The sequence below is a fragment of the Streptomyces sp. NPDC051907 genome, from assembly GCF_040681075.1.
In the GTDB taxonomy this organism is placed as follows: domain Bacteria; phylum Actinomycetota; class Actinomycetes; order Streptomycetales; family Streptomycetaceae; genus Streptomyces.
Genome location: NZ_JBFAYB010000054.1, coordinates 1 through 57,671, shown reverse-complemented (window position 1 = coordinate 57,671; position 57,671 = coordinate 1). Strand labels below are relative to the sequence as shown.

43 protein-coding genes and 5 pseudogenes are annotated in these 57,671 nt (G+C 68.7%); 18 read left to right on the top strand and 30 right to left on the bottom strand.

Annotated elements, in window-relative coordinates; all coding sequences use genetic code 11:
* Positions 1–10: 10 nt before the first annotated feature.
* Both AB0M39_RS25625 and AB0M39_RS25620 read right to left on the bottom strand, forming a co-directional pair.
* On the bottom strand, positions 11–439 hold the full coding sequence (locus tag AB0M39_RS25625) for a pyridoxamine 5'-phosphate oxidase family protein (protein ID WP_365368226.1): 429 nt from the start codon (positions 437–439) through the stop codon (positions 11–13).
* A 75-nt stretch (positions 440–514) separates the two neighbouring features.
* Positions 515–886 (bottom strand): hypothetical protein, encoded by a 372-nt coding sequence (locus AB0M39_RS25620; RefSeq protein WP_365368225.1) that lies wholly within the window; start codon positions 884–886, stop codon positions 515–517.
* Between the two features lie 328 nt (positions 887–1,214).
* On the opposite strand from AB0M39_RS25620, the gene AB0M39_RS25615 reads away from it, so the two are divergent.
* Both AB0M39_RS25615 and AB0M39_RS25610 read left to right on the top strand, forming a co-directional pair.
* A complete protein-coding gene (locus tag AB0M39_RS25615; RefSeq protein ID WP_365368224.1) occupies positions 1,215–2,036 on the top strand; it encodes a helix-turn-helix transcriptional regulator in 822 nt (273 codons plus the stop codon).
* Positions 2,033–2,284, top strand: a complete 252-nt coding sequence (locus AB0M39_RS25610) for a DUF397 domain-containing protein (RefSeq protein ID WP_365368223.1) — start codon at positions 2,033–2,035, stop codon at positions 2,282–2,284. The genes AB0M39_RS25615 and AB0M39_RS25610 overlap by 4 nt, the downstream gene beginning before the upstream one ends.
* 28 nt (positions 2,285–2,312) lie before the next feature.
* On the opposite strand, the pseudogene AB0M39_RS25605 reads toward AB0M39_RS25610, so the two are convergent.
* The 3 genes and pseudogenes from AB0M39_RS25605 to AB0M39_RS25595 all read right to left on the bottom strand — a co-directional run.
* Positions 2,313–2,603, bottom strand: a pseudogene (locus AB0M39_RS25605) (GNAT family N-acetyltransferase); the annotation flags it as partial.
* A 74-nt stretch (positions 2,604–2,677) separates the two neighbouring features.
* Positions 2,678–3,856: an acyltransferase gene (locus AB0M39_RS25600; RefSeq protein WP_365368229.1), complete on the bottom strand. Its 1,179-nt coding sequence runs from the start codon at positions 3,854–3,856 to the stop codon at positions 2,678–2,680.
* 373 nt (positions 3,857–4,229) lie between these two features.
* Positions 4,230–4,399, bottom strand: a pseudogene (locus AB0M39_RS25595) (GntR family transcriptional regulator); the annotation flags it as partial.
* Between the two features lie 686 nt (positions 4,400–5,085).
* Between AB0M39_RS25595 and AB0M39_RS25590 the strand changes: the two are divergent.
* The gene (locus AB0M39_RS25590; protein ID WP_365368222.1) at positions 5,086–5,325 is read left to right on the top strand and encodes a hypothetical protein; all 240 of its coding nucleotides are present in this window, start codon (positions 5,086–5,088) and stop codon (positions 5,323–5,325) included.
* A 94-nt stretch (positions 5,326–5,419) separates the two neighbouring features.
* Here AB0M39_RS25590 and AB0M39_RS25585 read toward each other — a convergent pair whose 3' ends face one another.
* The 5 genes from AB0M39_RS25585 to AB0M39_RS25565 form a co-directional block, all read right to left on the bottom strand.
* A complete protein-coding gene (locus tag AB0M39_RS25585; RefSeq protein WP_365368221.1) occupies positions 5,420–5,758 on the bottom strand; it encodes a hypothetical protein in 339 nt (112 codons plus the stop codon).
* A 132-nt stretch (positions 5,759–5,890) separates the two neighbouring features.
* Positions 5,891–6,211, bottom strand: coding sequence for a hypothetical protein (locus AB0M39_RS25580; RefSeq protein ID WP_365368220.1), 321 nt, complete (start codon positions 6,209–6,211; stop codon positions 5,891–5,893).
* Between the two features lie 559 nt (positions 6,212–6,770).
* On the bottom strand, positions 6,771–7,313 hold the full coding sequence (locus AB0M39_RS25575) for a hypothetical protein (RefSeq protein ID WP_365368219.1): 543 nt from the start codon (positions 7,311–7,313) through the stop codon (positions 6,771–6,773).
* Positions 7,314–8,018: 705 nt separating this feature from the next.
* Positions 8,019–8,390, bottom strand: coding sequence for a hypothetical protein (locus AB0M39_RS25570; protein WP_365368218.1), 372 nt, complete (start codon positions 8,388–8,390; stop codon positions 8,019–8,021).
* Positions 8,387–12,028 carry an ALF repeat-containing protein gene (locus tag AB0M39_RS25565; protein WP_365368217.1) on the bottom strand — a complete coding sequence of 1,214 codons (3,642 nt, stop codon included), beginning with the start codon at positions 12,026–12,028 and terminating at the stop codon, positions 8,387–8,389. Before AB0M39_RS25565 ends, AB0M39_RS25570 begins: the two co-directional genes overlap by 4 nt.
* Positions 12,029–12,362: 334 nt before the next feature.
* Between AB0M39_RS25565 and AB0M39_RS25560 the strand changes: the two genes are divergently transcribed.
* On the top strand, positions 12,363–12,899 hold the full coding sequence (locus AB0M39_RS25560) for a hypothetical protein (RefSeq protein ID WP_365368216.1): 537 nt from the start codon (positions 12,363–12,365) through the stop codon (positions 12,897–12,899).
* A gap of 40 nt (positions 12,900–12,939) precedes the next feature.
* Here the strand turns inward: AB0M39_RS25560 and AB0M39_RS25555 are convergent, their stop codons facing one another.
* Entirely contained in the window at positions 12,940–13,422 is a 483-nt protein-coding gene (locus AB0M39_RS25555) for a hypothetical protein (RefSeq protein ID WP_365368215.1), read from the bottom strand.
* Between the two features lie 527 nt (positions 13,423–13,949).
* On the opposite strand from AB0M39_RS25555, the gene AB0M39_RS25550 reads away from it, so the two are divergent.
* The gene (locus AB0M39_RS25550; protein WP_365368214.1) at positions 13,950–15,587 is read left to right on the top strand and encodes a trypsin-like serine protease; all 1,638 of its coding nucleotides are present in this window, start codon (positions 13,950–13,952) and stop codon (positions 15,585–15,587) included.
* A gap of 101 nt (positions 15,588–15,688) precedes the next feature.
* Here the strand turns inward: AB0M39_RS25550 and AB0M39_RS25545 are convergent, their stop codons facing one another.
* Positions 15,689–16,924: an acyltransferase gene (locus tag AB0M39_RS25545; protein ID WP_365368228.1), complete on the bottom strand. Its 1,236-nt coding sequence runs from the start codon at positions 16,922–16,924 to the stop codon at positions 15,689–15,691.
* 327 nt (positions 16,925–17,251) lie between these two features.
* Positions 17,252–18,127 carry a GntR family transcriptional regulator gene (locus AB0M39_RS25540; protein WP_365368213.1) on the bottom strand — a complete coding sequence of 292 codons (876 nt, stop codon included), beginning with the start codon at positions 18,125–18,127 and terminating at the stop codon, positions 17,252–17,254.
* 150 nt (positions 18,128–18,277) lie between these two features.
* Here AB0M39_RS25540 and AB0M39_RS25535 point away from each other — a divergent pair, with 150 nt between their 5' ends.
* Both AB0M39_RS25535 and AB0M39_RS25530 read left to right on the top strand, forming a co-directional pair.
* The gene (locus AB0M39_RS25535; RefSeq protein ID WP_365368212.1) at positions 18,278–19,123 is read left to right on the top strand and encodes a (2Fe-2S)-binding protein; all 846 of its coding nucleotides are present in this window, start codon (positions 18,278–18,280) and stop codon (positions 19,121–19,123) included.
* A gap of 324 nt (positions 19,124–19,447) precedes the next feature.
* Positions 19,448–20,593 carry a DUF2637 domain-containing protein gene (locus AB0M39_RS25530; RefSeq protein ID WP_365368211.1) on the top strand — a complete coding sequence of 382 codons (1,146 nt, stop codon included), beginning with the start codon at positions 19,448–19,450 and terminating at the stop codon, positions 20,591–20,593.
* A 31-nt stretch (positions 20,594–20,624) separates the two neighbouring features.
* Here the strand turns inward: AB0M39_RS25530 and AB0M39_RS25525 are convergent, their stop codons facing one another.
* The 3 genes from AB0M39_RS25525 to AB0M39_RS25515 form a co-directional block, all read right to left on the bottom strand.
* Entirely contained in the window at positions 20,625–21,014 is a 390-nt protein-coding gene (locus AB0M39_RS25525) for an ATP-binding protein (RefSeq protein WP_365368209.1), read from the bottom strand.
* Between the two features lie 352 nt (positions 21,015–21,366).
* Positions 21,367–23,109 carry a pyruvate dehydrogenase gene (locus AB0M39_RS25520; protein WP_365368207.1) on the bottom strand — a complete coding sequence of 581 codons (1,743 nt, stop codon included), beginning with the start codon at positions 23,107–23,109 and terminating at the stop codon, positions 21,367–21,369.
* A 27-nt stretch (positions 23,110–23,136) separates the two neighbouring features.
* Positions 23,137–24,705: a protein phosphatase 2C domain-containing protein gene (locus tag AB0M39_RS25515; protein WP_365368205.1), complete on the bottom strand. Its 1,569-nt coding sequence runs from the start codon at positions 24,703–24,705 to the stop codon at positions 23,137–23,139.
* Between the two features lie 337 nt (positions 24,706–25,042).
* Here AB0M39_RS25515 and AB0M39_RS25510 point away from each other — a divergent pair, with 337 nt between their 5' ends.
* From AB0M39_RS25510 to AB0M39_RS25500, 3 genes are all read left to right on the top strand, one after another.
* Positions 25,043–26,035, top strand: a complete 993-nt coding sequence (locus AB0M39_RS25510; RefSeq protein WP_365368203.1) for a helix-turn-helix domain-containing protein — start codon at positions 25,043–25,045, stop codon at positions 26,033–26,035.
* Positions 26,036–26,058: 23 nt separating this feature from the next.
* Complete coding sequence (locus AB0M39_RS25505; RefSeq protein ID WP_365368201.1) at positions 26,059–26,541, top strand: DUF456 domain-containing protein; 483 nt, start codon at positions 26,059–26,061, stop codon at positions 26,539–26,541.
* 73 nt (positions 26,542–26,614) lie between these two features.
* Positions 26,615–26,983, top strand: a complete 369-nt coding sequence (locus tag AB0M39_RS25500; protein ID WP_365368199.1) for a PPOX class F420-dependent oxidoreductase — start codon at positions 26,615–26,617, stop codon at positions 26,981–26,983.
* An 814-nt stretch (positions 26,984–27,797) separates the two neighbouring features.
* On the opposite strand, the gene rsgA is transcribed toward AB0M39_RS25500, so the two are convergent.
* The 13 genes and pseudogenes from rsgA to AB0M39_RS25435 form a co-directional block, all read right to left on the bottom strand.
* A complete protein-coding gene (rsgA, locus tag AB0M39_RS25495) occupies positions 27,798–28,910 on the bottom strand; it encodes a ribosome small subunit-dependent GTPase A (RefSeq protein WP_365368197.1) in 1,113 nt (370 codons plus the stop codon).
* A gap of 264 nt (positions 28,911–29,174) precedes the next feature.
* Positions 29,175–30,575: a CARDB domain-containing protein gene (locus AB0M39_RS25490; RefSeq protein ID WP_365368195.1), complete on the bottom strand. Its 1,401-nt coding sequence runs from the start codon at positions 30,573–30,575 to the stop codon at positions 29,175–29,177.
* A gap of 1,458 nt (positions 30,576–32,033) precedes the next feature.
* Entirely contained in the window at positions 32,034–33,224 is a 1,191-nt protein-coding gene (locus tag AB0M39_RS25485) for a hypothetical protein (protein ID WP_365368193.1), read from the bottom strand.
* Positions 33,225–33,315: 91 nt separating this feature from the next.
* Positions 33,316–33,603 (bottom strand): chaplin family protein, encoded by a 288-nt coding sequence (locus tag AB0M39_RS25480; protein ID WP_365368191.1) that lies wholly within the window; start codon positions 33,601–33,603, stop codon positions 33,316–33,318.
* Positions 33,604–33,795: 192 nt separating this feature from the next.
* Entirely contained in the window at positions 33,796–34,476 is a 681-nt protein-coding gene (locus AB0M39_RS25475; RefSeq protein WP_365368189.1) for an HAD-IA family hydrolase, read from the bottom strand.
* Positions 34,473–35,750, bottom strand: a complete 1,278-nt coding sequence (locus AB0M39_RS25470; protein ID WP_365368187.1) for an MFS transporter — start codon at positions 35,748–35,750, stop codon at positions 34,473–34,475. The genes AB0M39_RS25475 and AB0M39_RS25470 overlap by 4 nt, the downstream gene beginning before the upstream one ends.
* Positions 35,747–36,781, bottom strand: a complete 1,035-nt coding sequence (locus AB0M39_RS25465; protein ID WP_365368185.1) for an alcohol dehydrogenase catalytic domain-containing protein — start codon at positions 36,779–36,781, stop codon at positions 35,747–35,749. Before AB0M39_RS25465 ends, AB0M39_RS25470 begins: the two co-directional genes overlap by 4 nt.
* A gap of 14 nt (positions 36,782–36,795) precedes the next feature.
* Entirely contained in the window at positions 36,796–38,043 is a 1,248-nt protein-coding gene (locus AB0M39_RS25460; RefSeq protein WP_365368183.1) for an aminotransferase class III-fold pyridoxal phosphate-dependent enzyme, read from the bottom strand.
* Positions 38,040–39,188 (bottom strand): glycosyltransferase, encoded by a 1,149-nt coding sequence (locus AB0M39_RS25455; RefSeq protein ID WP_365368181.1) that lies wholly within the window; start codon positions 39,186–39,188, stop codon positions 38,040–38,042. Before AB0M39_RS25455 ends, AB0M39_RS25460 begins: the two co-directional genes overlap by 4 nt.
* 548 nt (positions 39,189–39,736) lie before the next feature.
* Complete coding sequence (locus tag AB0M39_RS25450) at positions 39,737–40,690, bottom strand: DUF916 domain-containing protein (protein ID WP_365368179.1); 954 nt, start codon at positions 40,688–40,690, stop codon at positions 39,737–39,739.
* Between the two features lie 60 nt (positions 40,691–40,750).
* A pseudogene (locus tag AB0M39_RS25445) lies at positions 40,751–41,197 on the bottom strand (beta-xylosidase); the annotation flags it as partial.
* 60 nt (positions 41,198–41,257) lie between these two features.
* Positions 41,258–42,691 (bottom strand): annotated as a pseudogene (locus tag AB0M39_RS25440) (RICIN domain-containing protein); the annotation flags it as partial.
* Between the two features lie 718 nt (positions 42,692–43,409).
* Positions 43,410–43,643: a peptidoglycan-binding domain-containing protein gene (locus AB0M39_RS25435; RefSeq protein WP_365368177.1), complete on the bottom strand. Its 234-nt coding sequence runs from the start codon at positions 43,641–43,643 to the stop codon at positions 43,410–43,412.
* A 2,476-nt stretch (positions 43,644–46,119) separates the two neighbouring features.
* Here AB0M39_RS25435 and AB0M39_RS25430 point away from each other — a divergent pair.
* The 8 genes from AB0M39_RS25430 (at position 46,120) to AB0M39_RS25395 (ending at position 56,702) form a co-directional block, all read left to right on the top strand.
* The gene (locus tag AB0M39_RS25430) at positions 46,120–47,169 is read left to right on the top strand and encodes a substrate-binding domain-containing protein (protein WP_365368175.1); all 1,050 of its coding nucleotides are present in this window, start codon (positions 46,120–46,122) and stop codon (positions 47,167–47,169) included.
* A 184-nt stretch (positions 47,170–47,353) separates the two neighbouring features.
* Positions 47,354–48,883, top strand: coding sequence for a sugar ABC transporter ATP-binding protein (locus AB0M39_RS25425; protein ID WP_365368173.1), 1,530 nt, complete (start codon positions 47,354–47,356; stop codon positions 48,881–48,883).
* The gene (locus AB0M39_RS25420; RefSeq protein ID WP_365368171.1) at positions 48,880–49,911 is read left to right on the top strand and encodes an ABC transporter permease; all 1,032 of its coding nucleotides are present in this window, start codon (positions 48,880–48,882) and stop codon (positions 49,909–49,911) included. The genes AB0M39_RS25425 and AB0M39_RS25420 overlap by 4 nt, the downstream gene beginning before the upstream one ends.
* Positions 49,912–50,076: 165 nt before the next feature.
* Positions 50,077–50,886, top strand: a complete 810-nt coding sequence (locus tag AB0M39_RS25415) for a DeoR/GlpR family DNA-binding transcription regulator (RefSeq protein WP_365368169.1) — start codon at positions 50,077–50,079, stop codon at positions 50,884–50,886.
* Between the two features lie 1,052 nt (positions 50,887–51,938).
* Positions 51,939–53,459: an ATP-binding protein gene (locus AB0M39_RS25410; RefSeq protein WP_365368167.1), complete on the top strand. Its 1,521-nt coding sequence runs from the start codon at positions 51,939–51,941 to the stop codon at positions 53,457–53,459.
* The gene (locus AB0M39_RS25405) at positions 53,368–53,979 is read left to right on the top strand and encodes a response regulator transcription factor (RefSeq protein WP_365368165.1); all 612 of its coding nucleotides are present in this window, start codon (positions 53,368–53,370) and stop codon (positions 53,977–53,979) included. Before AB0M39_RS25410 ends, AB0M39_RS25405 begins: the two co-directional genes overlap by 92 nt.
* 423 nt (positions 53,980–54,402) lie before the next feature.
* Complete coding sequence (locus AB0M39_RS25400; protein WP_365368163.1) at positions 54,403–55,005, top strand: carbonic anhydrase; 603 nt, start codon at positions 54,403–54,405, stop codon at positions 55,003–55,005.
* 53 nt (positions 55,006–55,058) lie between these two features.
* Positions 55,059–56,702, top strand: coding sequence for a SulP family inorganic anion transporter (locus AB0M39_RS25395; protein WP_365368161.1), 1,644 nt, complete (start codon positions 55,059–55,061; stop codon positions 56,700–56,702).
* A gap of 201 nt (positions 56,703–56,903) precedes the next feature.
* On the opposite strand, the pseudogene AB0M39_RS25390 reads toward AB0M39_RS25395, so the two are convergent.
* A pseudogene (locus AB0M39_RS25390) lies at positions 56,904–57,671 on the bottom strand (hypothetical protein); the annotation flags it as partial.

Genomic DNA, 57,671 nt, shown 5'->3' with positions numbered 1-57,671 from the left:
AAGGTCAGGGTCACCCCTCGCCGAGGTCCGCGCTGAGCCAGTGCTGCGGCCGTATGCGGTAGATCATCTGGTCGGCGTATTCCTTCCAGGCGAAGTCGACGTACGCCTCGACCTTCTCGGGCGCGAGATAGCGGGCGGATATCTCCGTCAGCTGCTCGCGGGTGGCGGGCACGGTCTCCACGACGGGCCCCTCGACGGAGACGTACCGGACGGTCGGCGTCACACGGTCGACCATCAGCGAGACCCGGCCCGCGGCGGCGATCAGCACGCCCTTGCGGGAGTTCAGCCCGGTCATGATCCAGATGTCGCCGCCGGGCTCGTACTGGTACCAGATCGGCACGGTCAGCGGCGCCCGGCCCTTCTCCCCCGAGTCCACCGCCAGGGCGGCGACATGGGGCTCGGCCAGGAACTTCTCGCGCTCTTCACGGGTCAACGCCATGGGTGACTCCTTCATTCGGGCGCTACGGCATGTCAGAGAAGATCGTCGCCCGACCCCGGGTGCGGGGGAAACCGCCTAACCGGCCAGCCAGCCCAGCGTCCTGGCGGGGTTCAGCACGATCACGACGACCACGACGGCGACGACCACCCAGAACAATCCCCAGCCCCTGCGCCGGCCCGCCTGCCTCCGTCGGCCGGAGGGCCAGGCCCGCCAGGCGTCCGGCTCGGCGCGCACAGGGGTCCGCCCCTTGCGCCCCCACCCCCAGCCGCGCACCCGACCCTGCCTCCGCGCGGCCTCCTCGTCCTCGCGCCGCAGCCGCTCGGCCACCATCCGCGCCCGCGCGGACGGCTCCTTCGGCGCGGCCAGCCGCGCGGGCCCTTCGCTCTCGCGCTGGAACTGCTCCCATGCCTCATCGGGTATGGACGAGTCCGGATGCTCCGTGGTCATGCCTTGCTCCCCGTTCGTCTGTGTGACGGCGACTCAAGTCCGCACGGCGGCACAGATTAATGCAGCCCTGGCCAAGGATCGGCCCCGACCCAGCGCCGAGCATCGGATCCGCGTCGAGCCGGCTAGAAGGTGAACATACATACGGTGACTGACACATGAGGTCTGCTCAGAACCGGGCACGCCCCGCTGCGGTGCGCTCGCACCCACGATGACCAGCGCTCCGTACTCGTACGGCGGGTGAGCGTACGAGTACGGAGCGTGGACAGCGACCGTAACCGGCTGTGACCATGGGCGGGTTGGGCGGGACAAGCAGCGGAGGTGGCGGGTCATGACGGGAATCAGCGAGCCGGAGTCGTCGGACAGCCTCAGGGCGTTCGGGGAGGTCCTGAAGGCCTTCCGCAGGCGGGCCGAGCTGACCCAGGAGGAGCTCGCACCGAAGGTGCACTACTCCCCCCACTTCGTCTCGTCGGTGGAGCAGGGCCGCCGCCTCCCCACGAAGGAGTTCGTCGAGCGCGCGGAGGTGGCCCTGGACGCCTTCGGCGCGCTGCGAGGCGCGGCACGCCATGTCTCACGGCAGCCGGGCCTCGCGTCCTGGTTCCGCCAGTGGGCGAAGCTCGAGGAGACGGCGCTGACGCTGTGCACGTACGAATGCCGGGTGGTGCCGGGCTTGTTGCAGCCGGAGGCGTACGCCCGCGCGGTGACGCTGAGCGTGCCGCCGCCCCCGTCCGAGGACCAGGTCGAGCAGCGGGTGACGGCCCGCCTCGCCCGCCAGGAACTGCTGACGCGCACGCCGCCGATCGCGTTCAGCTTCATCGTCGAGCAGGCCGTGCTGGAGAGGCGTACGGGAGGGGACGAGGTCACCCGGGAACTGCTCGACCATCTCATCGCCCGCAGCTCACGGTGGAACATCGAGCTCCAGATCATGCCGCTCCACGTCCCGGACCACGCCGGCCTGGACGGCCCGCTGCAACTCCTGGAGACTCCGGACCACCAATGGCTCGGCTACTCCGAAGGCCAGAAGACCGGTCAGCTGCTCTGTGGCCCGAAAGAGGTCAGCGTCCTCCAGCAGCGCTATGCGAAAATGCGTTCACAAGCTCTCACCCCGGCGGACTCGCTGAGTCTGCTGAAGCGACTGCGAGGAGCGCTATGAACGACGGCACACGCGAACTGGCTTGGTTCAAGAGCAGCTATAGCGGCTCCGAGGGCGACAGCTGCGTCGAAGTGGCCCTCTCCTGGCGCAAATCCAGCTACAGCGGCTCCGAGGGCGACGACTGCGTCGAGATCGCCACCCGCCCGGACACGGTCCACGTCCGCGACTCCAAGGACACCACGATCCCCCAGCTGACGCTCTCCCCCACGGCCTGGACGACGTTCATCGCCCACGCGGACCGCGCCTGACCCCTCCGACACTGAGGCCGCAGCCCTACTGCGGCGTGTGCTCGGCGGCCGCCTCGACGGCGTCCCTGAAGAGCCCGGCCCGTTCGCCGAGAAGGCCCATCAGCTCCTGAACGGTCTCCGCGTCGGGAACGGCCTTGTCTTGCGCCTCCGGGGGCACCCAGAACGCAGCCGCCGCCTCGGTACGCTCGCACACGCCGTGCTGGACGTACTGGCGGGCGAATATCGTGGTGAAGTAACGGCCCAGCGCCGCCTCCCTCGATGCCTCCTCGGGGAAGAACCAGCGCATCATCGGGTCGTCGTCGAAGGCGCGGGCCAGAATGCGGCAGAGGGTTCATAGTGCTGAGCAGATGAAGCTGGTACGCGGCGGCGCCCGAGTCGCCCAGAGGCATGGGGTCACTCCTTCCCTCCGGCTCCCGCTCCTGCTCCTGCTCCGGTGAGGACCTTCTCCGGCTCCGGCGCGGCAGCCGCCGGGCTGCCTGGTCCCGGGCGCTTGCGGCCCAGGTCCTTGAGCTTCATCGCCGGGCGCTCGACCAGGTGCCAGGAGAGCGCCGCGGCCAGCAGGGTGCCGGCCAAGGCCATGGCAAGGTAGGGCCAGAACCCCCAGCGGGCGAGGCCGAGCACGACGAGGGACTGCTCGACGACGAAGCCGTAGATGTAGATGCCGTACGAGTAGTCATGCCGTGCGCCGATCCGGCGGAAGGGCTTCGGCAGCCGGATCGCGAGCCACAGCAGGAGGTACGCGAGGGCCGGGAGGCCGACGGTGTAGAAGTAGCCGAAGTACAAGGTGGCGAGCAGTGTGAGTACGCTGGCCGCGCCCAGGACGTCGCTGACGGGGATGCGCTCACGGTAGAGCTCGATCAGCGTGCCCAGGGCGAACGCGAAGCCGAGGTAGACGATCACGTCCGGGTCGACCGAGCCCATCGCCGGGATCAGGGTGATGCTCTCGTAGTAGGAGGCGTCCCAGGCTCCGCTCCAGAACGGGTGGCCCGCCGCCTCTCTGACGACGAGCCAGCCCAGCACGGCCGCGATCAGCAGAACCACGCGACGGGCCCGGGCGAGCGCGCCCGTCAGCGCGAGCAGCGCCACGCCGAAGTAGCAGAGCACCTCGTAGCGGAGCGACCAGAGCGCCCCGTTGACACTGGGGCTGGTGGCGAGGCCGGACTCACGGGCGGTGGCGATCACTCCGGAGATGTCGCGCTGCTCGAACGCGACGAACCAGTTGGAGCGCAGATAGTCCAGCGGGCCGGGCGCATGGCCGAAGAAGCCGTAGAGCGTTCCCTGCTGCCGCCAGTAGAGGAAGGGCGCGACCAGGAAGGCGGTCACGGCAAGGCAGACCCACAGACCGGGCAGCAGTCTCAGCGCCCGGTGCCACAGAAAACGCCCGATCGGGAGCCGCTTCCCGCTGCGGGTGACAAGAATGCCGGACAGAACGAAGAATCCGTACACGGACAACGTGCCCAGTGTGGTCTGGTGGTGACTGAACGCGAGGCCGAACTCGGTGTCGCCGAAGCCCAGCACGCTGGCGTGGGAGACCACGACCGCCGTCGCGAGGGACAGCCGGATGAAGCCCAGACTGTTGTCCCTGCCGGAGAAGCGCTCAGCGACTGAACCGTGAGACCAGCGCAGGCGGTTGGTCAGACCACCTCGTATGTGCGAAGAAATGGTGCCCCCAATGACGATCTAGGGCGTCAGTCTCCCTATCGCCCTATAGGCACGTCAAAGAACAGTAAGGTACGTCACTATCCCGCCAGTCGGAGATCGACTTCACCGAAGTCCTCGATCATTGCGCGCAGTTGACCAGCCCTCACGCAGAGACGTCAGCAGCTGTACGCGAGGACACCTGCGGCGGCCGCGCTCAGGCTCTGCGCGCCGCCGATCCCGACCGGACAGCGCAGGCCCACGGCATGCACTGAATCCGGCCGGCGCCAGCACGGACCGGCGGCCGTCATCCCTCCGCGCCCGTGAAGTGCTCCCGCACCAGCGACTGAACCGTCGTCAGGCCCTGGGCAATGAGGGCCTCCAGGAGCGCCGTGCGCTCTGCCGCGTCCGCGATCAGGTCGGCCCTGCGGGTCACCGGGGCGCTGGTGAGGGGCCCTGGGAGCGGCGGTGCAGGTCAGGTAGAAATTCCTTCGTCAGCGGAGTCCGGCCGTGATCAAGCCAGAACATGTACCCACGCAGATGGCTGCCGAGCTCGTCCTCGACGTACCGCGCATACGCCAACAGGCCGTCCACAACCTCACGCTCATCCTCGCGCTCACTGGCGGACCAGCGCACAACAGCCTGGTCGATCCATTCCAGAAGCCGCCCGCGATCGGCCCACCAGGCCCGTACCGTCTCCAGGGTCCAGTGCGCGTCCCCGTCACAGGCGTAGCCCGCATAGGGATCGTTCACCGCGGCGGACAGGAGCTCTCGCACCTCGGATTCCGTCCGAGGCTGGCGGTAGACGAATTCACGGCTGTGCTCCTCGTCGTCATAGAGGATGTGGGCGGGAGCCACGAGGCGGCCAGTCCAGCAGTTGTCCGTCAGCGCCCCGTAGAAGGGGCCGGGAACGTTGCGCCAGTTCCGCTCCTCCCAGCTGCCGAGCATGTACTCCCGCGCGGGGGGCAGCGTGAAGGGCGGATCCAACGGTGTGAAGCCCTCGACCGGTACCGCCAAAGACATGCCCTCGCAAGCTCGTACGCCCCGCAGGGGATCCCAGTAGACCGTCGTCTCAGCCATGTGCAGCCCTCCTCAACATGCGGCTCCTGTATGGGACGGCAAGCCCCGTATGCCACCCTCCCCTGCCGCGTATCGGGTTCATCATGTGCACACTGCCGCCCTGCCCTTGGCGGCAGTACGCCGACCTCGTCGTGATCGAGGAACTCCTCGCCCACGTCCACATCAACGTCACCGCCGTCTACACCACGTCCGACGCGACCCGCAACCACAACAACGACCGCCACTACGCGGAGCCACCGTCCGCTGATGCTGCCGTCAACTACTGCCTTCACCCCGTGCAGAGACCCCGCCAGGCGTTGCCCGGCGGAGTCTCTATTTGCTAATGGCACCCAGTTCGCAAGCGCGACCTCGGACAGTGCGATCACGCTTCACGCGAATATTGGCCGCGGAGGATCAGCAATGAAGAGACTAGCCCGATCACCCAACGCTTGAGCACTCCTCTTGCAAACGCACTGCCGCGTTGAGATCCCTTCTGTAGCTCCACTCGTCTTTCGGGGAGCCATCCAGAATCGCACTGAAGAACTCTACGGCACCTGATGCCAGCGCCTCTAGAACATCCTTCTCTCGACTCAAAACGGCACGCTTCCCTTCTCGGTCTGCAAACTTCACCAAGATTCTTCCGCAGGCCACCCTTTTCAGAGCGAACGTAAACCTGCGCTCCGGGAAATTGAGCTCCCCGCTCTGACCCGCCATGAAGCCTTCGATATAGGTAAGGAGCAAAGACCAGAGCGCAACGGCTCCCCTGACACTCTCCATGCATCTTGCCCCACTCCCCTTGGGCGCTTTCCGGACCTCAAGGACCGACGCCTGCCCCCGCCAGCGCATAGTACGTGTACTACGCAGACTAAGCGATCGAGTGTTTGTGAGTAACCACCGACGAATCGAGACTTACCTTGTCGGCATGAGAGGGCTCTCAGCGTCGAACTCGAACGTCTCCATCGCGGCGTCGATCGGAAACTCGGAGTGGTCTCGCCAAATACGTGCGATAGAGACAAGAAGATTCCATGAGGCATTTGCGTGCTCAGCTACTGCAGCACCACTAGAGGGAGAGGTCCGAAAATAGCGAACGGCAGCAATCTGTTTGTCGACAACCAGACGCAGGGCGGTCACGGTGCGACACGCCTCTTCTTGCAGCGCATCGGCATCCGAGATTCTTGCATATGCGAACGAGACCAGAAGCGCAATCTGCTCGTCGGTAATCCGCTCCATCCAAACTCCAAACAGTTGATGGGCGTAGACAACGTGACGTGCGCGTGAGGTCGGACAGAATAATCCGGCCGACCTCACGCAGGTGTCCCGCTTCTTCTTCCTGTATTTCTTGAGCGTGTCCCAAAGGTTTCCTGCCTTGTCGTACCACTTCTCACCCTTGATGGGGCGGCTCCCCAGCCCAGGACGGGGTTGGCCGAGGCACAGGACCGGTCGGCGTCTACGTACTTGTCCGACTCGTCGAACCACCAGCCTTCCCCCGCGTAGAGAGCGCAGTTGGCGAGGTTGGCGGGCTCTCCAAACCCGGGACGTCTTGATGGGCGTGCGAACGTTCCCCGCCTCTGCGTGCTTCCGGCGGTCGGCGTCCGCCGACGTTGCCGTCAACTACTGCGTCAATCATGTCAAGTAGCCCCCGTCGTGGACTTCGACGCGGCTACTGGCAGCCCCGCTGAGGACGCTGACGCCAGCAGACAGGACGCGGCCGCCTCGACCGCGGTGCCGTCGTCAGCGCGGAGAGTCATCCCGAGTGCTCGGCTGGACGGGGAACACTCCCAGGCCGGGGTTACAGTGGCTCGATCTCCTGGAGCACGCCCCAGCCAAACCGCAGGAAGCATCGCTTCCCGTCCTGTGGATTCAATGCGTCATAGGTTTCGTAGGGCGACCACAGGTCGATCTCCCTGACGTCCTCGTACCTCCGGAGAGTTTCCCCCTTGAGCCAGCCCCACGGTACGGGCTCGCGATCGGAAGGTCCGGTGCCGAGGGTCCGGACGAATTCTCCGTGCGTGAAGTGGTAGCCGTTCACGATTTGGAATTCGATCTCGAACTCAAATTCGGGCCACAGAGGGAATCGGTATCGATCGGTGGACGTTTGCCCGAGCTCGACGCTTTCGCCGCACAGGGCATCGCTCAGGATCTCCCTCGTATTCGAGACCAGGTCGGCCGTCAGGATCAGGGTTGCCTCGCCAACCCGGTCTGCCTGGCGCGCCATCTCCGGCCTGCTCACGCCGACCGCGTTCAGTGAGCGTTCCAGAAGGTGGGGCAGAGGGTTCATGGTGCTGAGCAGATGAAGCTGGTAGGCGGCAGCACCCAAGTCGCCCAGAGGCATGTGGTCACTCCTTCTGCGGGGGAAAGCACGAGATCCGGGGCTACCTGCTCGGCAGGTCCCACTTTCGGTCGATCGGCGGCATCCATCGTCCCTTCCGCAGGATGACCTGGCCCTGGGGGGACTTCGAACCAGCTTGGACGTGAAAGTCTGCAGGCGTGATCATGATGTTTCCGTTCGGGAACGGGTCGTTCCGCCACGGTGCCGGCGCCATCCCGAAGACCTGCTTGGAAGCGGCATGTGCAGTGGGAGAACCACGACGCCTGCGCGCGGAAGATGTCCGCCACGCTGGCGGCCGACGAGGCCGAGCGGCTGGCCGACCGCATCACCGTCGTACGCAGGACGGGACGGTGTGCTGTACGACAACGAACTCGTCGACGGCTCTTGGCGTCGCCGGCCGACGACGGACCGGGCGGTGACGTACGAGCGGGTCGAACGCCTGAGTTGCCATGCCTCGCAGGGCGGTCATGGCCAGCTCGGCGTCCTGGGCCTGGCGGTTCCGGCCCGACCGAGCGGGCTTGAAAGCACTGTTCCGATGGTCCGGGGCTTGGGGGCCGGCGGCGGAAGCCCGGCACCTCGGGACGATGCGAGGGCGGAGGCCACTTCATGCCGAATCCCTCAGAGGCTACGGGAGCCCGCACGCAAAGACCCCCGCACCCTGGCCGGCAAGGCACACGATGCGGGGGCTTCATCAAGAGCGGACGAGCGCTACGCCGGGCGCATCCAGGCAGGTGATTCGACGCCACCGAAAGCATTCCAGGCCAGGCAATATTTCCGGGAGAGCGGTCCTATCAAAGGCCAGATGGACTCCAGGTCAAAGCCATCATCCCACCTATGGAGGAGGGCTTCAAGAAATCCGGTTGCCACAGCGGCCCGCTCCTCCTCATCCCCTGACGCCAGCACCCTCTCCACGATTTCCAGAATTCTTCCACGCTGTTGCTCGGCAAGATTTCCGCAGAGGTCTGAAAATTCGAGGCCGAAAGAACCAAGCTTTGATGTCAGCGGATATTCGTCGTCCACTCTGTCCGCGAGAGATGCGTCTACATTCAGCATCTCTCGCCACCACTGCGGGTCCGTCATTTCGATCCCTTCTGCTTCTTCGCCAGATCGGCCGCGAACTTGAGGGCTTGCTCCATGTCCTTGATCATGTTCTCCGCCGCAGCACGGTCGCCCAGTCGAGCCGTCGGGTTATTCTTCAGCCACGTGTAAAGGAATGATATCTCACTCTTGGCCTTTACGGAGTGGAGGGCACCATTTACCGTCTTCCCAGTGATGGCCTCGTACCTCACAGCAGCTGCCGTGCTGCCACTACCAATTTTCGCATCGACGCGATACAGCTTGTCCACGCATTTCTTGAGTGCTTCGTCCACAACATGCGGCTTGGCCATCTCCTCGCGGAGGGTCTGCTTGTAGAGCTCGAACTGCGTCCGACCAAAGGCCGGTCCGTTCAGACGCGGCTTGGCTCTGATGCCGACCTTTTTGCCGAGTTCCTTGAAGAACTTGCCGATGGCCTTCCCGGCACCCGACTCGCGATAGTACACCGCCGGGTAGACCGACTCCGACTCCAGCTCCTTCATCAGGTCGGGGCCGCAGACATCGGCCTTCTTGTCACTGACGAAGGGCCGGTCGTCGTCGTATCCGCAGTAGGACGCCAGCAGTGACTTCGCGGGATCGGGATATTCCATCAGGCTGTCCCACCGGATCTGGCCCTCCCAGTCGCCTATCCAGTCGTCGAAATCCGCAGCTACCTTCTTGCAGGCCCCAAGGGTCATGCTCGACGGCATGGGCATGCCGTTGAGGTAGCAGCCACCGTCGAACCAGAACAGCGTGACGCCGTTCTCGTACTCCTGGAGGCCATCGACCTCTCCTTCGCCGGACTTGCCGGGAACGGCCATGTCGGCCTTTGCGCGCCGGACCTCGTCCTCTTCACGCTGCTTGCGCGCCACGATGCTCAGGGCATCCAGGGCGGCTTTGGCCGCTGCCCGCGCGTCCTGGTTCGCCTTGAACGCGGCCTGGCGGGCGGTCTCGGCTGAATCGGCGGCCATCGAGGCGTACGTGCTGGCCTGCGCCGCTGACTGGGCGGCGGACTGCTCGGAGGCAGTGGCCTGGGCGGCTGACTGGTTCGCGCTGGCCGCGGCACCCTTGGCCAGACGGGCGGATTCGGCAGCTTGCTGCGCCGAGGTGTCGGCCTTCTTCGCGGACGCCTTCGCGTCATCGGCGAAGCCGTCGGCTTCGCTGGCCGACTTCAGGGCGTCCTTGGCGTACTTGGTCGCGTCAGCCGCCGCGTCGCGGGCGCGAGCGGCCACCTCGGCGGCCTTCGCGCCGTCCGTGCCCGCCTGGGCGGCGACCCGTGCGGCCTCGGCGATCATCTTCTTGACCGATGCCTCGTGGGTTGCGGCCTCGTAGTCCAGCTTTGCCGCCTTGTGCTGGGCGACGGTGACGAATTCGCGGGCCATCCACGACGGTCCGGCCATGGCGATCTGCGCCGCCGCCTTGGTTTCCGGGCCGCCGCTGTTCATGATGCGCAGGGTTTCGACCCGGTCGTCATCCCGCTGGGCCTTGGCGTGGCCGGTTCGTATGAACTCCAGCAGAGCATCGGCGGTGCCCGCGTCGATGGCGGCGCTCGCCGCCTTCTTCACGCCGGAGTCGCCGGAGTGGGACAGTTCCAGCACCCTGACGCGGTATTCGTCGATCTGCACATCGTGCTGTCCGCGCTCGAGGAAGCGCACCACATCGGTGTGAGAGCCTGCCAGAGCGGCGTCGGCAGACCGTTTCACGGACGCTGTGCCCGTGTCGGACAGGTGCGCCACGCGGGCGCGGTCGTCCTGCTCGGCGGCGATGGCCTGGGTGACGTCGAGCCAGGCCCGTACATCCTCATCGGTGCCCGACAGCGCGGTCTCAGCGGCCTTACGGGTCCATGGACCGCCGGTGGTCAGCAGCCGTACTGCGGCCGTACGTCCCTTGGCAGTGACGTCGGCGGACGCGGTCTCCTGCTTGCGGGCGTCGGCGAGCAGTTGCCGGGTCTCAGTGTCGAGACGGGTAGCTTCAGCCTGGTCCTTGGCGAAGGTCGCGTTGGCCTGCTCCTCCTGCTTCTTCACCTCCTCGGCGTCCAGGATCGCCTCAGCGGTCTCGTTCTCCAGATTCGCGTTCTCCGCAGCGCGCGCGGTTGCCTCCACGGTGCGCGCCTGGTCTACGGCGTCCTTGGCGGTCTTCGCTGCCTTCAGCGCCGCATCGGCGTGGGCCGTGGACTTGTTCGCGAAGTTGACTGCCTTGCCGGCCTGGCTCACAGCCTCCATGGCTGCCTTGTGGGCAGCCTCTGCGTGGTCGGCGGCACTGTTGGCGGCGGCGTGCGCCTGCTGCGCGGCCTGGGCGGCCTGCCCGGCCAGCCGCTCTGCGGTGTTCGCGGCGCTGGTCGCGGTAGCAGCAGCCCGGCGGGCCTTGGCGGCTGCGGCGGCGGCTCGACGAGCTTCCACCTCCGCGACACCGGCATGGGCTCCTGCCTGTGCGGCCGCGCCTGCGCTTGCGGCTGCGTTCTCTCCGGCTGCCGCGGCAGCCTGGGCAGCCTTGACCGCCTCCTTGACGGCGTTCATCGAGGCGAGCGCCGCTTTCGCGGCAGTTCGTGCCCCGGCAGCCGCGTCACGGGCCTGCTCGGCGGACTTGCGGGCGGCCTCGGCTCGGCCGGCGTCCTTGAGTGTGGCCGTAGCCAGATTGAAGGCGCGAGCCGCTGCCTCACCTGCGGCGGCCGCGGCGGCTGCGGCGGCCGAGGCAGCAGAAGCTGCGGTCCGAGCGGCCGAAGTGGCAGTGCTGGCAGCACTGATGGCGGTACGGGCAGCATTCGCCGCTCCCTCGGCAGCGCGGGCGGCTCGCCTTGCGGCGTTGGCTGCCTTTACCGAGTCGTTCTTCGCATCAGCCATCTCGTCGGCAGCTCGAGCCGCCTCCGCTTTGGCGATCTGGGAGGCGGCAACCGCCTGAGCCGAGGCCTTGGAGGCCGCATCGGTCTGCGCTTTGGCCACCACACCCGCTTTACGAGCCACCTCGGCAAGCTGGGCGACCGTCATGGTTTCCTGGTCGCGGGCTCTGGCCACATGCTGGCCCGATTCCAGAAACTCCCGGATCTCGGCCGGGCCGCCGGTCAGAGCTTCCTGCGCGGCCTTCTTCAGCGTCGGGCCGCCCACGTTCATCAGCGTGAACAGTTCGAGGCGGTCGTCGTTCGCCCGGGCCTTGTACTGACCCTTGGTCAGAAACAGCTGGAGCGCCTGGGTGGTGCCGGTGGTCAGAGCCTTGTTGCCGGCCGAGTTGACCGTGCTGCCACCCGCGTGCAGAGCCTCGAGCACGTCCTGCCGGAGGTCGTCCTGATACGGCTTCTGCCATCCCGACTTCAGGTAGCTGGAGAGCTGCTCGGGCGAGTTCAGGACCTCGCTGATCCCCTTACGGACTCCGGGTCCGCTGTGGCTGACCATGCGCAGCGCGCGGAGGCGGTCGTCCTCCTCGGCCGCGCGGCGCAGACCGTCATCGAGGAATGCGGCGATCTGTTGGTCCGACCCTGCGAGAGCCTGCTCGGCTGCGGCGCGCGTGCTCTCCCCGCCTGCACGCCAGGCTTCGACGACCCGGCCCCGGTCGGTGAGATGGGCATCGGCGGGCTCATCCGCGGCGAAGGCGACTGACGCCCCCAGAGCGTCGGAAGAGGCTATCAGGGCGAACGCCAGAGAACCCACCATAAGAAGACGGGCCGTGCGCCTGACTCCCCCACCGGACCGTCGAATTCCGTTTCGTTGTGACATGGTCACTGAATTGTCAACTCCGCTTGTTTCGGTTCCCGATACCCCCATGCATCGGCAAACCGGCGGCATTGTGCTGCGCCGCGAGCCGGAGTGTATCCACCCCCGAGGTTTGACGCACAGTAGGAGCGGTGTAAAGTCGCCTCACTGGCCGAGGATGACACTCGGCAAGCGGGGGAATACAGAGTGAACCTTGACCAACTCTGTTTAGCACTGGGGGAAAGTGCACCGAAACCGCTGTTCCCTACAGTCAGATTTCGACCATTCGCTGCTTGTGCCTGTTGCCAGTTTCGAGGGGGGCTTCTTCGTGAAGCGCGTCACAATCTTGTCCGCTGTCGGTGTGCTCGCTGTCTCGACCACGGCCGCAGGTGTGGCCACTGCGGTCGGCGCTCCGTCGGATGCTCCTGCGGCCGCGTCCGCCGAGATTTCATACGCAGTGGAGGACTTCGGCTACCCGGGGGCCGAAGGGATACTCAAGACCAAGAAAATCAAGCTCAAGAAGGGTAGCGGGAACATCGTCCTTGTCGAGTGTGATTCCAAGGAAGGGCTTCTGGAGGTGTGGAGCAGTCAGGATGACGGAAGTCGTTTCTGCTTCGCGGTCACGGGCTCCTCTGGCTATCTGACCCTGGAGCTCCCCAGCGTTTACGGCGTCAAGGGAATCGACCGTAAGGTTTCGGTCGACATGAATGTTCCGGGAACAACCACCGATATCTCCTTCGACGTGGCTAAGGGCCAGTGGACGCCGGTGGGCATCACCGCCGACCCACAGAAGCGAGAGCACACTCTCGTGGAAATCCGAACCGGCGCCTGAAGTCCGGTAAGGAATCCGTCTGGAGCGGTATCGGGGGGAGTCACGAAACAGCGGCCCTCAAACGGGTCGACATCGACTCTTTCCCCGGCTGAAATTGCGACGGTCCTCGATTCTGCAACGGGGTTCGGTCGCTGATCGGCTCGGCGGTTTGCTCGTGCTGTTGAGGCGGGCCGTGGCGTGACGCTCCGGGAGTGCCGGGCACCACGAGCCCGATGTGCTGCTGGCCGCCCCCATCCTGCTCTTCGTCGGGGCTGTGCCCGGCCGCCAGGTGATGGCCGAGAGGTTGGTAAGTCGCTGCCAGCAGGTGGTGAACGCCGTGGCCCAGGGCCAGGTGGCATCGATCCGCAGCCATTGGCCGCGGGCGTGGGTGGTGAGGCGGGCGGGCAGGTGGTCGAGGCGGAAGCACATGGTGTCGGACTGCGAGGTCATCGATGTCGTGCAGAGCCAGCAGCCGGACCCAGGCGTCGAGGTCGGATACGAGGTTCGCGCTCAACATCCAGCCACGATTGATCTCCCAGGACATGGAAGGGAGGTTGTGCAGGCCCATCGCCTTGTTCGTTCTGCTGGCCGAATGCGACTAGACAGCAAGCCTGATCAAGGTGATGACCGTCGAGGACACGAAGGCCAGCCGGCGCGGGGAATACTGCTTCCAGGCCACCGCCTCCACGGGCTATCTCACTCTGGAACTTCCTAGGGTCTTCTACCTGGCAGCAGAGCATCCCATCAGCGCCAACCTGACCGCCAACGGCGAGACCACCACCGTGGACCTGCCCAAGGGCGCTTCAAATCCGCCGGAGAAGGGGCCCCGGCGGCACCCGGTCCGTTCTCCTCAAGATCCGTGCCATTGGCTGACCTCGCCCCCGATCGAGACAACTGCCCCGTCGCCCGCGATGCCCCGGCCGCCGTGCCCCCGCCTGGGGGACGCCTGCACAGCCCGCCGGGAGCAGCCGCCCTCTCGACGTCCCTGCCCCAATGGCGCATGGCGTGGGCACCCCGTCCGCTGAACCCTGCTGGCCAGCAGTGCTCAGCACAGAACTTCAAGGAATGGATATGCAAGGAATACGCTCACGTTCCGCGTGGGCCGGTCTGATGGCCGTGATCGTGGCCGCAGGCGCTCTCAACTCCCCCTTGGCACAGGCCATGGACGGCGACGCCGCCGCAGCGGCCGAGTACCGGTTCGCCGCCAAAATCGATGTCGGCGGGGTGCGGGCGTGCACCGGCACGCTCATCAACAATCAGTGGGTCATGACGGCCTCGAGCTGCTTCGCCGAGAACCCCGGCGAGGCACTGGCCGCCGGCGCCCCCAAGCGCAAGTCCACCGTCGTCGTCGGCCGCACCGACCTCACCACCACCGCGGGCGAGGAGCGGCAGATCGTCGAGCTGGCGCCCCGTCAGGACCGTGACCTGGTACTGGCGAAGCTGTCCGCGCCCGTCCACGGCATCAGGCCGCTGCGGCCGGCGTCCACGGCGCCGGTCGCGGACGAGAAGCTGAAGGGTGTGGGCTTCGGCCGCACCAAGAGCGTCTGGGTGCCGAACACCGCTCACGCCGCCTCCTTCACCGCCGGCCAGGTGCGGGACACCGAGGTGCTCGTCGACGGAAGCCCCGTGTGCAAGGGCGACGCCGGATCGCCCGTGTTCCGGGAGACAGGCGGACGCCTGGAGCTGGCCGCCGTCGTCAGCAAGTCCACCCACGGAGGGTGCCTGGGCTCCGAGGAGACCCGCACCGGCGCCAGCGCCGTCCGCGTCGACGACCTCGGCACGTGGATCCGACAGACCACGGCTGCCACCCTCAGCACCTGGAAGACGCAGATGCTGACCAAGACCGACACGGGTCTGCACCACGCGATCCGTGACAGCAACGGCGACTGGTCGGGCTTCGGCGATGTGCAGAAGGTCGCCGGGACCATCGAAGACCTCGCGTTCGTGGCGAACGCCGCCAACTACGGCAAGAACTACGTCTTCGCCGTCGGCGGCAACGGACGCCTGTACGAGGCCAACCGCCGTCCCACCGGCGGCTGGGCGGGCTTCCGAGACATCTCTGACGAGCTCGGGCACAAGCCGGGGCTCAAGACCGTCGCGGTGACCTCCATGGGCAAGAGCCTGGGGCTGATCGGACTGGCAGACGGCCGTGTCTACCACGCCATCCAGGGCCCCGACGAGAAGTGGTCCAAGTGGGGCGACGTCACGGCGAAGCTCGGCGTGCTCGGCAACGCCACCCAGTTGACCATCTCGCAGACCTCCGGCGGCGACACCCACGTCGGCGTCGTCGCCGACAAGAAGGCGTACCACGCGATCCGCTACGAGGACGGCACCTGGAGCAAGTGGGGCCGCATCAGCTCGCTGCCGACCGGGCTGAACGAGATCAAGGGCATGGCCTTCGCCGGCGTCGGCGGCGACCTCCAGATCGTTCTCACCAATCCCACCGGAGAGATCAAGCACGCCACCCGGGCCGCCAACGGCAGCTGGACCGCCTTCGGCGACCTGCACAAGGTGCTGGGCCTGGACGAGCCGCTGATCAGCCTGGACGCAGCCGCGGTCGCAGACGAGTTCCAGGTCGCGTTCGTCACCGCCGACGGCCAGATCCTGCACACCGTGCGCCACGCAAACGGCAAGTGGGAGCCCACCGACGACCGACCCGGCATCCCCGGAACCCCCTCCCTCGTCGCCCTCACCGGCAGCCTCAGCTAGACGACAGACGAGCTGCCGGTTGACCGGAGACGGAGCGGGGCCCGTACGGCGTGTAGTTCGCCGTACGGGCCCCGCTCCACGTCCAGAGGCGCTCAGCGCCCTCAGCGACCCCCGCCGCTCGGGACTGGGCCCGCGCCCGCTCCAGTGAGGGCCATCTCGGACTCCGGTGCGGCCGCTGCCTGGACGCCTGGTCCTGGGCGGGTGCGGCCCAGGTCCTTGAGCTTCATCGCCGGGCGCTCCACCAGATGCCAGGAGAGGACCGCGGCCAGCAGGGTGCCGGCCAGTGCCATGGCGAGGTAGGGCCAGAATCCCCAGCGTGCGAGGCCGAGGGCGACGAGGGACTGCTCGACGACGAAGCCGTAGATGTAGATGCCGTACGAGTAGTCGTGGCGCGCGCCGATGCGGCGGAAGGGCTTCGGCAGCCGGATCGCGAGCCACAGCAGGAGGTAGGCGAAGGCCGGCAGGCCGACCGTGTAGAGGTAGCCGAAGCGCAGGCTGCCGAGCAGCGCGAGGGCGCTGAGCACGCCCAGCACGTCGCTGACGGGGATCCGCTCGCGGTAGAGCTCGATCAGCGTGCCCAGGGCGAAGGCGAAGCCGAGGTAGACGATCACGTCCGGGTCGACCGGGCCCATCGCGGGGATCAGCGTGATGTTCTTGTAGTAGGAGGCGTCCGGGGTCCCGCTCCAGAACGGGTGGCCCATCGCCTCCCTGACGACGAGCCAGCCCAGCACGGCCGTGATCAGCAGAACCATGCGGCGGGCCCGGGCCAGTGCGCCCGTCAGTGCGAGGAGCGCCACGCCGAAGTAGCAGAGCACCTCGTAGCGGAGCGACCAGAGCGCGCCGTTGAAGAATTTGCTGGTGGCGAGGCCGGACTCGCGGGCAGTGGCGATCACCCCGGAGATGTCTCGTTGTTGGACCGAGACGAACCAGTTGGAGCGCAGGTAGTCCAGCGGGCCGGACGCGTGGCCGAAGAAGCCGTAGAGCGTTCCCTGCTGCCGCCAGTAGAGGAAGGGCGCGACGAGGAAGGCGGTCACGGCGAGGCAGACCCACAGGCCCGGCAGCAGTCTCAGCGCGCGGTGCCACAGAAAGCGCCCGATCGGGAGCCGCTTCCCGCTGCGGGTGACGAGGATGCCGGAGAGGACGAAGAATCCGTATACGGACAGCTTTCCCAGGTCGGTCTGTCCATGGCTGAAGTAGTGGCCGAACTCGGTGTCGCCGAAGCCCAGGATGCTGGCGTGGGAGACCACGACCGCCGTCGCGAGGGACAGCCGGATGAAACCGAGGCTGTTGTCCCTGCCGGAGAAGCGTTCAGCAACTGAACCGTGAGACCAGCGCAGGCGGTTGGTCGGACCGCCGCGTATGTGCGAAGAAATGGTGCCCCCAATGACGAACTCGGGCGCAAGTCTCCCTATCGCTCACAGGCATGTCAAAGATCGTAAGGTACGTCACTGACAGGACAGTTGGAGATCGGCCTCGCTGTAGTTCCTCGATCGCTACGTGCGGGTAACCGCCTTCAGAGGGAGCAGCAGTACGCGAGGACACCTGGGCGGCTGCCCTAGGACTTCTCGGCGTCGGCTCAGACCGCGCCGCCGACACCGGCGGGACAGGCACGGGCATGCAGCCTGCACTGCATCCCACCCGGCACCGGCACGAACCCTCGCCCCTCAGCCCCCCGCGCCCGTGAAGTGCTCCCGCACCAGGGACTGGACCGTCGTCAGGTCCTGGGCGATGAGGGCCTCCAGGAGCGCCGTGTGCTCCGCCGCGTCCGCGATCAGGTCGGCCCTGCGGGTCACCGGGGCGCTGGTGAGGGGCCACTGGGAGCGGCGGTGCAGGTCGTCGGCCACCGTCACCAGCTGCTGGTTGCCCGCGAGGGAGAGCACCGCGCGGTGGAAGGCGCGGTCCGTCTCGGCGTAGGTCGCGCGGTCGCCGGTCGCCGCGGCCGCGGACGTCGCGTCGGCGAGTGGGCGCAGCGCGGCCCAGTGGGCCGCGGGGACCGTGCGGGCGAGGCGCAGCATGACGGGGACCTCGATCAGGGCGCGCACCTCGGCGAGCTCGGCCAGTTCGAGGGGGCTGCGGACGGCGACGCGGAAGCCGCGGTTGGGCACCACCTCGACCGCGCCCTCGATCGCGAGCTGCTGCATCGCCTCGCGCACAGGGGTCGCCGAGACGCCGAAGCGCAGGCCGAGCGCGGGGGCGGAGTAGACCTCGCCGGGGACCAGCTCGCCGACGACCAGGGCGGTGCGCAGGGCCGCGAGGATCTGGCCGCGGACCGAGTGCCGCTGGACGGTACGGGGCGCGAGGGGCTCGGAGTGAGGCGCCGGGGTCGGCGGGGGCTCGGTGAGGGGGGCGGGGGGCTCGCTGTGCGTGTGCTCGCCCCGTGCGCCCCGCGCCTGCTCCGGTATGCGGGGACGGGCGGGGTTCGGGCCGTCGGGACGCGGGGATTCCGCATGCGTGCGGTCGCGCGGGCAGCCCTGTCCGGGGATCGGCGAGGACGCGGCGGGCTGCGAGGCGGCGGCGTCGCGCGCTCGGGCCTGCTCCACTCGGGTCCTCCTCCCGCCGGACTGCGGCCCCGGCTCGCGTGCGGGGGCGCCGGTATGCACGATAGGCGGACGGGACGCGAGTTCAAATACGGATCGCATCGGGTAAGGTAAGGCTAACCTGCTAACGATCGTGATTCGGCGGTCCCCTCCATGACTGTTCCCGCGATGCTCCCCGACGTGGCCTCGCCGGTCACGGCCGCCTACACGCGCCTGACCGAGGTCTTCTCCGGGCTGCGCATAAGGGAGCTCGCGGACGGCGAGCAGGCCCCCTCCGGCGGCGGCTGGGTGGGCGCGAGCGACCTCGCGGGCGGCGGTCCCGCCCTCGACGCCTTCCTGGCCTGGGACAACGCCCAGGTGCTGCGCGACTACGGCCAGCAGGCCCGCCCCGATGTGATCGCCAGCTTCGGGCTGCACCGCTATGCCTGGCCGGCCTGTCTGCTGATCACGGTCCCCTGGTTCCTGCTCCGGCGGGTGCCGCGGGCGCCGGTCCAGGACGTGGCCTTCCAGCGCGCGCTCGGCACGATGACCGTACGGGTGAGAGATTTCTCCTGCCTCCCCGACGACCCCGCGGCCCAGCTGCCCGGGGCCCGTGTCGTACCGGACGAGGAGGCGCTGCGCGGCGAGGTGCGCGCGGCCGTCGCCGAGCACCTCGAGCCCGTCCTGGACGGCTTCGGCCCCCGGATGCGGCGCGGGAAGCGCGCGCTGTGGGGCATGGCGACGGACGAGATCGTCGAGGGTCTCTGGTACGTCGCCCATCTGCTCGGCGAGGAGCAGCGGGCGGTGACGGAGCTGGAGCGGCTGCTGCCCGGATCGACCAAGCCGTACGTCGGCACCGCGGGCTTCCGCGAGCTGACGGGTCCGGACGGCGAGCCGCTGCCGACCCGGGACCGGGCAAGCTGCTGCCTCTTCTACACGCTGCGGCCGGAGGACACCTGCGTCACCTGCCCGCGCACCTGCGACGCCGACCGCGTCGAACGGCTGCGCACGGGCCCCTGACGCCTTCCTCGCCCTCTCCCCTCGGACGGCCGGCGGATCTCCCGACGACTGAGCAGACTGAGCAGACCGAGGGCGCTGCGGGGGCTGCGGGGGCCGCGGAGGCTGATACGCCCTGCTCCCAGGTCCTTGATTCCATGCCACCCTTCCGAGTGGCATAAATCGAACTCAACTCCCTTTGCTCATACGGCGGTTCGACTAGATCACACCTATCTGTATGCCACGCGACCCCGTTGGCGTTCTCTTGCCCGGAAACCCTCTGGGGCGGCTGGGACTTCGGCCACTATGGCGGCCGAACGCCCTACCGCGATGCAAGGGACACCGCACATGAGACTGACCGACATATCGCTCGACTGGCTGCTTCCGGGCGGCGTGCTGCTCGTGGGAGTCCTGGCGGCGGTGGCGGTTCTCGCCCGCGGCAAGCGCGCCGGGGCCAAGGCCGCGAAGGACGACTCCTGGGAGCGCGGCGAGGAGCGCCGCAGACGCAAGGAAGCGGTCTACGGCACCGCCTCCTACATGCTTCTCTTCTGCTGTGCCGCGGTCGCCGCCGCTCTCTCGTTCCACGGTCTGGTCGGCTTCGGCCGGCAGAATCTGAGCCTCTCCGGGGGCTGGGAGTACCTCGTCCCCTTCGGGCTCGACGGCGCCGCGATGTTCTGCTCCGTCCTCGCCGTGCGCGAGGCCAGCCACGGTGACGCCGCCCTCGGCTCCCGCCTCCTGGTCTGGCTGTTCGCCGGCGCCGCCGCCTGGTTCAACTGGGTGCACGCGCCCCGGGGCCTGGGCCACGACGGCGCTCCCCACTTCTTCGCGGGCATGTCCCTCTCCGCCGCCGTCCTGTTCGACCGGGCGCTGAAGCAGACCCGCAGGGCCGCGCTGCGCGAGCAGGGCCTGGTGCCCCGGCCGCTGCCGCAGATCCGGATCGTACGGTGGCTGCGAGCGCCCCGCGAGACGTTCGGCGCCTGGTCGCTGATGCTGCTGGAGGGTGTGCGCACCCTGGACGAGGCCGTCGACGAGGTACGCGAGGACCGCCGGGAGAAGGAGCAGAACCGCCTGCGCAGGCGCGACCGGGAGAAGTTGGAGCGCGCGCAGCTCAGGGCGCTCAACCGTCAGCACCGGGCCTGGGGCCGCGGCCACGGCGGGCGCCGCGCGGAGCTTCCCGCCCTCAGCTCGTCGACGGGCTCCCCGCAGTCCGCCGGACCCGTCGGGTCAGCGCCGGAGCCTGTCATAGCCGAGCCGGGACTCTCGTCGCTCCGTACCCGGCCCTCCCTTCAGGCGGTGAAGGCGTCCGGCGGCGCCGACAGCCGCACGACCGACGCCCGCACGACCGACGCCCGCCCGGGCGAGACCCGCGCATCTGAGACCTGGGCGCCTGAGACCCGCACGGTGGACCTCACCGCGGAAGACGACACGCAGACGCTGCCGCGTCTGGACTCCCTGGAGCGGAAGCTCAAGGACCTCGAGCAGCAGTTCGGGTGACGCCGCAGGGACGAGGGCCGGTCTGCCAGGGTCAGACCGGCCCTTCGCACAGCTCGAACCAGACCACCTTGCCCACGCCGTGGGTGTGCACGCCCCACGCGTCCGCGAGGCTCTGCACCAGGATCAGCCCCCGGCCGTTCGTGCCGAGGTCGGCGGTCGGCACGTCCGGCACGGGAAGTCCCGCCATGAAGTCGCGCACCTCCACCCGGAGCGCGCCGGCCGTGACCGTGGCCGTGACCACCGCTCCGTGATCGGTGTGGATCAGCGCATTCGTCGTCAGCTCGCTGGCGAGCAGCTCCGCCACCGCCACGACGTCCGGATCCCCCCACTGGCCCAGCAGGCTCCGCAGCTCTCGCCGGACCGCCGGGACGGCGCTGAGATCCGCGCACCCTAATCGGCGGATCACCCGCCGCTGCGACACGTCCTCCGCCTCCGGATCACGGCCCTCAGCACCACGGCTCTCACGATCACCGCTCTCAGCTTCACAGCCGTGGCCGCCCGCGGCCGGCCCGGCCCCTGTCTGCCGTCCCGTCATCGTCCCCACTCGCACGTCGAAACGCCCCCCTCGTCGAAGCGAACCCCTTCGCTCGAACACGTTCACGGGATGCATGCCCCCGCGTGGGGAGCACCACTCCTGTCGGTGTGTCAACCAACGACAGTCGTCGAGAGGACGCGCGCTGCACGATGCGCGCCGCCCGACGACCGCACGTGGGTGGAGGGCCGCCTCGAAAGGAGGGTGCCGGGGGGAGCGGGTCCTCGCCCGGTTTGCCCGGTCAGGGCCTTGGCATATGCCGCAAGTTGGAGCGGGCCATCTGGAGCATCCGGCCCACTCCCCCGTCCAGCACGATCTTGCTGGCGGAGAGCGCGAAGCCGGTGACCATCTCGGCCTTGATCTTCGGCGGGATGGAGAGCGCGTTCGGGTCGGTGACCACGTCGACGAGGGCTGGCCCCTTGTGCTTGAAGGCGGCCTTGAGCGCGCCCGCGAGCTGCCTGGGCTTCTCCACCCGTACGCCGAACGCGCCCGCCGCCTGGGCGATCGCCGCGAAGTCGGGGTTGCGGTTCTGCGTTCCGTACGACGGCAGGCCGGCCACCAGCATCTCCAGCTCCACCATCCCCAGCGAGGAGTTGTTGAAGAGCACGATCTTCACCGGCAGGTCGTACTGGACGAGGGTGAGGAAGTCGCCCATCAACATGGCGAACCCGCCGTCGCCCGACATCGAGACGACCTGGCGGCTGCGGTCGACGAACTGCGCGCCGATCGCCTGCGGGAGGGCGTTCGCCATCGAGCCGTGGCTGAACGAGCCGATGATCCGGCGGCGGCCGTTGGGGGTGAGATAGCGGGCCGCCCACACATTGCACATGCCGGTGTCGACGGTGAACACGGCGTCGTCGTCGGCGAGTTCGTCCAGGACGGAGGCGACGTACTCCGGGTGGATCGGCCGGTGCTTCTCCACCTTGCGGGTGTACGCCTTGACCACGCCCTCCAGTGCGTCCGCGTGCTTCTTGAGCATCTTGTCGAGGAAGCGGCGGTCGGTCTTGGCGCGCACACGCGGGATCAGACAGCTCAGCGTCTCGCGTACATCGCCCCACACGGCCAGGTCCAGCTTGGAGCGGCGGCCGAGGTGCTCGGGCCGGACGTCGACCTGGGCGATCTTGACGTCGTCGGGGAGGAAGGCGCTGTACGGGAAGTCCGTGCCGAGCAGGATCAGCAGATCGCACTCGTGGGTGGCCTCGTAGGCCGCGCCGTAGCCGAGCAGTCCGCTCATGCCGACGTCGTACGGATTGTCGTACTGGATCCACTCCTTGCCGCGCAGCGCGTGCCCGACCGGGGACTTGATCTTCTCGGCGAACTCCATGACCTGGGCGTGCGCGCCGGCGGTGCCGCTGCCGCAGAAGAGCGTGACCCGGTCCGCCTCGTCGATCATCCGCACCAGCTTGTCGATCTCGGCGTCGCCGGGGCGCACCGAGGGGCGTGCGGTGACCAGGGCGTGCTCGATGGACTTCTCGGGGGCGGCGTGGGACGCGATGTCGCCGGGGAGCGCGACGACGCTGACGCCGCTGCGGCCGATCGCGTGCTGGATGGCGGTCTGGAGCAGGCGGGGCATCTGGTTCGGGTTGGAGATCAGCTCGCAGTAATGGCTGCACTCGCGGAACAGCTGGTCGGGGTGGGTCTCCTGGAAGTAGCCGAGGCCGATCTCGGAGGAGGGGATGTGGGAGGCGAGCGCGAGGACGGGCGCCATGGAGCGGTGGGCGTCGTAGAGGCCGTTGACGAGGTGGAGGTTGCCGGGGCCGCAGGAGCCGGCGCAGGCGGCGAGCTTCCCGGTGATCTGCGCTTCGGCGCCGGCGGCGAACGCGGCGGTCTCCTCGTGTCTGACCTGGATCCAGTCGACGGCGGGGTTGCGGCGGATCGCGTCCACGACGGGGTTGAGGCTGTCGCCGACGACGCCGTACAGCCGCTGGACGCCGGCGCGGACGAGAATGTCGACGAATTGTTCTGCCACGTTCTGTCTGGCCATGGGTCCATCAACCCATGAGGGGAGCAGTCACGCCTCCCAGACGGCGACGGCCGTACGGTCGTCGGCGTAGCCCTTCACCCTCAACTGGGCGTCGGCGAGGTACGCCGCGAGGCCCGGGGGCTCCTGGGGCGGGGCCCAGCGGGCGGCCAGCTCGTCGGCGAGCTCGGGCTCCGAGCGCAGCGGCTCGGCGAGTCCGTTGCTGCACAGCAGGAGGGCGTCGCCCGGACGGGCGACGGAAGCGCGGAACCGGAACGGCTCGGCGGGCGGCGGGGGCGGGGCCTCGATATAGGGGGCCGGGGGCGTGGGGATCCCGAGGTCCATGGTGAGCCGGTCGCCGTCGGGGGTCTCCGAGGGCGGGGAGCCGTAGCCGACGACGGGCGCGCCGGCGGCTGCGGAGACCTGGGGCTCGATGTCCTGCCAGACGCCGTCGCGGAGGCGGAAGAGGCCGCCGGGGCCGACGCCGAAGAAGACGCGGGTGCGGCAGCCGGGGTCGGCGGAGAGCAGCAGGCAGCGCAGGCCCGCGGTGTACTCCTCGGGGGCCACGCCCAGCTCGGCGGCGCGGGCACGGAGCTTGCCGAAGCTGCGGTCGGTCAGGCGGTGGAGGCCGGATTTCAGGTCGCCGCGGCGGCCGGCCCTTATGTCCTCGGCGAGCCTGGCGTGGCTGCGTCCGACGGCCCCGGCGATCCACCGGCAGGCGTCGGCGGCGGCAAGATGGGCGGCGTCGGCGGCGCGGGCGCCGCTGGCGACGGCGACGAGGACGAGCGCGGCGTCGCCGCTCCCGAAGCGGGCGGTGAGCAGGGCGTCGCGGCGGGGCTCGCCGCGGTAGCGCGGGGAGTCTCCCCGGATGGAGGCGGCGCGCAGGGTGTACGTCCCGTAGCGGGCCCCGTCGAGCACGGTGTCGGCGACGAGTTCGCCGAGGTCCTGCGGCTGGGCGGCGGGCAGGGCGGTGGGCTCGGAGTCGTAGGTGGGCGGGCCGCCGCCTACGAAGGCGATCTGGGGCCTGGCGGGGGCGGGAGAGGCGGGCGTGGGAGGCGCGGGCGGCGCGGGCTCGTCGGCGGGCGGGGCCTGTGTTGGTACGGGGGCTTCGTGCCGGGGCGGGGCGGGGGGTGCGGCCGGGACGGGAGGAGCGGGAGAGGCGGGCGTGGGGGGTGCGGGTGAGGCGGGCGGTGCGGGAGATCCCGGTGGCGTGGGAGCGGCGGCGGGCGTGGGGGGTGCGGGCGGTGCGACGGGCGCCGTGGGTTGTGCGGGAGGCGCGTGGTGCGTTGGAGGCGGGGGCGGAGGGGGCGCCGGCTCGGCGGGCTCGGCCTGGGGATTGGCCTTGGCATGGGCATTGGCCTCGGGAGGAGGCGCCTGAGGTGGCGCCTGCGGCTTGGCTGCGTGGCGCCCGCGCGGCGGCGGAGTCTCGGCCTCCGGCTGCGGCGGTGACAGCGGGGACTCCCACCAGGGGCGGGGGGCCACCGTGTCCGACGCCGAGTCGAAGCGGTCGTCCAGCGTGTCGCCTGTCGTCCACGCCGGACCCGTGTCTGCGGCGTTCTCGTCGTACAGCCGGCTCCACCACTCGTCCTCGGCGGCGGGCCTCTCCCCCTGCTGACTCATGCCCTTTATTGTCCACCGCGGGGGCGGGAAGAAAACGGGGCAAGCCAAAAGATATATATGCGGCAAGAGGTCCGCCGGGCGGCCCAACCCCCCACGGGAAGGCCGCCCGACGGACCGTTTCACAGTCGGCGCACGGCGAATGCGCGGACTGCGAGCGGGAAGACGGAGCCTCTATGAGCGTCCGTCAGCACGGCCTTCGGGACGGTCGCCCGGCCACCGCGGTGACGCCGCATTGGCAGCGGGGCGGGGCGTGCGGGGATGATGTACGCGGCGGAAACACGCCGTGGCCGATTTCCGCCACGGTGGCCGAAGGTGCACGTCGCGAGGGGTGGGTCAGGTGCTGGGTGCGATAGGTCTCGACGAGAGACAGGAGTCTGCGTACCGCGCGCTCGTCGCGCTCGGGGCGGCGCAGGTCGCCGATCTCGCGCACCGGCTCGCCCTCCCGGAGACCGAGACGGAGCGCGCGCTGCGGCGGCTGGAGCAGCAGGGGCTCGCCGCGCAGTCCTCGGCCCGCACCGGACGGTGGGTGGCGGCGCCCCCGGGCGTGGCGCTGGGCGCGCTGCTGACGCAGCAGCGGCACGAGCTGGAGCAGGCGGAGCTGGCCGCGGCGCTGCTGGCGCAGGAGTACCGGGCGGAGGCCGCGGAGCCCGCGGTGCACGACCTGGTGGAGGTGGTGACCGGGGCGAGCGCGGTGGCGCACCGTTTCCTCCAGCTCCAGCTGGGCGCGGCGTTCGAGGTCTGCGCTCTGGTGACCGGCAGGCCGGTCCTCATGTCCGGCACGGACGACGAGGCCGAGGAGAAGGCGGCGACGCGCGGGGTGGCGTACCGCGTGGTGCTGGAGCGCGAGGTGCTGGCGCGGCCCGGCGGGACCGCCGAGCTGCGCGCCGCGCTCAGCCGCGACGAGCAGGTCCGGGTCGTGGACCGCGTCCCCACGAAGCTCGTCGTCGCCGACCGTACGCTGGCGATGGTGCCGCTGACGGGGCGCGGGGCGGAGCCGGCGGCGCTGGTGGTCCATGCGAGCGGGCTGCTGGAGTCGTTGACGGGCCTGTTCGAGGCGGTGTGGCGGGAGGCGCTGCCCGTGCGGCTGAGCGGCGGCGGGGCCTGCTTCGAGGAGGCGGCGACCGGGCCGGACGCCCTGGATCTGGAGATCCTCTCGCTGCTGCTGGCGGGGATGACGGACGCGAGCGCGGCCAAGCAGCTGGACCTGGGGCTGCGGACCGTGCAGCGCCGGGTGAAGGGGCTGATGGAGCTCACGGGAGTGACGACGCGGCTGCAGCTGGGCTGGCACGCGTACGCGAAGGGCTGGGTGGCGCGCGACCTGCGGGAGTGATCGCGGTCCTGCACGCTGGGCAGATGGGTGTGTGGCAGCTCCTGCTGGTGGGCCTGGTGATGCTGCTGGGCCTCTTCGGGGTGCTGGTTCCCGGCGTGCCGGGGCGGTGGCTGGTGTGGGCCGCGATGCTCTGGTGGGCGCTGCACGAGCAGTCGGGGCTTGCCTGGGTGCTGCTGGTGGGCGCGACCGCGTTGCTGCTGGTGGACCAGGTGGTGGTGTGGCTGCTGCCGCCGCGCCGGATCCGCGGGGTGGGGATCACCCGGCGGATGATCGCGTGGGCGGGGGCGGGGGCGCTCGTCGGGTTCGTCCTCATCCCGGTGGTGGGCGCGGTCCCCGGGTTCATCGGGGGCGTCTACGGCTCCGAACGGCGGCGCCTGGGCGGGCACGGTCCGGCGGCGGCCTCGACGAAGAACGTGATGCGGGCGGTGGGGACGAGCGTGCTGGTGGAGCTGTTCGCGTGTCTGCTGGTGGTGGGGGCGTGGCTGGGCGCGGTTATCTGGGGCTGACCCGCGATCAGTCGGGGGTCCTAGGACATGTTTCCGATGCGGCGCGAGGGGCGCGCGTGTGAGGCTGGCAGGCATGACGGAATTCAGCGATGCGGAGCGGGCGTACCTCACGACCCAGCGCCTGGGCCGCCTGGCGACGGTCGACCCCAAAGGCCAGCCACAGGCGAACCCCGTCGGCTTCTTCCCCCAGGAGGACGGAACGATCCTGGTCGGCGGCTACGCCCTGGGCACGACGAAGAAGTGGCGCAACCTCCAGGCGAACCCGAAGGTGGCGCTGGTGGTCGACGACATCGTGAGCGTCCACCCATGGAAGGTGCGGGGGGTGGACATCCGAGGGGAGGCGGAGCTGCTGACGGGGCGCCACGATCTGGGGCCGCACTTCAGCGAGGAGCTGATCCGGATTCATCCGAAGAAGATCCACAGCTGGGGGCTGGAGGAGTAGGCGGCGCGGACGGTTTGCGGTGCGGCTGTGCGGCTGGCTGTGAGCGATCGAGTCCGCGCCTGCGGGCGTACGGCGTCCCGGGAAGCCCAGGTGGGGCCCGGACCGAGGCTCGGGAGCCCCAGCCCGGACGCCAGGCCCGGGCCGGAGCCTGACCTGGACTCCGGAGTCCAGTCCGCGCCCGGGTTGCCGGTCAGAGCCCGGCCCGGACTGAGGGTCTAGGCCTCGGCCGGACTCCACGCCAGGGCCCGGCCCAGACTCCAGGGCGGAGCCCGTGCAGACTCCAGGGGTGGAGCCGTGCCAGGCCGCAGGCCGGAGCCAGACCCTGGCTCCGGATCGAAGCCCGGAGTCCAGATGGGAGCCGCAGGGTCCGGACCGCAGGTCAGTGCCCGGCCAAGACTTCCGGCCGGAGTCCCCGTACGGACCCCACGTCAGAGCCGGGCCCACGCCCGAGCGGGAGCCCGGCCCAGACCCAGACTCCAGATCCGGGCGCGCCCGGACGACCGCAGGTCAGCGCCGGACCCAGACCAGTACCCGGCCCAGACTCCACCTCGGAGACCCGCCCGGAACGCAGGCTGAGCCAGACCCCGACTCCACGTCAGAGCCACGCCCACGCCCACCCCGGAGCCCCGCCCAGACTCCACCTCGGAGACCCGCCCGGAACGCAGGCTGAGCCGGACCCCGACTCCACGTCAGAGCCCGGCCCACACCCAGGCCGGAGCCCGGCCCAGACTCCACGTCAGAACCACGCCCACCCCGGAGCCCGGCCCGGACCGCAGGTCAGAGACGCGTCCGGGCACCAGCCCAGAGTCCCCCCTCAGACCCCGCCCCTCTTCGCCCGCATCGCCGCCTTGCCCACCGCTGCCTTGCGCTTCCAGTCGCGTCGGATCTCCTGGCGGACCCGTGCGTCCGTCTTCGCCACGATGCGCTGGTTCTCGCGTACGAGCTTGCGGTAGCTGTCGAGCCTGCGCTCGGGCAGGGCGCCGGCGTCGATGGCTGCCAGGACCGCGCAGCCCGGCTCCATCTCGTGGGCGCAGTCGTGGAAGCGGCACTGCTGGGCGAGCTCCTCGATCTCCGAGAAGACCTGGCTCACGCCCGTCTCCGCGTCCCACAGGCCCACTCCCCGCAGACCCGGCGTGTCGATCAGGACGCCGCCCGTCGGGAGGACGAGGAGGTTGCGGGTCGTGGTGGTGTGGCGGCCCTTGCCGTCGACGTCGCGAGTGGACTGAACGTCCATCACGTCCTCGCCCAGCAGCGCGTTCGCCAGCGTCGACTTGCCCGCGCCGGAGACGCCGAGCAGCACGCTCGTACCCCCGCCGACGACGGCAGAGAGCACGTCGACGCCCTCGCCCAGCGCCGAGCTGACCGGCAGCACCTGAACTCCGGGCGCCGTCGTCTCGACGTCCTCGACGAGGTACGAGAGCGCCGTCGCGTCGGGCACCAGGTCCGCCTTGGTCAGCACGACCAGCGGCTGCGCGCCGCTCTCCCACGCCAGGGCGAGGAAGCGCTCGATCCGGCCGAGGTCCAGCTCGTCCGCGAGCGAGACCGCGATGATCGCGTGGTCGACGTTCGCCGCGAGGATCTGCCCCTCGGAGCGGGTCGAGGAGGTGGAGCGCACGAAAGCGGTACGGCGCGGCAGACACATCCGTACGAACTGCGGATCGCCGTCCGGGTCCACCGCCGCCCAGTCGCCGGTGCACACGACCCGCAGCGGGTCGTGCGGGGTGACGAACGCGGTGTCCGCGCGGACCAGCCCGTCCGGCGTGACGACGTCGCACTGGCCGCGGTCGACGCGGACGACCCGGCCGGGGAGCAGCCCCTGCGCGGCATACGGAGCGAACTCCGCTTCCCAGCCTGCGTCCCAGCCGTAGGCGGCGAGGACGTGCTGAGCATCAGAAGTGGAAGACGTGTTGAGCGAAGCGTTGAACAAGGGGAACCCTTCGAAGGGTGGCCCCGGCGGCGCGCTCTGCGCGCGGAAGTCGAGTGGGTGTCAGCCGGAGACCACAGGGGTGGAAACGATGAACTCCTGAATGCGGGCAGCGCCCGTCACCATGACAGTCATCAACGTCCTCACCTCCTGCTTCTTCTCAACGAACCAACACCACGCCCTCGGCAACGACACACAGCCGCGCCGTGGAACAAGCAGAACCATAGCCCCGCCCACGGCACGGCACCACCGATTAAATTCGGGACCTCAGGTGCCGGTGGAGCACGGGTCGCAGCAGAATGGGGCCGGTTCCACACAGATCGTGACGGTGTCGGTGTTGTTCGTGATGTCGGGATCCTTCTCCTGGCCGGTGACCGTGGCGGTGTTCGTGACCCGGCCGGGCCTGGTGGCCTTGGCCCGTACCACAAGAGTGGCGGTGGCGCCGTCGGCCAGGGCGCCCACGGCCCAGTGACCGGTCGTCGGGTCGTAGTGGCCCTGGGTTCCGTCGGCGGACAGGAAGCTGAGACCTTCGGGGAGCAGGTCGGTGACGGAGACGCCGGTGGCCGGGTTCGGGCCGGTGTTGCGGACCGTGACGCGGTAGGTGACCGTCTGGCCGACGGTGACCGTGGTGGCGTCGGCCGCCTTCGTCACGGTCAGGTCAGCGGCGGGATTGACCTGGGTGATCTGCTCGTTGGAGGTGGACGTCAGTGGCTCCGGTGTGTCGCCGAGCCGGTTCTCGTAGGAGGCTGTCGCCGTGTTGCTGATCTCCCTGCCGCCGCTCTCCCGGGAGATGACGACCCGGTACTCCACGGTGGACCCTGCCGGCAGGGTCTCCGTGTTGGGCAGGCTGCCGCCCGAGACTCCCGAGGCGCCGTTGCCGAGGTGGAAGACGACCTTGTCGTCCCCGGCGTCGTAGTACGCCTGGTCGTCGCCCTGCGCGTCGCTCTTGGGCCCGGCGTTCGGGCCGTCCACGACGCGCAGGGACCCGGGCAGGTATGTCGTCCCCTGCGGGATGACGTCGGTGAGGACGAGGTCCTCGGCCGCACCCCCGCCCGCGTTCTTGGCGGTGACCCGGTAGGTGACGGTGTCCCCGACCTCCAGCGGCCCGGCGGGAACGGCGGTCTTGGTGAGTTCCACGTAGGGGGCGGTGCCGAAGAAGATGCCGTCCAGGAAGTTCCCGATGCCCTGATTGCCACCGGCGGCCGAGATGGAGCGGAATGCGAAGCGCGTCAGCACCTGGCCGGTCGGAACGGTGTACGTGCCCGTGTAGTAGCCCCAGGCGGTCGTACCGTCGGTGAATCGGCGCTGTTCCACCGGGGAGTCGGGCGCTCCGATGTCCAGCGCCATGGTGTCGTCCCCCTGGCGGCCACGGTGGTACAGCCGCCAGTACAGCTTCGCGCCGGGAGTGGTCGGCAGATCCTGGTAGAGCGTGGAGACCTGATTCGCGTTGAGTTCGGCGAACTGGGCGCCGTGGGCTGCCGGTACCCCGTTGAAGCCCGACCGCCACAATTCGATCCGGTGATCGGTAGCAGTGGTCAGCCAGCCCGGGACACGCTTGGCGGCCTGTGTCTGCGAGGCGTCCGGCAGAATCTCCACTCCGGTCACCACGGGCTCTTCGAAACTGCCGTTGGCCAGGGCGACGCGCAGTGGAGCAGAAGGTGTGGACATAGGTCTTCCCCTCAAGTCGATGCTCTTGCAGTGCACCGCCGTTCGGCACGTACCCTCACGGGCCGTAGCGGGACAGAACGACCAGTAGCTCAACGCATTCGACTTGTTACGTAAAGCGACATCTGGTGTCCGTTAGCCAACCCCGCGCGACGAGTTTGCGCTGCGGATCTCGGTCTATCCCCCGGCCCGTCCGCCGCTGCAGGGACGCTCCCGTCCCACTCGCCTCACATCGCTCTTCCCTCCACCCCTGTCATGGCCTGAAGCTCACGTGCGCTTGCCGCCCTCGCCGCCGCAGAGGGTGAATCGGCGGCCGGGGAAGTTGACGCTTCGGACGACACGCTGCTGCCCAACGGGGAGCGGCGTGCCCGCAGTCGGAGCAATTCGCGGTCGATCGCGGGCGAGGGGCCAGGGTGAACCGGGTGAGTAAGGGCAGCTCGTCACCAGCACGCCCCGACCGAGGACGTCGCACGAGAGCTCGACACCGTAGGCACCAGAATCCGCAAGCTCCTCGACACATCCTCCAGTGAAGCTCTCGCCAGCCATGCGCCGGATCAGCATCCGCCAGAACAGCCTGACCGCCCTACGCAGCGCCGTGCTGGCGCCGGGATGCCCGACACGCCGCTCGGCCGCCCTCGCCCTTGGCATCCCCCGTACGACGTTCAACGGACACCTTCGCCTGGTGGAGGACGGCGACGGCGCCGTCTTCGCCGCAGGCCGCCAGCCGTCGCGACACTTGAAGCTCCACTTCAGCCGCGAATCCCAGCGGCCTGACACTCACGCGCGGCCCTGCTTGTGGCCACGCCGGAGGAGCTGTCCCATCCAACACCCATACCCACACCCGCGCGCTTCGTACGCAGGACAGCGCACCCTACCCAGCGCTACCACGCAAACCTTGCTCCCCTGGGAGTGAACGGCTCTCTGTCCAAAGCCCGGCGCGGAGCCTGGCGACGCGAGTTGCCCAGGGCGACAGGTCTCAGGAGGCGGTTGCTGAGCAACGCTGTCTTTGATCGGTGGGCTGGAGCGGTGAGCGCCGACATCGATCTCGTCTGCCGCGTCAGCTGGTCGTTGGTCAGGGCTGCCCCGTTCAGCGCCCGGAAGACAACCGGTGACTGTGTGACGTCGGATCGCAACACGATGGGCCTCCCCTGGCGGCGGAGTTCACTTGACGGGATTCTGTCCGGCCAGGAGCCGCAGCCGCAGGGCGAGTCGAAGCTCCACTGCGCCATCGCACCGCGCCCGTTCGCATACGGCACCGCGTCCGTCAGCTCGAACAGTTCGTCCGGGCCGAAGAGATCCGGCCGCGGACTGTCTGTGCGGGCCGGCGGTCGAGCGAAGGCGCGCCCCGACCCGGCCGCCGGTGGTCACATCGGCGTCCGCGCATTTGTCCCCCTCGAAAGCAGGTGGCCAAGGGGGACTCGGCGGCTGGAGGACGCTGGGACGTCACAGCACGGCCTGTCGTCAGCGTGGGGCCAGGAGGAGGTCCTCGTAGCTGTGGTGGTGGCGGGCGGTGGTGCGGTGGTGCAGCAGAGCGGCCGCGCGGGCGGGGTCGCCGGAGTCGATGAGGGCGCGCGCCAGGGTGTCCTGGATGATCTCCCGTTCCACGCGTACGCCTCCGATGCGTTCGGCCTTCCCGCCAAGGGGGCCGAGTGTGTCGGCCGCGGCGCGGGGGCGGCCGGCGGTGAGGTGTGCCAGGGCCCGGACTACGGGGGCCAGGACCTCGTGGTAGTCGGGGCGCGGGTCGGTGGCGGCCCGGTCGGCCAGGATCTCCAAGTCCTCGGTCGCGGCCTCCACCGCGAGGGCCAGAGCCAGGTTGAAGGTGTGGAAGACCTCCGCCATGCCGCCCGGCGCAGCCAACAGCTCCCGTACGTGATCCGGGTCGCTGCGGCCGGCCGGCGCCTGGCCGACGAGCATCAGGCGCCAGTTCGTCGCCGCCCGCATGCCCACGTCCTCACGCCGCAACGCCGTATCGGCCCGGTAGCGGGCATCGGCGAAGTCCCCGCAGGCGATGGACTGCAGAGCGGCATGCCAGTTCAGATGCCCCAGCTGCACCGCCTGGGGGTCCTGCGCCAGCCACTCGTCCAGCATCCGGGTGGACACCGGCCCCGCACCGAGCTCGTGCTCGGCATGGGCGAGGGCGTGCACGGCCACTCCTGAGCGGGGGTTGCGGGACAGCGCGTGCTCGGCGAGCCGGTGCGCTTCACGCACCTCGCCCTGCTCAGCCCTGACCGAGGCGAGGCAGCTCGTCCACGCCCAGCTGTCCGGCCCGGCGAGCATGGCCTGCTGCTCCACCAGTGCGTCTCCGTGCGCGCGGTAGGCAGCGTCTCCGTCGGCGACGAAGGCGTCGAGCATCAGTGCCGCGACTTCGTCGGCGGGCCAGCGCTCGAAGTGGGCGACCAGGTGATCGGCGGTCAGCCGGTAGTGGCGGTGGGTGTGCAGGAACACCCCGTAAACCAGACTCGCCTCCCGCTCGCCGGCGGCCTGCGCGTCGCGGTGGGCGGTCACCAGCTGCTGCTTGAGGACCGTGTCGCTCATCCGCTCGGACGTCGCGAGGGTCAGCAGGCCCCGCGCCAGACCGCAACCGGGATCCTCGGCCACCCATTTCCGCAGCAGAGGCAGCGTCTTCCCGCTCAGGGCCAGAAACTCCGCCACTGCCCGGTCACCGACCGGCGCATCAGCCGCCACCGTGCCCGTTGCCGTCACCGTCCCGCGCCCACCGTCGCCGTTCCGTCCGCGCGGCGCATCAGTACCGCGCCATGAAAAGCGCGGTACAGACGATGCCGCTGTTGCCGCAGTGATTGCGCGTCAGGCTCAGTGGCAGTCCGGCGTGGTTGCCGCTGCCCAAGCCGCTCCCAGCGACCGTGGCGCCCTCGGCACGTGGACCGCCCTGGTTGGCGCACGTGTTGCCGAACGCCGCGTTTCCCACGCCGACGACGTTCGCCTCAGCGGTTGCGGCAGGAAGCATGGCCGCCCCGGCGACCGCTCCCAGCACCATGGCCCGCGCGCCGATGCTCCGCGCTTCCCTGTTCATGGCCAACTCCTGTATTCGGGCCGGACTCCGCCCGACCTGGCATATGCACTAGCCTCTCGATCAACGACCGGACCCGGCCCCCGACACGGCCCACGTCAAGCGCGCGCACCGTCGCGCCGTCGGTGATCCACCGGGCCCCGGTGGGCCCGCGCGCCGTCAAACCGAACGGCAAGGCGGTCATGCGCACTGACTTCACGGGACGTCCTCACCCTCGGCGGAGATCGACAACAGGTCGTCCAGATCGCACAGGGCCAGCGAATCGAGGCGGAGGGCCGCAGCGCTGAAGTCGTGCGACCGGGACAGGACGTGCGGCACTGCCACGCAGAAGGCACCGGCCGCTCTCGCGGCCCGGACTCCCCGGTTTGAGTCCTCGAAGGCCACGATGCCCGTCGGATCGACCCCGAGACGACGTGACGCCAGCAGGTAGAGGTCCGGCGCGGGCTTCACCTGCGGGACGTCCTCCGCGGTGACGACCGCGGCGAAGGATCCGAGCAGCCCGAAGCCGTCGAGGTAGGGAACCACGGAAGTGGAGTGAGAGCTCGATGCGATGGCGAGCGGCAGGCCGCGCCGCACGGCCTGTTCCACCAGGCGCCGGACCCCCGGTAGCGGCGCCTCGTACGCCATCCAGGTCCGGAAGAGGTCCTTGCCCCGGACTTCCAGCTCGGCCGCACTGATCGTTCCGCACCGGGTGGCCAGATCCTCGAAGGGGTCGAAGTCATGGAGCGTGCCGCCGATGGAAGCGACATAGAGGTCGTGCGGCAGCTCCTGGGACAACGAGCGGTAGAGCCTTGTGAGCACCGCCAGCCACAGCACTTCGGTGTCGGCGACGAGTCCGTCGAAGTCGAGCACCAGAGCTCGCTCCTGTCTGCTCACGGGGCCGCCACCGCGTCTGGACCATTCCGCTGCGGGACGAGCCGGACATCGGCCTGAAAGGTGGTGCGCCGGCCGACTGCGCACAGCGAGGCCGCCGCGTAGATCGTGGCGATCGCGGCGAACAGCAGCAACGGCCGGGCCTGGAAGAGCACAGCAGACAGGTATCCGGTCGGGATGGACACCACGGCGGTGAAGGTCTGTACGGCCGCGAAGAACGTGGCCCGCTCCGACGTGTGCACGCAGCTCACCACGATGGCATCGCGATACGCCTCCACCAGGAACGGGCCTCCCGAGGTGAGCACGGTGCACAGGCACAGAAGGGCGAGGTTCCCCGGACCGAGGGCCAAGAACAGCAGCCAGCCCGCCGAACTGGCGACAAGTGACCACCGCGCCATGGTGTTCGCAGAGACCCGCCCGGACGCCCACGGCATGACGACCGCGTAGCAGAGCAGAGCGGTGACCGCGCCGACGGCCGGGACTCCGCCCACCACCAGAGCGCTGTACCCCAGGCTCTTCGTGAGGTAGACGGCCAGGAAGACGTTGAGCTGGACGGCGACGAAGCTCAGCATGTACATCACGACCAGACGCCGCAGAGCGCTGTGCTGCACGGCCGCCCACAGCAGTCTCCCGCTGTCGATCACGCTCCCGAGCAAGGATGTGCCGGCGTGGCGCTCCGTGGCCTCGACGCCTGCCTGTGTCTCGACCGTGTACCAGTGGCGCAGACAGTTGTGCAGGAGCATGGCGAGCCCGCCGACGAAGAACAGCACGCGCAGGCTCGGCACGGTGCCGTACCTGTCCATGCAGAACCCGACGATCGGCACGAGCAGGCCCGCGAACATGATCACCACTTTGATGGCGGCGAAGATACGCGGCCTGTGCTCTTCCGGACTGTCCTCTGTCGCCAGCAGCCAGAACGACACGTTGACGATCTTGGACGACGCATTGAGCAGATATCCCAGAAGGAAGAACCAGAAGTTGTCGCTGAAGGCCCATACGAACATCGGGACGACCCAGGACGTGACGTCGAACCAGAACGTGGCACGCCGCCTGCCCATCCTGTCGGTCACCGCACCTGCCACCAGCTGGAACAGGAACGCGACGTAGAGGTTGGCCGAGAGGATCCCGCCGATGGCCACCGTGCTGAGGCCGACGCTCTCCATGTACAGCGTCGCGTAGTACAGAGCGGCGGTGCCGAAGACCGCCCAGAACGGCTCTGTATAGATGCAGTACCGGGCGTTGCGGTGGAGGTGCGCCACGAAGCTCTGGCGCTTCACGAGCGGATCACCGCCTTGACGGATGTGACCTCGACCTTCAGTCCGGTTTCCGGGTCGACGCCCATGGTCGCCTCGAAGGCGTTGCGGTAGTCCGCCATGTCGACTTCCGTGGTGACCATCTGCGCGAGCTCCGGAAGGTCCGCGGCGAAGTCGATGGCGGGACCGATGGCGTCGTGCAGCGGGACGGCCGCGATGATGCTCAACCCGTCGTCGATGAGCCTGGTGGGCGCTATCTCGACCCGGTAGGTGTCGTCGTAGCCCATCGGTACCACTCGGCCGCCCTTGGCGACGGCCTCCATTGCCGCGGTCAGCTGGTTTCCGACTGCGTCGATCACCACGTCGAATCTCTTGCCGTCGGTGAGCTCCGCGACCGCCTCCGGGGTGAGCTCGTCGGGGTGCAGGACCTGGTGGGCGAAACGCTCGGCGAAGCCGCGGCGGAACGCGTTCGGCTCCGTGGCCACGGTGAGCCGGCTCAATCGTCGGGTGACGCTCTGGCACAGCAGTCCGATGGCTCCGGAGCCGATGACCAGGACCGACTCGTGCGGCTGCAGGCCCGACTTGAGGACGCTGTTCAGCGAACAGCCCAACGGCTCGATAAGGCTCGCGACCTGCCAGCTCATCCCCTGGGGGATCGGGTAGAGGTGCTGTGCGGCGCCCACGTAGTACTCGGCGAACGTGCCCGCGAGCGTGAAACCCACCTGGTGGTCGTCAAAGTCGAAGCAGTAGCAGTAGGCGCCCAGCCGGCAGTTGCGGCAGGCGCCGCAGGACTGCGTGGGATTGATGATGACGCGATCGCCGACCTTGAGGTATGTCACGGCGTCACCGAGCTCCACCACCGTGCCCACCCCCTCGTGGCCGAGGACGGTGCCGCTCTCGGCCACGTCGAGTCTGCCGGCGAGGATCTTGTGGTCGGTGCCGCAGATGCCGGTCATGGCGATCCGGACCTTCACGTCGTTCGATGTCCGCAGAGCAGGCTCCTCGACATCGACGAGATCCATCCGGCCCGTTCCTGCGTAGACGAGAGCTCGCATCTCCCGGCCTCCTTTCAGTTGTGGTGTCCGTAGCTGGTCAGAGCGGCGTCGATCGCGCGCTCGACCTCGTCGAGCTGTTCGGGTGTGTGCCGGTCGGAGAAGACGAAGTAGCCCTTGGTGAAAATCCGGCAGTCCGAGAGAACGTCCAGCAGGTGCGCGCGGAACGGATCCGTCCAGAAGTCGGGAAGGCCCGCCGTGCCCAGGGAGAAGCTCGAGTGGTCGCCCCGAACCTCGATGAAGCCGCCCAGGCCGAGCGCGTCGATCCGGAGACGAAGCGCTTCCAGCATGTCGGCGGTCCGCGTGCGCCACGACGGCCACGCGGGAACCGCGTCCATCAGGTCCTCGCAGGCCAGTGCGGCAGCGAGAGCCAGCGACTCGCTGGAGTGGGCGTTGCTCATGCGTACGTCCTCGGCACGCATCACCAGGCGGTGGTCGCCCAGGAGCGCCGCCAACGGCAGTCCGTTCGCCATGCCCTTCGAGACGCACAGCAGGTCCGGCCATACGCCGACTTCACCGCAGGTGGCGCGTCTGCCCATCCGTATGCCCGAGGTGACCTCGTCGAAGATCACGACCGTGCCCGTGGAGCGCGCCTCGTCCACGACGGCGCCGAGGTGATCGCCAGACCAGCGGTTCGGGCACACCACCACTGCGGCGACGTCCCCCGGATGCTTGCGCAGCAGTCCGACGAGGCGCTCGGGATCGTCGGGAGGAGTGGTCAGCGTCAGTGCTGCCACTGCTTGCGGGATGCCGAGGGTCGTGGGCCGGGCCAAGTAGTGCGACGGTGCTGCCCAGTCGTGCCACCCGTGGTACTCGGTCGCCACGACGAGGTCGCGCCCGGTGGCCGCGCGGGCGATCCGTACCGCACCGCTCACCACATCGGCACCGCTCTTGGCGAACTTCACCGCTTCGTAGACTCCGAACCGGGCCAGGAGCCGTTCGGCCATTGCCAGTTCGAGAGGGTCCGCCACCGAGAACGCGGTGCCCCGCCCCAGCACCGCACTCACCGCTTCCCCGACCTCGGGCCGGGCGTGCCCCCAGGTCACCGTGCCCATGGCCATCTCGCAGTCCAGCCAGGTACGTCCGTCGAGGTCGGTGAACGCGGCGTCCTTGGCGTGCACGGCCACGATCGCCCCCCGCCCCGGCAGCAGTCGGTGCGGCGTCTTGGCCAGGGTGCTGCACCCTGCGGGGACCACGTCGACGGCCTTGCCGAGCCAGGTGAGGCTGGACGTCCGAACCGAGGCGGTCGTTCGATCGGCCGTCACCGGACCTTGCTCCCCGGCCAGCAGCCGGCGTAGAGGTCCTCGAGGCCCATTCTGTTGCCGTGCAGGTCGATGACGACGTCCTTCGTCTGAGTCCGAAGGCGCTGGGCGAGCCACATCCTGTTGTCGAGCAGGCGGACGAAGTTCTCGACCAGAATCAGCAAGGGCCGGGGCTCGGTGAGGAGTTCGGACGGCAGCAGATGCGGGAGCAGGATGGGCCGCGCCCCGTCCACCTTCGTCGAGTAGTCGAGCACGCCGTGCCGGTCGAGAGACGATGCATCGGCGAGTGCCTGCCAGACAGCGGCGGCATCGGTACGCGTCTCGGCGAGATCCACGGGAACGAACCGGCTGAGATCGGCCGTGCCGGACAGCGCATCGAGTATCCGCGAGATCATGTCGTTGTCGACATGGTTGCCCCAGGTCTTCCAGAACCGCGCCAGGTTGCTCTTGCGGTTGCCCTCCCGGTGTACGCCGTTGCGCAGCTCCCAGTGATATGAGGTGACCTTCGGGTCGATCACCGTGCGGTAGCCGACTGCCCTCGCCCGCATCTGGTAGTCGAAGTCCTCGTATCCGTTGAAGTACCGCTCGTCCAGCAGGCCGACGTCACGTCGGACCTGCCGGGTCATCGCGAACAGCGCGAAAGCGGCCAGCTGCACCGCGTACGGCGCATCGGGTAAGTCGGCGGGCCGGGCGTTGAGATACAGATGCCGGCCCAGCGTCTCGCTGAACGAAATGCCGCAGTGCTGCACACCACCGGTGTGCGGGTACAGCAGTACGCCGGCGGTCATCCCGGCCTCCGGATGGTCGTGCAGGGTCCGCAGCATTCCGGACTGCCAGTTGGACGCCAAGATCAGGTCGGAGTCGACGAAGAAGATGTGGTCGCCCTCCGCCCGGGACAGGCCCTGGTTGAGGGCTTGCCCGCAACCGCGGGGGTTCGCGTTGTGCACGATCTCCACCGTGACGGCGCCGAGCCGCTCGGTCTTCAGAGTGCGAGCGAACTCCTCGATGAGTTCGCCCACTTCGGGCCCGGAACCGTCGTTGATCAGGATGAGCTCGGTTTCCGGCTCGACAGTCAGCCTCAGCGACTCGAGGAACAGCGAGAGAACTGCGGGCGATTGGTAGACCGGCACGATGATGCTGCTACGCAAGAAGACCCCCACGCGTTGGAGCGACTCGCAGCACGGAGTCAGGCCGAGCTTCCGAGTGCGCGAATGTGAGCTGATCGCAAGGACGTTTAGGGCAAGGCGGTAGAGACCCGACGATGAACCCCCCAGAATTCAACGTGTCCACACAAAATCGATCATCGTGGGAAGCCTGAACGCTCCGAGGGTTTGTTGTCAAGCAGCTTCCGCAACGCCCGCGCTACCGGCGTCCAGGACCCGACCTGCGCGAACCTGGCCGTGTGCGAAGCCTGCACAGAAACAGCTTTGGCCGAATTTCATCTGGATCGCATGGGCGTGTCGGCCTGGAGGCCGGGGGCGGGGGTTGCCCAGGACCTCGCCCACCCCGCTGCGGGGGGAGAGAGGATCGGGCTTCATGCCGCATCCCGGGTGCCCTGAAGCGCACTGAGTCGACCTGTGTGGCCGGCGACTTGGCCGGCGACGTCACCCGCTACGACATCCATACGGTTCGCGAGCGCCGGGACCCACACCGGGTCACGGTAGAGAGCCGCCGGGGCGCGCGGGGCGGCCGGAGGTTACTCGCGCTCCGCGGGCTGTGCCGCTCGGGCGGCCTTGCGTCGGCGCCGGCGGATCAGTAGCCCGGCGGCGGACAGGAGTGCCAGGCATCCCGCGAGGAGCCACGGAACTTCCAGGAAGCTGTCGGATCCGGAGCCACGAGCGCTGTCCGCGGTCGCTGTGAGGGTGACATCGCCCCATCCGACGAAGGGTGCGCCGGACCAGGACTCGGACAGCCGCACTTTCTGCCCCGGGAGCAGCTCGGCCGGCACGTCCGCCAGCCGGATCTCAGCAGGCCCTCCCAGGAACATTCCTCCGACGCGAAGCGAGACCCGGGGGTCGAGCTTCACGTTGCCCGTGTTGTGCAGGGTGTACGAGACAGTCGACGTGCTGCTGCCGGTCCACGGTATCCGCGGGTTCCGTGCCGTGAACCGTACGTCCTCGACGGCGAGGCCGGGCTTTCGAGGTCCGTCGACGCTCAGGTAGATCCGGGCTCCGACACCCCGCTGGACGCCGAGGTGGGAGCCGGCTCCGGCCTGCACGCGGTTGTCGACAGCTACGAGGGCTCCCACATGGTCGCCGGGTGAGGCGTCCTTGGGGATCCGCAGAGTGAGGCCGACCGTCACCGACGAACGGGCCGGGACCGTGACGACGTCCCGCTCGGGCTTTCCCCAGGCGCCGACGTCCTGCTGGGTCTCCTCGATGCCGCGCACGGCCAGTCCGCCGTCGCGTTCCGTGTTGTAGGCGTCGGCGACGTAGAGGCGGAACGTCAGCTCTCCGTCTGTGGTGTTGGTGACGACCGCGCGGTCGGAGAGCGTCGCGCCGGGATGAGCCGGGAGCTGGAACGCCGTCCGCGGGGTGATCGCGGAGTCTGCGGGCTTGACCGACCATTCGCCGTTGTCCGCCGCCCCGGCCGGTGCTGGGAAGAGGACCGTCAGGACAAGGAGGAGGACGACGGAGACTGTGCGGCGCATCGTTCTTCAGCTTTCTGGACGTCGCGTGCCGGACGGTTGGCGTCCGGCACGCGGGCGTGATCAGAGGAGGGTGAGGGTGAGTGTTCCGGCGTAGTCGCCGACGGGCGTGTACTTCGGGACGTCGAGGGACACAGTGGCGTCAGCGGTGAACTCTCCGCCGGTCAGGTCACTGTCGGGGGCGGATGCGAGGGTTGCGCCGTTCTTGCCGACGGTTCCGGGGCTGCCTGCCGTGCAGGTGCTGGGGCTGTCGGTCTTGGTGGTGCAGGTGGGCGTCCAGGTGAGCCGGTCGGCGTCGATCTTTCCGCGCGACCCGGTGAAGTCGGTGACCTTGCCGGTGAGCGACCAGCCGGACTTTCCGCCGCGGAAATCCTTGACGGTGATGCTGTTGAGGTTGCCGGTGGAGGCTCCGCCGGCGCCGAAGTTGACCGGGGGAAGTCGGACGGGGTCTCTTGTGGTGGCCATGGTGAGTACGCCGGCGTTGACCGAGGTCGTGAGCTGCTGGTCGGCCGTTCCTGGGGCGGGCGGATCGGTGGGGTCGGTGGGACCGTTGGGGGCGGCGACCTTCCATGCCTGACCGGCTGATCCGTTGCACGCCGACTGGACGATCTTCGTGCCGACCGTGGTGGACCCGCCTCGGACGTCGAGGCATTTGCTGCTGTGCTTGGCGACGATGCGGACGTATCCGTCGGGGAGGGTTTCGAAGCGCCAGCGCTGGTTGTCTCCCCAGCCGCAGTCGTACTGCTTGATCTCGGCTCCGTCGGCGGTCGAGTTGTCGGCGACGTCGAGGCACTTGCCGCTGTGCTGGGCGAGGATGCGGACGTAGCCGTTGTTGTTGTCGGTGAACCGCCACTGGCTGTTGAGTCCGCGGGCGCAGGTTTCCTGGGTGATCGGCACCTGGTTGTCGGAGAGGCTCTCGGGCACGGTCACGCAGGCGCCGCTCTTCTTGCCCGTGATCGTGTTGAGGGGGTCGCCTCCGGAGCCGGAGACCCGGCCTGTCTCCGTGTCGATCGAGACCTGTGGATACCACGGAAGAGTCATGGTCGTGGAGTTCGGGAACTCCAGCGGAAGCCACACGTACTTGGAGTCGTTGACGCGCTTGGGGTTGGGCCCCACGCCCGCCCACCGGTCTCCCATGTAGAGGAAGGAGGTGGTCTCGCTGCCTTCCACAGGCAGGACGAATGTCGTCTGCGAGTGGTGGCCGTCGCGGTTGCCGACGTCCCTCATCGGCGACCACGGTCCGGCGAGGCTGGTGGCGGTGGCGTACTTCTGCTGGTTCGGGTCCCAGTAGCTGGTCCCGGAGGTGAGCATGAAGTACACGTCCCCGCGCTTGAACAGGGCTGGCGACTCCCGGTGCTGGCCGGGCCAGGGGTTCGCCACCAGTTGCCTCACCTGTGTGTAGTCGTCGGTGAGTTCGTAGATGTGCAGGTCGGCGTTGTGGTTGGCGGCGGAGATCATGTAGGCCTTGCTGGTCTTCTTGTCCTTGTAGACGGTGATGTCACGGGACATGTGCTCGGCGCCAGTGGCGTCCTTCGGGCGGAAGGAACCCTTCCATTCATACGGGCCGTCCACCGTGGAGGAGACCGCCACTGCGGCGCGGGCCTCGGCGTAGGAGTCGTCGGCCTCCTTGTGCATCCACATGACGAACTGCTTGGTCTTGTCGTTGTAGAGGACCTTGGGCCGCTCGATCACCGCGGAACGGATCTCGGGGTCGGCCTCCTGGGTCAGGACGTGTCCGCGGGGCTCCCAGTTCTTCAGGTCCTTGGAGCGGTAGGCCGACACGTAGCGGAACTTGTTGTCCTCGCCCCGGTCCTCGCCGAACCAGTAGTAGTAGTCGCCGACTTTGAGCACACCGCCACCATGGGCCTGCACCCCTTCCCCCGCGGTGTCCGGGAACTGGGTGCCGGATTCGGCGGTGACAGGCGCGGCCAGCGCCGCAGGCGCCCCACCCAGGAAAGGCGGGAGCAGGCTCAGGCCCACGAGGACGGATCTCACTCTTCGCATGCAGATCCTTGATGTCGCCGCGCATCCATGGGTCCCCATTGAGCGGAGGGTCCCGCCCTCCAATCGCACGGGAAGCAACATTTCTGCGCGTGAACCAACATTTGTGCCCAGAGAGTGGCCCGCACATTGCCTGAATGTCAACAGTTTGTGAACAAATATGACGTCTTGTGCATGTAGCTGAACGGAGGGTTATCTCCCCCGGGCGTCCCGGAGTTCGCGCGCACCTGAGGCCCAAGTCGGCCTTCCCCTAGGAGGGTTCGTCGCACAAGCGATGTCGGTGGTCAGGTCTGCGGCGCTCGAGGGAGGAGATGCGCAGAGGCGCCCGCAGGTTGCCCGGCCCCCGTATGCGGTCCGTCAGATCCTGGTGGCCAGGGGGACGGAGATCTGCTTCAGCCAGCGCCCCGTCGCGAAGTCGCGGGCGTTGACGACGGCGCGGTCACCGTGCACCTCGACCTGGAGGCCCTGGTTGAAGACGCAGGGACCGCGCTCTCGCCGCCCTGTCCGTTGTCGGTGGAACCGGCCTGCACCGCACCGGTGTTGATCGCCGAGAACCTGTCCAGGTTCTCGGTGCGGGACGCCACCTGCCGCATGCACCAGGTCGGACGAGGCCTCGTTGCAGTACTGGAAGCACTGCAGGACGCCTGTGTTGGCTACCCGAAAGGAGACCTGCTTCCCCATGGACGGTACGGATGGACCCGGATTCTGGAGCGATGGCCCGTCAGGACGTCATGAGCTCCAACAGCCGTCGAGTGGCCGGGCCGTAGACCCCAGATGGGTCGCCCTGGATGCCGTGCGTCGCCTGGAACCTCTCGACCGCGTCCTGGAGGTGCTTGTCGTAGCGTCCTCGCTGGGGGAGGCTCCACGACCCGATCTGCGCGAGCCGGTGTTGCAGTTCGAGGATCTCGGGCCCCGTGTCGTGCCGGCGCAGCGTCGGCGCCTCGGCGGCGGACACCGGCGGAGGAGCCGGCGGCGACGTGCTCGGACCGCCTTGGAGCTGTCGGCCGGCTGGCGCGGAGCTTGTACCAGGGGCCGTGCTCGCGGATCGGCCGACCGGTGACGACGTACCCGCCGGGCCTTGTCCGACTGCCGGCGTGGTTCGTTGCGAATCGCTCGGCAGCGGGCTGTCGGGCTGGGCCACCTCGGGTGCCATGCCCGCGTCCTCATCCCCGTCTGACATGCCCGCGTCCTCATCCACGTCTAGAACGTCGAGCTGGCTCGCCGGGGGCGGCGACGCCGTCTCCCGGGCGTCCTGGCTTCGGAGGAACGCGTACGTGCCCGCGATCGCGGCGCAGCCGATCAGGGTGGCGATGGCCGCGGTGATGGGGAGGCGCCGACGCCCCTTCGCAGACCTGTGGGCCCTGTGGGCCCTGTGGGCCCTGTGGGCCCTGTGGCCCGCCGCCCTGGTCACGACCACAGGAGGGTCGAGCACTTCGGTGCCGGGCGGCAGGTCACTCGCTCGTACCACCCGCGGAATCTCCATCGTCGCCGTGGTGGCGGTCGGCGCATCTGCGGGCACGGCTTCGTGGCGGGGAAGGTACGGCCGGACCCACTCCTCTTCGAACTGCACCGGAGCCGCGGTCTGGTGTGCTGCCGCGGTGTGATGCGCCGCGGCGCAGTCACACCGCAGGTGGTCACCGCATCGGGGACAGATAGGGCTGCTCACTGGACTCCAGTCGGCTGTTCCGGGACATGCCGCAGGGACCGTTGGCGAGCGGCGTCGTACAACAAGGGAAGAGTTGAGCCTGCGTCTGAGCGAGCAGCCTCACAGCGTGTTCGCTGCGGAACGACCGTGCAGCGAGCGGGAATTGACTGAAACTTACTGTGTGGGGAGTGTGGAGATCCAGTCCGGTCGAGCCGGAATTTCGTAACGATCAGCTAAACGCTTCGCTTTACCTGCGATCACGGCCCGAGCGTGGCGAGGAAACTCGTGCCGGCCCCGACAGCCGTTGCAGAAGGCCCGGGACGGGGCTCACCGGGCGGCGTCCCGGCGGTTCCGCTGTATGTCTAGTACACGCTCGCCCCTCTGGGGCACAGCGTTTGCGGAGCCGCTGGCGCAACTGGGTGGAGCACCACCTCGACGAGATGCGCGACGCCCACCGGCGCAGGCCCGCCGCGTCGTCGTGACGGCCAAGTGCGCGCCGCCCGTGGCTCCTTGGGCGAATCCGAGGTGTTGACTTTCTTGCGTGTGTGTCTGATTCTTTTCGGCATGGGTGCCAACAGGCAACCTTGCCTGCCCTGACCGGCATTGCACGCTGACCGCCGTTTCGCCAGCATGCTGTTCTTACTGCGGAAATGCGTCTGCGGATCGAAATATGGTGCTGCATTCTGCGCCGGGACACCCGTCTTTCGCTCTGCTTGATGGATGCAATAGCCCCAGCGAGAACTGCCATTCCTCCGGCAGAGGAACAATCTGTAATTTCTCGGAAAGAACTACCGGTGGAGATGTCGTGTCCTGAACAATGGGGCGACGAATCATCACCCTGCCGTGAGTCGGATGACCGACCAGCATCTGTGCGAAGTCATCCGCACCGGAGACCCTGCCGCACCCATGGCCGAAGCCGAGCTGTTCCGGCGTCATCGGCCGCGCGTTGCCGCCTTCGCTCGACCTATCGGCAGCGACCCTGTACCCGCAGGGCGAACCTGGCCCTCTCCACCGACGCCGCAGGACGCAGGACGCAGGACACATCAAACTTCACATCGCCCCTGGCTTCGCCCTGACCTCCGGCGGCAGTGAACCCGGCGCTCCTGTCGCCTTCGGGCGCGCAGGCGCGGCCGCCGAGCAGCGCTGGAACGGACCCGTCGGGCAGCGCTAGGCGACACCGCTCGCATGGCGCTCGCCGCGATGCCGGCGCTCCGTCGTGGCGGCCTGCCGTGGCTGCCCTCGACTGCTCCATACCTCCCCCGACCCGAACCAGTCAACACAATCGAACATCACCTTGAGAAGTCAACAGTATTCGCCAGCACCGCGGCGCGTGCGTCCGGGCCCTGCCCGAGAAAGCTGCGGATCACGGGTACGGCGATGCTGAGTACCCGGCAGGAAACCCTGACACCCTGCTCATCCGGTACTGGGAAGGGCAAGGGCTGTGCGGGGCGGCAGACGCTGGGCTGGGCGCAGCGCGGAAGGTCACAGGGGTGCATCGATCGGAAACCCCACCTTCACCCTGTTGACTTATGGAGGAAATAGCGCTTTTCTCTGTTGCATCAAGTGCGAAAGAGACCGACTGTGGCGGATTTCTCAGCTAGGGGTGATCGTCCGCTCGTCTCGTTCGTCGTCGAGCGAGGTTCCGAACGCTGGTTCCTCACTCAGCAGACCCTGCCCCGGCCCGTGGCCGTAGGGCAGCGACGGCAACGACGGCCGGCCCGCAGCCGTGTCACATCGCGCGCCTCACTGCTCGGTCCTGTGCGACCGTCCAAGCAAAGGGAATGACATGCTCACTCACCACAACCGCCGACCGGTGGCGGCTGCGGCTCTGGGTCTGGCCGCGATGCTCGTCCTGTCCGCGTGCTCCAGTGGCCAGGAGGCGACGGCTGGGGGAACGGAGGTGGCGAAGGTCGACGGAAAGATATCCCTGACCTACCTTCAGAAGCAGGGCGACCAGGAGTACTTCATCGGCGAAGCCGCCGGCGCCAAGGCGAAGGCGACCGAACTCGGCGTCGATCTGAAGATCGTGAACCTGGGCAACGACGCGAACAAGACCGTGAGCGAGGCCCAGGCGGCCATATCGCAGAAGAGCAACGGCCTGATCGTCGTCGTTCCCGACCCGGCCGTGGGTCCGCAGGTCGTCAAGCTGGCGAAGGACGCCAAGGTGGCGCTCCTGACGTCGGACGACCAGATCTGCAGCACCGGCCCGGACCCGTCCGCCTGTGCTGAAGACGACCTCGTGCCGCGCATCGGGTTCAGCGGTGAGCAGATGGGCGGTGAGGTCGGCAAGCGAGCCGCCGAAGAGTTCAAGAAGGCCGGCTGGAATCCCGCGGAGACCCGCACGATCTCGGCCTGGAAGCAGGACGTCACGGTGTGCACCGATCGGGTGAACGCCTCGAAGAAGGCGTTCGGGGAGTCTGCCGGTGCGCCGGTGCAGAACATCGACGTGCCGACGGACAACTCTCCGACGGGCGCCCAGGACAAGATCGCCGCGACGATCACCGCTAACCCCTCGGTGAAGCACTGGGTGGTGTGGGGCTGTAACGACGAGAACGTCCAAGGCGGCGTCACTGCCCTGGAGAACGCCGGCTTCAAGCCCGACAACGTCATCGGTGTCGGTCTCGGGGCCTACCTGGCCTGCAAGAACTGGAGCTCGGGCAAGCCGTCCGGAATGAAGGCGGCGCTCTTCATCAACGGCAAGGACGTCGGTGCGCTGGCCGTGCAGACAATGTTCGACAAGCTGAAGAACGGCAAGGACTTCCCCAAGGAAGCCTTCGCACCGACCAAGATGGTCGACGCCTCCAACTGGAAGGACGCGGGGGTCGCCTGCGGCTGAGCTCCGCCCCGCCCCCAGGACGGGTACGGCAGCCGCAGCGGCCCCGTACCCGTCCCGACCACCGCCGGCCAGCAGCGTTGCAGGGCCGGCACACGTACCTCCAGCTTGTGAGGCCCCCATGACCACAGCCGGCACAGAACCACCCGCAGCCGCCTCTGCCCCGTGCACCGGCGAAGAGATCTCCGTGGAGAACGTCACCAAACGCTTCGGTGCGGTGCAAGCGCTCAACGGCGTCACGCTCGCCTTCCCCCGAGGCCAGGTGACCGCCCTCATGGGCGAGAACGGCGCGGGCAAGTCAACCCTCCTGAAGATCCTCACCGGTGACCACCAGCCCACCGAGGGAAGCATCCTGTGGGACGGACGTACACTCACTCTGTCCTCGCCGCATGATGCACGCCGGGCCGGTATCCGCATCATTCCGCAGGAGCCCGAGATCATTCCGCATGTCTCGGTCGCCGAGAACGTGTACGCGGGCGCCCTGCCGAGGCGCGCGGGGCGTCGCCTCGACCGGGCAGCGCTGCGGCAACGCATCACCGCCGACCTGGCCCGTTTCGGCTTCGAGAAGGTCATCCAACCCGATCAGCTGGGCTCGGAACTGACTCCGGCGCAACGTCAGTTGGTGGAGATCCTGCGCGCGCTGACGGGTGACGCCAAGGTCATAGCCTTCGATGAGCCCACCTCCTCGCTCTCCGAGAACGAGGTGGAGGCGCTCTTCGCCCTCATCCACCGATTGCGTGAGCAGGGCATCGCCGTCATCTACGTCTCCCATCGCATGAAGGAGATCTTCCGACTCGCCGACCGTATAGCCATCCTGCGCGACGGCACGGTCGCCGGTGTGCTTGAAGCCGGCGACACCGATGAGGCAGAAGTCGTCCGCCTGATGGTCGGGCGTGACCTGTCCACCTTGTTCGTGCGGCAGGACGTCGCACGCGACGAGGTGGTCCTGAAGCTGGAGGGTGTCACGACGGACGACGTCTCCGGCATCGACCTGCAGGTCCGCGCCGGAGAGGTGGTCGCCCTCGCCGGGCTCATGGGCGCAGGGCGGTCCGAACTGGCGCTCGCCCTAGCCGGTGACCAGCCGATCCGATCGGGCCGGGTCTCCGTGAACGGCCGGCCCCTGCGCCTGCGCAGCCCCAAGGACGCGATCCGGGCCAGCATCGGACTCGCCCCCGAGGAACGCAAGGCCCAGGCACTGTTCCTCCATCGATCCATCCGGGACAACACCTCGCTGGTCAGCCTGGAGCGGCTGCGCCGCTGGCGCTTCGTCCAGAGCCGTCAGGAGAAGGCGGTGGCGCAGGACTTCTCCGACCGGCTGAGGGTACGTACGCCCTCGATCGAGCACGAAGTACGCAAACTCTCCGGCGGGAACCAGCAGAAGGTTGTGCTCGCACGGTGGCTGCTGCGCAAGCCCAAGGTCCTCATCCTCGACGAACCCACGCGCGGCATCGACGTCGGCGCCAAGGCGGAGATCTACCGCATCATCGCCGACCTCGCCCGGGAAGGGGTCGCCCTGCTGGTGATCTCCTCCGAACTGCCTGAGGTCCTGGGCCTCGCCGACCGGATCGTCGTGATGCAGAACGGCCACATCACAGGCGAACTCAGCCGCTCGCAGGCGACCGAGGAAGCCATCCTCAGCCTCGCCATGGCCGACGACCTCGCTCCCGTCGCATTGGACCGACCGCTCACAGACTCCGCCGATGGAGACGCTCGATGACCACCACCCAGACGCCGACGACAACCGAACACACCCCTGCTCCGGTGCAGAAATCCAAAGGGGGTCTGCTTTCGTCGCTCGGCGGTCAGAATCTCAGCCTGATTGGCGCTCTCGTCCTGGTCCTGGCCCTGTTCGGGGTTCTCAACGACAACTACCTGAGCTTGTCGAACATGCAAGTGATCGGCGAAGCGGCGACGATCACCGGTCTGCTGGCGATCGTGCAGACGGTCGTCATCATCTGCGGGGGGCTGGACATCTCGGTCGGCTCCCAGGCCGGCCTGGCCTCGGTCGTGAGCGCCATGGTGTTTACGTCCACCGGCTCCAACCCCTACCTCGGCATCGTTGCCGCGGTGGGTGTCGGGATCCTGGTGGGTGTGGTCAACGGCGTGGCCATCGTGTACGGACGTGTCAACCCGACCATTGCCACGCTCGCGGGTCTGGCCGCGTACAAGGGCGTGGCGCAGCTGGTCTCGGACGGGCGGGCTCAGGGCTACGTCCTGAACGACCCGCTGTTCGTCTTCCTCGGCCGGGGCAAGATCGCCGGGGTTCCGGTGATGATCTGGATCCTGGTGGTCGTCGCGCTCGCCGTGCACGTCCTGCTCAAGTACACGGACATCGGCCGCAACATCTATGCCATCGGCGGGAACGACACCGCCGCGCGGCTGGCCGGCATCAACATCAACAAATACCTGGTGGCCGTCTACGCCGTCATCGGCGTCGTCGCGGCCGTCGCGGGCATCCTGCTGACCGCCCGAACCGGCTCCGGTCAGCCCGTCTCCGGCAGCGAGGGCCTCGAACTCAAGGCGATCACGGCGGCGGCGCTCGGCGGTGCCGCACTCAAGGGCGGCAAGGGAGGCATCGGCGGCACGCTCCTGGCCGTCGCCCTGCTCGGCGCCCTGGAGAACGGCCTGACCGTGGAAGGCATCAACACCTTCTGGCAGAACGTCGCCCAGGGCGCCCTCCTCGTCGCCGCCGTCGTCATCCAGCAACGCCGCAGCGGCGAACGCGCCGTCGGACTACCGCACTGACACGTCGTACGTCGGTAGCGGCAGTCCGCCCGATGAGGTCCGCCCCAAAAGGGGACGGACCTCATCGGACTGCAACGTTTCGGCGTGACCTTTTGTCCGATCGTGATGGATGCAGGGTACAATTGATCCTCGTCTGGAATTCGCTGAAGATCATCGGGTGGGATTGTGACGGAGCCGACGCCGCTGGCGGCGCAGCGGAGGGACCTGATCCTCGACATAGTGCGCCGCAAGGGGGCGGTGCGCGTAGCCGCCCTCGTGGAGCAGCTCGGGGTCTCGGACATGACCGTCCGCCGCGATCTGGACGTGCTGGCCAAGGCTGGATCCGTCGAGAAGGTGCACGGCGGGGCCGTGGGCACCGCCGCCACCACGTCCGACGAGCCGGGGTTCGAGACCAAGTCCACCCTCGAGTCAGCAGCCAAGGGGGCAGTAGCCGAAGCAGCCGCCGGCCTGGTGAAGCCCGGCAGCGTCGTGGCGATCTCCGGAGGGACGACGACGTACGCCGTGGCGCACCGGCTGCGGGACATCGCGGGGCTGACGGTGGTGACCAACTCCCTGCCCGTTGCGCAGCTGCTGCGGCGGTCCGGGGCAGAGGAAGGACCCATCGGCCCGACGTTGCTGGTCACGGGTGGCGCGCCCACGAAGTCGGCTTCTCTGGTCGGGCCACTGGCAGATGAAGCGATCCGCTCCCTGCAAGTCGACTTGCTGATCGTCGGCGCCCACGGGGTGTCCGAGCGTGCCGGGGTGACCACTCCGAACCTTGCGGAGGCGGAGACCAACCGCACGCTGATCTCTGCCGCCACTCAGGTGGCCGTAGTAGCTGATCACAGCAAGTGGGGCATCGTCGGCCTGAGCCGGTTCGCCAAGCTGTCCGAGATCGACTACTTCGTATCCGACGACGGACTCGGCGCGCAGGCACGCACCCTCCTCGGCGAGCAGGTGGGTCAACTGATCATCGCGGGCACACAGGGCTCGTGAACCCGCCCGGCGCGGGGTCCAGGACCGTCTGGGCTCCACCGGCGGGTTGGTTGGAGAACCTCACTTCGGCGCCGAGCACTCGCGCCTGCCCGACGGCGACGGTCGGTCCCAGCTCGATTCCGCCGCCACGCCGGCGGGTCGCCGTGTGAAAGCCCTGGAGCCGAGGGTACGACGCGAACACGCGGCCCGGTGCGGCCCGTTGCCCGAGCCACGCGAGGGCGATACGGGGACGAGCCTCCTGTATATAGAGCTTCACCCGCTGGCAGTTGCCGGTGAAGCCGTGCTCGGCCACCAGCCGCTCGTGAACCACGGCACCCTTGATCAGGGTCTCCGGCCGCAGCATCGCGTCGGACCGGGAAGATCGGGCGGGTCCCCCAGCTGCGGGACTTCATACAAGGCCATATGACCGTGCGGTGGAGCCCGGAACAGAGCTGCCGAGCCCTGCCGCGCCCGCTCCCCCAACCGGCCGCAGAGGCGGCAGTTTCTTGCAGCTCGGGAGATCTGTCCGCACCCGAAACCGGCCGCGAGCGGACGCTGTCGCCGTGGTCCGGAAGGGTGGGATGTCCGCCTGAGGCGGGAGATGAGAAATCTCTCCTCTTTCATCCGTGCGTTCGATTGGGGCGGCAGACTGGCCGGATGGTGCTTCGGAAGGTCGGCGTGGTAGTCGCTGCTCTGTGCGCCCTTACGGCCGTAGGGGCACTGACCGGGTATGGGTGGTCCGGTGACGGCGATCCGCCATCTCTGGGTCCTGAGGTCGTGGTACCTGCATCGAGGAACGGTCTTGAGCCGTCGTCACCTCCGTCGCGGTCTGTCGTGCCCTCCTCTGCTCCACCGCCGTCAGCCGTGGAGTCGCCTGCTCCGAGTTCGTCGGCCGAACCCGGAGGCCGGCCGGTCCCGAGGCCGTCGCCGCCCCTCAGCGACGACGATGCGGGCCCTTCTCCCAGTGCCAGCCGGCGAGCTACGGCCGGGAGCGATGACGATGACGACGGCGGCAGCGACGGGTGAGACGGCGCCGTCGGATGCCGAGCGCCCGGTCGCACATCGTGGGGATGATGCTGCTCCTGGTCGCCACGACGCTGGCCGTGCCGGCGTTAGGCATCACGCTGATGTGGCAGGTCAGGCTTGATGCCGAGGTGGATGATCAACTGCGCCGTCAGGCCGACCAGTTGCGCCGGTTCGCACAGACGGCGCGAGAGCCGGCCACCGGGGAGCCGTTCGTCGACGGGGCGTCGCTGCTGACCGAGTTCATGACCGTCAACCTGCCGCGCCGCGAGGAGGCGTTCTTCAGCCTCGTCGACGGCCGTCCCGACCGGCGCAGCCCCGGTGCCGTGCCCACGCGACTGGACCAGGACGCAGCTGTGGTCGCGCGGCTGTCGAAGGGGCGTGGCACGCGGATCGGCTGGCTCGACTCGCCGGCCGGGCGAGTGCGCTACGGCGTCGTCCCGGTGCGGGTTGCGGGGGACCGGCACGACACGCGTCTGGTGATCGTGGAGTTCCGGGATCGCCAGACGCGGGAGGAACGGTGGCTCGCGAAGATGTTCCTGACCGCGGGTGGCGGAGGGCTGGTGCTCGCGGGCGGGGCGAGCTGGCTGGTGGCCGGCCGGGTGCTGGCGCCGATCCGCCTGGTGCGGCAGACCGCCGAGCGGATCGGAGAGTCCGACCTGGCGGAGCGGCTGGAGGTGGCGGGAACTGACGACGTGGCAGCGCTGGCGCATACGTTCAACAACATGCTGGACCGGCTGGAGAGCGCGTTCACCGCCCAACGCCGTTTTCTCGACGAAGTGGCGCACGAGCTGCGCACCCCGATCACGGTGATCCGGGGCACTCTGGAGCTGATGGAGGACGGGGCGGACGATCCGGCGGCGACCCGAGCCCTGGTAGTGGACGAGTTGGACCGGATGACCCGGATCGTGGAGGACCTGCTGCTGCTGGCCAAGGCGGAGCGCCCGGACTTCCTGGCGTTCGGCGAGACGAACCTGACGGACCTGGTGGTCGACGTAGTCGCCAAGGCCCGGGCGCTGGGCAGCCGGCACTGGCAGGTGGCACAAGTGTCGGAGGCCACGCTCTTTATCGACGGCCAGCGGCTGACCCAGGCGCTGATGCAGCTCGCGGCGAATGCCGTGCGCCACACCCGTGCCGGGGACCTCATCGAGGTCGGCTCCCAGCTCCGCGAGAGCCACCTGCTGCTGTGGGTGCGGGATACGGGGCCGGGGGTCGGGCCGCAGGACCGGGAGCGCATCTTCGAACGCTTCGCGCAAGTCGGCCGAGTCGTCTCGACCGACGCGTCGAGCCCGGGCATCGGGCTCGGCCTCGCCATCGTCCTGGAGATCGCTCAGGCGCACGGCGGCACGGCCTGGGTGGAGGACGCCGAGGGCGGCGGCGCCCGATTCGTGATCGCTCTGCCCTCCCACACTTCCTGGCAGAAAGGACACCATGAACCGGGTACTCATAGCGGAGGACGAGGCCAGGATCGCCGCTTTCGTGCAACGGGGCCTGCAAAGCGCTGGTTTCGTCACCACCGTGGTCGGCGACGGGCTGTCCGCCTACGAGGAGGCCCGGGCGGGCGGCTGTGACCTGATGATCCTGGATCTCGGGCTGCCGGCCTGCGACGGGTTCACCGTGCTGCGCAGGCTCCGCGAGGACCGGGTGACCCTGCCGGTGATCATCCTGACGGCGCGGGACAGCGTGTCCGACACTGTGGCGGGTCTGGAGGGCGGCGCCGACGACTACCTTTCCAAGCCGTTCGCCTTCGAGGAGCTGCTGGCCCGAGTACGGCTACGGCTACGCGCGGACGGCGCCCCGGAAGCCTCACTGCTGAGAGCCGGTGACCTCGTACTCGATCTGCGCACCCGGCGGGCACACGTGGACGGGAGGGTGGCTGAGCTGTCCGCGCGGGAGTTCGCACTGGCCGAGGCGTTCCTGCGCCACCCCGATCAAGTGCTGACGCGGGAGCAATTGCTCAGCATGGTCTGGGGATTCGACTACGATCCCGGGTCCAACATCGTCGACGTCTACGTGCGCTACCTGCGACGCAAAGTGGGCGCCGACCGGGTGGAGACCATCCGCGGCGCCGGCTACCGGCTGCGCGTCTGACTGCCGCCTCTGTCCGCGCACAAGAGTTCATGGGCAGAGCCCAGGCGGCGCCGCCGCAGGCCGGGCGTCATCTGGTTCGGGGGGCGCTCGGCAGCCCGCCATGCCTCCGGCCAGGACCTGCCCAGGGCGGGCGAAGCCCATCTGGCAGCGACACTGCAGGCGACCTCGACCGCTCGGCACGGTTCGCACACGTTCCGATCAGGTGACCTGGGGAAGCCTCGCGTGCAATCCGGCTCGAGCACACCGTCTTCGTGCGTACGCCGCCGTCCGGCTGGGTACGTGGGCGTCTCCCGGCCGCGCCAAACCGTTGCGGCGTGCCCATGAGAACACTCTCACGGGCAACCCACGATTAGCTCATGTACTCGCCACAGGCTCTCCCCCATGACATCCACCCAGGATGTCTCAGAGCCAGGAGACGTGAGCATGGACGACCTACTGAAGCGGGCCCGCTCCTTTCGACACCGCATCGCCCACGAGGAGGAACTCTTCCGGGACTTCGCGCTCGGGCAGGCCCCGGCAGCGCTGTTCATCACCTGCTCGGACTCGCGGGTCGTGCCCACACTGATCACCGCGGCCGCGCCGGGCGAACTCTTCGAGCTGCGCAACGCCGGCAACATCGTGCCGCCCTACCGGCCGGGCTGTCGGTCGGGCGAAGCCGCCACCATCGAGTACGCGGTGGAGGTCCTGAAGGTCCGCGACATCATCGTGTGCGGGCACTCGCACTGCGGCGCGGTAGGGGCCGTGGCTCGTGGTGAGGACCTGACCCGTCTGCCCAGCGTGGCGGATTGGGTGGACCTCGCCAGGCCGGCACTGACCGGGCTGCTCGACATCCCGCCGAAGGACCCGGCGCTGCCGGACGCCGTACAGCGTCACGTCACCGCGCAACTGACGACGCTGCGCGGCTATCCGCAGATCGAGCGCGGCACGGCCGCCGGCCGACTGAGCCTGCACGGCTGGTACTACCGGGTGGACACAGGGGATCTGTGGGAGCTCGACGAGGCAGGAGGTGTATTCGGCCAGCGCTGAGACCACAGCCCCTGCAGCGCACCGGGTCACCGGTGCGCGCGAAAGGAACACCCGTGCCCCCTGAACACACACGCTCCGCCCGCAGCGCACGCCACGCCCGCCGGGGACCCGGCCAGTCGGCCCGCCCGGCCTCCGCCGGCAAGGACGTCCTCGCTTCCCTCGTCGTCTTTCTGGTGGCCCTGCCGCTGTGCATCGGGGTGGCGGCCGCCTCCGGCGTCCCCGTCGCCCTCGGCATCATCTCCGGGATCATCGGCGGCCTGGTCGTCGGCTTCCTGCCCGGCAGCAGCCTGCAGGTATCAGGGCCGGCAGCCGGCCTCGCCGGGCTCTGCCTGGAATTCACCACCGAGCACGGTCTTGCCCTGCTCGGCCCCGTCATCCTGGCCTCCGGCCTGATCCAGGTGGGGCTCGGAGCGCTCAGACTGGGAAGTCTGTTCCAGTCCATCTCCCTGGCCGTGGTGCAGGGCATGCTCGCAGGCATCGGGCTGCCGCTCATGCTGAGCCAGAGCTACGCCGTCATGGACGCCAAGCAGCTCGGCTCGGCCGTCGAGAACATCGAGGGCCTGCCGCACTTGGTCCAGTCCACCCTTGCCGATCCACACCGGCTGGCCGCCCTGTCTCTGGGCATCGGCTCCCTGGCGATCTGCTTCCTGTGGAAGAAAGTGCCCGCCCCCCTGTCCAATGTGCCCGCCCCCCTGATCGCGGTCATGCTCGGCTCCGTCCTCGCCGCCCTGCCCGGCATCGAGGTCAAGCGGGTGGTCTTCGGCAGCCTGCTGGACGCGGTGGACTTCCCCGGTCCGGACGATTTCGCCGGCCTTGCCGACCCCGCGGTGATCACCATGGTGATCACCTTCGCCGTCATCGCCTCCGCCGAAAGCCTCTTCAGCGCCGCCGCCGTCGACCGGATGCACGACGGGCCTCGCACCAAGTACAACGCGGAGCTGGTCTCCCAGGGCATCGGCAACGTTCTGTGCGGGAGCCTCGGCTCACTGCCCATGACCGCAGTGATCGCCCGCAGCTCCGCCAACGTCCAGGCCGGAGCCAAGACCAAGACCTCCCGCGTGCTGCACGGCGGCTGGCTGCTCGGCTTCGGGCTGCTGCTGCCCGGCCTGCTCGGCCTCATTCCGGTAGCGGTGCTTGCCGGCATCCTCCTCCACGCGGGCTGGAAACTCTTCGACCCCACCGCCTTCCCGAAGATGTGGAAGACCGACCGCGGCGAGGGCATCGTGATGGTCGTCACGACCGTCGCCATCGTGGTCGCCAACCTCCTCGAAGGCGTGCTCGTAGGTCTGGCGGTCGCCATCGTCCTGGTTGCCCTGCGCATGTCCAGGATCGCCTTCCGCACCACTTCGGTCGACAACACCGCCTGCCTGACCATGAGCGGCAACGCGACATTCCTGCGCCTGCCCAAGCTGATCGAGGCCCTGGACTCTGTCGCGGGCAGGCCGCGCATCCATCTGGACCTCACCGCCGTGGTCCACCTCGACCTCGCATGCCGCAGCCAGGTGGAGGAATTCGCCGAACGACAGCGCAAGGCAGGCGCCGAACACGTGGAACTCCTCCTGCCGGGCACCCCGCCGGAGAAGACGGCGGCACCCGTCCACAGCCCCCTCGAAGGGGACTTCCCGGAAGGACGGGAACACCCGCAGGAACAGACCGCGCACTCCCCGGCCAGACTTCCACACCGATTGTCGGCCTGATCCCCGGTCAGAGGGCGTTTCGACCCATTGGCGGTGGAGCGGGCGGGGAGTGCTTCGTAGTCGCGGGCCAGGCGGCGGCGGTGCATGAGCCAGCCCATTGCGTCGGCCGCGCGGCGAGGTGTCTGTCGTGACAGATCCTGGTCCGCGCGGCCTCCCGCCGAACCGGACATGACGGTTCCCGGTCATCCGGCTCTCCAGTGACTACGGCGTGAATGTTCTGGCTGGCTGTTCCGAATGGATGCGGTCGTGGCGAACATCGCAGGCCACGACCGTTTTGCGGCGTCGTTGGAGCATGACGCGCGTCCAGTCGGAAGGCTGCCGTCCGGCATGTGCGAGGTCGGCGAGAGCGCGGACGTGGTGCACTTGCACATTGCCCTTGCTTCCGCAGATTTCGCATGTGTCCGCCAGGAGCCTCGCGATGAGTTCCTTCTGCGGGATAGTCGACCCGGACCGGCTCACGATCGACGAGTTGACGTGGTGCTGAGCGGCCTGCAGGGCGGCGACCTGGTGGTGGCCACCATGGAAGTGTGGCGACTGAACGCTGTACCCATGCCGATGCCCGAGCCAGAGCCCGGCACCAACGAGCAGGTTCCACCAGCAGCGTTGCGACACTTCAGGAAGGGTGCTCCCCACCTGACCTGGGCCTTCGTTCGCCTTCGGAATTCGAACCCTAGACCTACGCAAACGGGACCATAATGCAACCCACTGCGGGACAACGCTGTCGAGGATCGGCGCACGATCCCCGGGGAAGCGAGCGGGAGCGATCGTCAGCGACTTCAAGACGCACCCCAGGAGCATGCGTCGGTCCGTGAGCGTCGACTCCGCCCACGCTTCCGCCAGTGCCTCGCCGTCCGCGAAGAAGACCGAGAGGTCGGCCTCCCGAGCCAGTTCAGCGGCTTCGAGGTCAAGCGATTCGATCACTGCCGATTGCTCAGCCGACAGGGCCTTGAATCGTTCCTCCGCCAACGT

What these genes read in the sequence shown, in the direction of transcription:
- AB0M39_RS25615 (WP_365368224.1), top strand. Translation starts at nt 1,215, where the DNA reads ATGACGGGAATCAGCGAGCCGGAGTCGTCGGACAGCCTCAGGGCGTTC.
- AB0M39_RS25565 (WP_365368217.1), bottom strand. Translation starts at nt 12,028, where the DNA reads ATGGTGGGTTCTCTGGCGTTCGCCCTGATAGCCTCTTCCGACGCTCTG.
- AB0M39_RS25450 (WP_365368179.1), bottom strand. Translation starts at nt 40,690, where the DNA reads ATGCGCCGCACAGTCTCCGTCGTCCTCCTCCTTGTCCTGACGGTCCTC.
- AB0M39_RS25590 (WP_365368222.1), top strand. Translation starts at nt 5,086, where the DNA reads ATGTGCACACTGCCGCCCTGCCCTTGGCGGCAGTACGCCGACCTCGTC.
- AB0M39_RS25515 (WP_365368205.1), bottom strand. Translation starts at nt 24,705, where the DNA reads ATGAGTCAGCAGGGGGAGAGGCCCGCCGCCGAGGACGAGTGGTGGAGC.
- AB0M39_RS25550 (WP_365368214.1), top strand. Translation starts at nt 13,950, where the DNA reads ATGCAAGGAATACGCTCACGTTCCGCGTGGGCCGGTCTGATGGCCGTG.
- AB0M39_RS25430 (WP_365368175.1), top strand. Translation starts at nt 46,120, where the DNA reads ATGCTCACTCACCACAACCGCCGACCGGTGGCGGCTGCGGCTCTGGGT.
- AB0M39_RS25570 (WP_365368218.1), bottom strand. Translation starts at nt 8,390, where the DNA reads ATGACGGACCCGCAGTGGTGGCGAGAGATGCTGAATGTAGACGCATCT.
- AB0M39_RS25520 (WP_365368207.1), bottom strand. Translation starts at nt 23,109, where the DNA reads ATGGCCAGACAGAACGTGGCAGAACAATTCGTCGACATTCTCGTCCGC.
- AB0M39_RS25620 (WP_365368225.1), bottom strand. Translation starts at nt 886, where the DNA reads ATGACCACGGAGCATCCGGACTCGTCCATACCCGATGAGGCATGGGAG.
- AB0M39_RS25580 (WP_365368220.1), bottom strand. Translation starts at nt 6,211, where the DNA reads ATGGAGCGGATTACCGACGAGCAGATTGCGCTTCTGGTCTCGTTCGCA.
- AB0M39_RS25535 (WP_365368212.1), top strand. Translation starts at nt 18,278, where the DNA reads ATGACTGTTCCCGCGATGCTCCCCGACGTGGCCTCGCCGGTCACGGCC.
- AB0M39_RS25420 (WP_365368171.1), top strand. Translation starts at nt 48,880, where the DNA reads ATGACCACCACCCAGACGCCGACGACAACCGAACACACCCCTGCTCCG.
- AB0M39_RS25505 (WP_365368201.1), top strand. Translation starts at nt 26,059, where the DNA reads ATGGGTGTGTGGCAGCTCCTGCTGGTGGGCCTGGTGATGCTGCTGGGC.
- AB0M39_RS25575 (WP_365368219.1), bottom strand. Translation starts at nt 7,313, where the DNA reads ATGCCTCTGGGCGACTTGGGTGCTGCCGCCTACCAGCTTCATCTGCTC.
- AB0M39_RS25490 (WP_365368195.1), bottom strand. Translation starts at nt 30,575, where the DNA reads ATGTCCACACCTTCTGCTCCACTGCGCGTCGCCCTGGCCAACGGCAGT.
- AB0M39_RS25480 (WP_365368191.1), bottom strand. Translation starts at nt 33,603, where the DNA reads ATGAACAGGGAAGCGCGGAGCATCGGCGCGCGGGCCATGGTGCTGGGA.
- AB0M39_RS25400 (WP_365368163.1), top strand. Translation starts at nt 54,403, where the DNA reads ATGGACGACCTACTGAAGCGGGCCCGCTCCTTTCGACACCGCATCGCC.
- AB0M39_RS25585 (WP_365368221.1), bottom strand. Translation starts at nt 5,758, where the DNA reads ATGGAGAGTGTCAGGGGAGCCGTTGCGCTCTGGTCTTTGCTCCTTACC.
- AB0M39_RS25465 (WP_365368185.1), bottom strand. Translation starts at nt 36,781, where the DNA reads ATGCGAGCTCTCGTCTACGCAGGAACGGGCCGGATGGATCTCGTCGAT.
- AB0M39_RS25625 (WP_365368226.1), bottom strand. Translation starts at nt 439, where the DNA reads ATGGCGTTGACCCGTGAAGAGCGCGAGAAGTTCCTGGCCGAGCCCCAT.
- AB0M39_RS25610 (WP_365368223.1), top strand. Translation starts at nt 2,033, where the DNA reads ATGAACGACGGCACACGCGAACTGGCTTGGTTCAAGAGCAGCTATAGC.
- AB0M39_RS25555 (WP_365368215.1), bottom strand. Translation starts at nt 13,422, where the DNA reads ATGTCCTGGGAGATCAATCGTGGCTGGATGTTGAGCGCGAACCTCGTA.
- AB0M39_RS25500 (WP_365368199.1), top strand. Translation starts at nt 26,615, where the DNA reads ATGACGGAATTCAGCGATGCGGAGCGGGCGTACCTCACGACCCAGCGC.
- AB0M39_RS25530 (WP_365368211.1), top strand. Translation starts at nt 19,448, where the DNA reads ATGAGACTGACCGACATATCGCTCGACTGGCTGCTTCCGGGCGGCGTG.
- AB0M39_RS25410 (WP_365368167.1), top strand. Translation starts at nt 51,939, where the DNA reads ATGCTGCTCCTGGTCGCCACGACGCTGGCCGTGCCGGCGTTAGGCATC.